Below are 56746 nucleotides of genomic sequence, written 5' to 3'. Positions count from 1 at the left end.
ATCACCTCGGAGGAGGCCCCGGAACCGAACGGGGTGTCCCCGGTGAGCGCGTAGGCGAGGGTGGCCCCGAAGGCGAACACGTCGGTGGCCGGGGTGACGGCGGCACCGCGCACCTGCTCGGGGGCGAGGAAGCCGGGGGAGCCGACGGCGGTGCCGACGTGGGTGAGGGTGCTGGCGCCGCGCGACCAGGCGATGCCGAAGTCGATGATCCGCGGACCGCGGGGGGAGAGCAGGATGTTGGAGGGCTTGAGGTCGCGATGCACGACCCCGGCCTCGTGCACCTTGACCAGCCCGTCGGCCAGCGCGGCGCCGATCCGGGCGGCCTCCGGCCAGCTCAGCGGCCCCTCGTCGCCGACCCGCTTGTAGAGGGACGGCCCGGGGACGTACGCGGTGGCGAGCCAGGGGCGGTCGGCCTCGATGTCCGAGCCGACGACGCGGGCGGTGCAGCCGCCGCGGATCCGGGAGGCGGCGGCGATCTCGCGGGCGAAGCGGGTGCGGAACTCCTGGTCCTCGGCGAGTTCGGCGCGGATCAGCTTGAGGGCGACGCGCTGTCCCCGCCGGTCGGAGCCGAGGTAGACCACGCCCATCCCGCCGGCCCCGAGTCGCCGGTGCAGGCGGTACGGCCCGACGATGCGGGGGTCCTCACGCCTCAGCCGCATCATCGCCATGTCTTGTTCCCCGTCAGCCTGTGGGTGAGGCCCCGTCGGTTGGGGCATCGTCAGTTCCTGTCTGGCACAGCTTACGGACTGCCCGCTGCGGTGTGCTGATACGCAACACCTCAAGCCACCGTGCGATTGTCGGATCTTGCGCTGAGCTGCAGGTCACAGGGGTGCCGAATCGCTTCTCGGGGTTGCCCCTCAGGGTTCCCCCGGGGGCGGGGCCGGACCTTCCTCCCCCTCCGGTAGTACGCCTTGAGTCTGAGCGTCATCCTCCGGGATGCCCGAGGAACGGTACGACGGCATGACGCCCGGAAGGCCCCCTGACCAATAGCGTTGTGCTCAGCGGTGGACGGGGAGCTCGTCCCCCGAGGTAAGCCGTCCACCGCGCCAACTCGACCGGATCAGGAGCAGGGCCATGGCATCGCAGCAGACGGGCACCACCCGCCGCCGTCGACCGGCCTTCACCCAGCCCCAGTCCGCCGAGCAGCCCACCCGGCACCCCGCCGTCGCACTGGCCATGGCGCTGCCGTGCGCCGTGCTGCTGGTGCTGCTGTTCGGTGGGTGGGAGCAACTGGCGAACCAGGCGGAGGCCCTGGCCGACCTGATCGGCCGCTGAAGGAAACACCAGAACGGGCACTGCTTCCCTGGGGACGGGGAGCAGTGTCGCCGGGGAGGCCGTGGCCGTGCTGACACGCGGACGGGCGAGGAGCGGTGCGCAGAGCACCCCGGCAGGCGGAGACGCCGCGTACGGACGTCGGTGAGGGCGACCGTACGCGGCTCTTCTCTTTCCCGTACCCCTCGAACCCCACGACACCGGAACGACGAAAAGGCCGAGGCCGCGACCCTGACGGATCGCGGCCTCGGCCGTTACTGTGCGCGATACTGGGATTGAACCAGTGACCCCTACCGTGTCAAGGTAGTGCTCTCCCGCTGAGCTAATCGCGCCTGGTGAGGCGGTTGTGCAGCGAACCCCGAGGGGCTCGTTACTGTGCGCGATACTGGGATTGAACCAGTGACCCCTACCGTGTCAAGGTAGTGCTCTCCCGCTGAGCTAATCGCGCCTGGTGAGGCGGTTGTGCAGCGAACCTCGAAGGGCTCGTTACTGTGCGCGATACTGGGATTGAACCAGTGACCCCTACCGTGTCAAGGTAGTGCTCTCCCGCTGAGCTAATCGCGCCTGGTGAGGCGTTCCTGCAGCAGACCCCGTAAGGTCCGACGTGCGCGATACTGGGATTGAACCAGTGACCCCTACCGTGTCAAGGTAGTGCTCTCCCGCTGAGCTAATCGCGCGGGGAGGCCCCCGGCCGGAGCCGGGGGAACCTCTTGGAGGTGGAGACGGGATTTGAACCCGTGTACACGGCTTTGCAGGCCGTTGCCTCGCCTCTCGGCCACTCCACCAGGCAACACATGAAGAACGATCTTACACTGTTCTCCACCGAGCGGACGACGAGATTCGAACTCGCGACCCTCACCTTGGCAAGGTGATGCTCTACCAACTGAGCTACGTCCGCCTGTCTCCCCGGGACCTTCACCGCTTTTCCTCGGCTGCGCTCCCTGGCGACGTGTTGAACTCTAGCGGATTCCCGGGCCAGCTAAAAATCCGTTCCCGCAGCGTGCCGAGGGGATGCCCGCCGAGTGCCGTCCCGTCAGCGCTCCGACCTGCTCACCGACCACCACCTGCGGCGCTCCCGGACGATCATCCGCAGGTCACCCGGCGCACACCCGCGCGACGCCCGCGGCTGCCCGTCCGTCGGGGCGCGAGGGGCGGCGGGCCCGATCCGGTCCACGCCCCCCGACCTACACTTCAGGCACCGCCGCCCCAGCACCACCGCGCAGGAGAACCGTGTCCGGCCACCTCGACCCCCGCACCCCGCTCGCCCGCTTCGGCGGCCGCCTGGCCACCGGACTGCGCGACGTCACCTCGGACCCGGCCGCGCTCGACTCCTCCGGCTACTGGGCCGTCGCCTACGACTTCGAGGGCCGACTGACCTGCGCCCGCTTCGACGACGTCCGCCCCGCCCCCGCCCCGCCCTCCGGCGCCGGCTGGCGCGGCCCGGACGCCGGCAGCTGGCACAGCTCCCTGGACCGCGCCGCCTACACCGCAGGCGTACGCCGCATCCGCGAGCACATCGCCGCCGGCGAGGTCTACCAGGCGAACCTCTGCCGCGTGCTGTCCGCACCGCTGCCCGACCCCGACCGCAGCGACATCGACGCCCTCACCGGCCTGCTCGCCCACGGCAACCCCGCCCCCTACGCCGGCACTGTCCGGCTGCCCGAGCACGGCGTCGAGATCGCCACCGCCTCCCCCGAGCTCTATCTGCACCGCACCGGCCGCACCGTCTCCTCCGGCCCGATCAAGGGCACCGGCCGCACCGAGGACGACCTCCTGGAGAAGGACCACGCCGAGAACGTGATGATCGTCGACCTGGTCCGCAACGACCTCGGCCAGGTCTGCGGGACCGGCACCGTCACCGTCCCCGACCTCTGCGCGGTCGAGAAGCACCCCGGCCTGGTCCACCTGGTCTCCACCGTCGAGGGCACCCTGCGCGACGGTGCCGGCTGGCCCGAACTGCTCGCCGCCACCTTCCCGCCCGGCTCGGTCACCGGCGCCCCGAAGTCCAGCGCCCTGCGGATCATCGACGCCCTGGAGACCGCCCCCCGCGGCCCCTACTGCGGCGCCGTCGGCTGGGTCGACGCCGACCGCGGCGAAGGGGAACTCGCCGTCGGCATCCGCACCTTCTGGCTCGACCGGCAGGACCCGCGGGCACCCGTCCTGCGCTTCGGCACCGGCGCTGGCATCACCTGGGGCTCCGATCCCGAGCGCGAATGGGCGGAAACCGAACTCAAGGCCGCCCGCCTGGTCGCGATAGCGTCGGGCGGCGAACCCGACCGCGACACCGACGCCGGCACCCCCCACCGACGCCGGAATTGACCACCAGCCGCACCGCGCCTAGGAGTTGCCCTCGATGCACGACCGCACCACGAGCTGGGTCAACGGAACCCTCGTCGACTCCACCGACGCCGCCGTCTCCGTCCTCGACCACGGCCTCACCACCGGCGACGGCGTCTTCGAGACCATGAAGGCCGTCGACGGCCGGGCCTTCGCGGTCACCCGCCACCTGGACCGGCTCACCCGCTCCGCCCGCGGCCTCGGCCTGCCCGACCCCGACCACGACCTGGTCCGCGAGGCCTGCGCCCGGGTCCTCGCCGCCAACCCGGCCCCGCTCGGCCGCCTGCGCGTCACCTACACCGGCGGCAACTCCCCGCTCGGCTCCGAGCGCGGCACCACCGGCCCCACCCTGGTCGTCGCCCTCGGCGCCATCAACCGCCGCCCCGACGAGACCGCCGCCGCCGTCGTCCCCTGGCGCCGCAACGAGCACAGCGCCGTCGCTGGCCTCAAGACCACCTCCTACGCGGAGAACGTCGTCGCCCTGGCCGCCGCCCACCGCGCCGGAGCCTCCGAGGCCCTGTTCGCCAACACCGCCGGCCGGCTCTGCGAGGGCACCGGCTCCAATGTCTTCGTGGTCCTCGGCGGCCGCCTGCTCACCCCCGTCCTCGCCTCCGGCTGCCTGGCCGGCATCACCCGGCGACTCGTCATCGACTGGTGCGGCGCCGAAGAGGCCGACCTCCCGCTCAGCGCCCTCCAGGACGCCGAGGAGATCTTCCTGACCTCCACCACCCGCGACGTCCAGGCCGTCACCCGCGTCGACGACCGCCGACTGCCCGGCACCGGCCCGGTCACCGCCAAGGCCATGGCCGTCTTCGCCGAGCACAGCGGCGACGACCTCGACCCCTGATCCCGGCCCCGGAGCACGGGCGCGGAGACCGGCACGGGGGCGGGCGCGGCGGGCGGCGCGGATAACCTTCCCGGCGAGGGGAAGGGACCACCACATGACCACCACGCTGCGCCCCGAGGGCCCCGAGACACCCACCGCGGCCGGCGGCCGCACCAGACGCTGGCGGATCCTCGCGAACGGCCACCAGGTCGGCGCACTGCGCACCACCTCGGCCCGGCACGGCAACCAACTCTGGGGCGAGATATCGGAGTTGGAGATCACCGAGGGCCGCGGCCGGGGGCGCGGAACCTTCGGCGCGCTGGCCGCGGAGGAGGTGCTGCGGCACTGGGACTGCACCCGGGTGGACGTCGTCGTCCCCGAGACCGCCCGGATCGCCCGGGGCCTCGCCGCCACCCTCGGCTACACCGAGCGGATGCGGAACCTGGGCAAGACCCTGACCGCACCCTCGGCCCTGCCCGCCGGTCTCACCGCCCACCCGATCGGCGCCGCGGAGTTCCCGGCCTGGATCGACCGGGCGGCCCGGGAGTACGTCCACTCCCTGATGGACTCCGGCCTCACCGAGGAGCAGGCCCGGGCCAAGTCGAGCCTGGACCACCGCAACGTCCTCCAGCAGGGCGCCGACACCCCCGGCGTCGCCCTGCGCCGCCTCCACAACGGGGACGGCCGGGCCACGGGCGAACCGCTCGGCTCGCTCTGGGTGAACCTCCACCTGCGCGACCTGCCGGACGGCACCCCGCTCGCCTGGGTCATGGTGATCGAGGTGTCCCCGGCCCACCGGGGCCGGGGACACGGTCGCGCCCTGATGCTGCTCGCCGAACAGGAGTGCCTGGCCGCCGGGGTGCGCGAACTCGGCCTGAACGTCTTCGCCCGCAACGAGGTCGCCCTGCGGCTCTACACCTCGCTCGGCTACCGGATCGTCAACCGCTGCTACGGCAAGCCGCTGTGAGGAATTGACGGAACGTCAGAAGGCGGCGATCAGGAGGACTTCGCCGCCTCGACGATCTCGACGATCCGCTCGCGCAGCCCGTCCTGGCTCTGCCCGCCGTCCAACCGCCGGCCGCCGATCACGTACGTCGGCGTGCCCTTGACCCCGATCGCCTTCCCCTCGGCCTGGTCGGAGTCCACGGTCAGCATGTGCCGGCCGTCGATCAGCGCGGTGTCCACCTCCTCGACGTCCACCCCGACCTCCCGGGCGACCTCCAGCAGCAGCTGCTGGCCCCGTGCGTCCAGCTCCTCGACCCGGGCCAGCAGTGCCTCCACGAACGGCCACCCCAGCCCCTGGGCGAACGCCTCCTCGGCCGCCTCGGCCGCGGCGTAGGCGTGCTTGTGCTTCTCCAGCGGGAAGTGCCGCAGCTCCACGGGCAGCGCGTCGCCGTACTGCGCGCGCAGCGCCCTTACGTCGTCCAGGGCGGTGCAGCAGTCCGGGCACTGGAGGTCGCACCAGAACTCGAGGCGGGGGAGGGAACCATCGATCATTCCCCCAGTGTTCCATTAGTGGGTGCCCGTTCCCGCCCGGCGGTGCGCCCGACGGCGGACCGACAGGGAGGCACCGATGACCAGGACGACCGGATACGAAGGGGCGCACTCGTGCTGACCGCGGCGATCAGTTTCCTCCTCACGGCCGGCGGGGTGGCGGTCGCGGGCCTGCGGGCCTGGCGACGGCGCTTCCGCTCGGCCACCCGCTGGTTCGCGGTGGCCCTGCTACCCGCCGGGCTCTACCTGACCGGCCTGTTCCCACTGGCGACCAAGATCGGCCGGGCGTTCGGCGACTGGGCGGCCAAGCTGGTCTTCGACCCCCGGGTGTGGACCGGCATCGCGCTGCTCGGCGTCTCCGCCGCCCTGCTGCTCGCCACCCGCTGGATGGACCGGCGCGGGGCCGTGGAAGCCTCCCCGGAGCGCCCGTCCGCGGCCGGCCCGGCCCCCGAGCGCCCGGCCGTGGCCCAGGCGCCGAAGGCGCCCGGAAAGCCGCAGAAGCAGACGGGCAAGCGGGACGACGGCCTCGGTGACTTCTCCGACATCGAGGAGATCCTGCGCAAGCGCGGCATCTGAAACTGCCCGCGCGCGGGGGTCAGGCGGAGGCGACGGCCTCCGCCGACCGCTGCCGCGCCCGGTAGGCGGCGACGTGCAGCCGGTTGCCACAGGTCCGGCTGTCGCAGTAGCGCCGCGAGCGGTTCCGGGAGAGGTCCACGAAGACCCGGGCGCAGTCGGGCGCCTCGCACCGGCGCAGCCGCTCCCGCTCGCCGGCCATCAGGATGAAGGCCAGCGCCATGCCCAGCTCCGCCGCGAGATGGGGGCCGAGCGCGGCGTGCGGCGCGAAGTAGTGGATGTGCCAGTCGTGGTGGTCGTGGTTGACCAGCCGGGGCGTCGTCCCGGCGGCCGCGACGATCGCGTTGACCAGCTCGGCGGCCGCCTCGGTGGACTCCGTCCCGAACACCTCGCGCAGCCGGGTGCGCAGGTCGTGCACCTGACGCAGGTCGTCCTCGGTCAGCGAGTCGATCTCGCTGATCTCCTGGCGGACCACGAAGGCGTCCAGCGCGGCGACGTCCGGCAGCCGCTCGTCGCCGCACACCTCGGGAGCGGTGTTGAGCAGATCCACGAGGATGCTCAGCGCGCACTCGGTGTCATGGGTGATCAGCACTTGGGACTCCTCGCGCAGGGGGACTCCGGTACCCCGCGTCCACGGTTACCCCAGACCATACCGGCCCTTGCGGCATAAGGGCGGCGCGTTTGTTCGAAGGCCTGTACGGATTCCGTCAGAGCGTCCCAAAGCGGGCGTCGCGGCCCCCGCCGGGCCGGGCCGTCCCCCGGGGCGCGAACCGGCACGCGACCCGGGAGCCGCGCCACGACCGCCCGAAATGACGGCGGCGCCCGGCACCGGGGCCGACCACCCGTACGGATGGCCGGCCCCGATGCCGGGCGCCTGCGGTGCTGCGGCCCCGCTCCGGTGGGAGCGGACCTCTCACCGGCCCCGAGACCGCGTCGTGCGCGGTTGAGTCCGCTGCCGTGCCCCCGAGTAGGACGGCAGCGATGACGGCAGGGGGTGCGGCCCCGCCGACAGCGGGGCTGGACCGCCTCCGGTCGGGGTCAGCTTTCGGCGAGGATGTGCGACAGCTCCCGGTCGAGGTCGAAGTGACGGTGTTCGGTGCCGGGGGGCACCGCGGCGTCCGTCCGCTTGAGGAACGACTCAAGCGCCCGGGCCGGGGCCTCCAGCAGGGCTTCTCCTTCCGGAGAGCTCAGGGCGATGCAGACCACCCCTTGCCCGTGGCTGCGCGACGGCCACACCCGGACGTCGCCGGTACCGGTGGGTCGGTGCAGCCCCTCCGCGAGGAGATCTCGGGCGAACACCCACTCCACGGTCTCGTCGGCGCCCGTGTGGAACGTGGCGTGCACGGCGTAGGGGTCGGCGGTGTCGTAGCGCAGGCCCGCGGGGACGGGCAGTGAGGACTCGCTGGACACGATGAGGCGCAGGTGCAGCTCGCAGCTGACCGTGGTGTTCATAAGCGCCATGGCCTTTCGCTCAGTGTGCGCTCGGGGAATCGCACGTCGGCGAACGGACCATCCCACCCCCAAGACCGATGTAAACCCCTCTGTCCCGATTCGGGCGCGAGTCGTACCCCTTACGGCGCATTGCGGAATCGTCACGGAGTACCCGCCCGGGGCATTACCGGCGGTTCTTCTCCGCCGGTTTCCCGGGCGGCCCGTGTCGGGCCGGTGCGAGGCACCGGGGCGGATCGGGAACAGGGGAGCGGGTGGTGCGTCCGGGCCCGACGAGTCGTGCGCACGGACGGGCGCGGGACGGGACGGACGGCGTGGCCGGGGCGGACGGGCGCGGTCCCGGTGGGCGGGGCCGGGGCCGCGGGCGGGCGGGACGGCGGGCGGGGTGGTCGGAGCACCCGCCGGGATGCGGTAATGTTTTCTCTGCACCCGGGCGATTAGCTCAGCGGGAGAGCACTTCGTTCACACCGAAGGGGTCACTGGTTCGATCCCAGTATCGCCCACCGGAATGCATTGTGATATGTGAGGCCCAGTCGATTATCGACTGGGCCTCACATGTATTTCCGGAATCCACCCGGAGAGCGGGTGCCAAATCCGGCTGAGGCCCAGTCATCTTCCGCGCGGAGCGCGAGTTCTGTGGATGTGTCGGCCGTACTCCGGAAGAACGAGTTGTACGACGGCCTCCGAATGGTGCTAGAGTTCATCTCGTTGCCCGGGCGATTAGCTCAGCGGGAGAGCACTTCGTTCACACCGAAGGGGTCACTGGTTCGATCCCAGTATCGCCCACCGGACAGCACGCAGGCCCTGACCAGGAAACCGGTCAGGGCCTGCGGCGCGTTCCGGGCCGGTTACGCGGCCGCCTCGCAACCGTGTTCGGGCTCCAGCCGACGACCGCAGACGCACCGGGCCGGCCGCAGCGGCCAGGACAGGTCCACCCGCTCCGGCGTCCCCGACCGGTCGAACCAGGCCTGCAGCCCGCGCGCCTGCGCCGCGTGCCAGATCGCCTGCCGCAGGTGCAGCTCCGCCGCCGACAGCCCGCCCAGCGCCGCCGGGTAGCGGGCGCCTATTCGCCGGATCAGCGACAGGGCCGCCGTCGCGTCCGCCGCCGCGTCGTGCGCCCCGGCCAGGTCCACGCCGTAGTGGACGCACAGGTCGGTCAGCGTCCGGCGGCCCCGGCGGTAGCGGTCCACGTGCTTGTCCAGCACCCGCGGATCCAGCACCACCAGCCCGGCGCCGTCCAGCCCCGTGCTCAGCGCCAGCCCGTGGTGCCGGCGCAACTCCCGGTCCAGCAGCGTCAGATCGTAGGGCGCGTTCATCACCACCACCGGGCGACCGGCCCGCGCCTGGGCCGCCAGCGCGCGGGTGACCTCCGCCACCACCGCCCGGGCCGGCCGGCCGTGCGTCCGGACCTGCTCGTCGGTGATGCCGTGCACCGCCCGGGCGCCGTCCGGGATCGGCACGCCCGGATCGGCGAGCCAGGTGGTGGTCTGCGCCGGTGCGTCCGGGGCGAGTTGGACGACCAGGGCGGCGGAGACGATCCGATCGGTCTCCACGTCCACGCCGGTGGTCTCGGTGTCGAAGGAAGCGAGTGGGCCGGTGTACCAGTGCTGCTGCATGACTGCCCCTCAGGCGTGCGTTCCGCGCCCTGGTGATACCCGGTTCTGACGCCCGCTCAACCCGTTTGGCCCAGCCAGGACCGGGGATCCTGCCACTGGGCCGGTCGGCCCGGACGGGCCCGGAGCCGGGGGAGGCGCACGGGACGATGGCACTGACACAGCCGCCGCCCGACGGCGCGGCGGCCACCCTCAGGGGGAACCTCGCGGTCACCGCCTGCATGGAGACCCTGCAGGTCGGCTACCTGCACGCGGTCGCCGCCGCGGCCGGCTGCTCGCTCTCCCAACCCTTCCCGGACAACGGCATCGACTGGCAGGTCAGCCACGGCTCCCGGGAGCACGAGGTGGACGACGAGGTCACCATCAAGATCCAGCTCAAGGCGACCCAGCAGATCGCGCCCGACCCGACCGGGCCGTTCTTCAGCTTCACCCTGGACAACGACCACCTGCGCAAGCTCGCCCGCGCCCGGGTCGCCGTCCCCCGCATCCTGGTCGTGATGCTGCTGCCGCGCCGGGTCGACCAGTGGCTCCGGGCCCGCCCGGACGCCCTCGAACTGCGGCACTGCTGCTACTGGGTCAACCTGGCCGGCCACCCCGTCACCGGACAGCGGCGCACCAACGTCCGGGTGCCCACCGACAAGGTCTTCGACGACCGCGCGCTCTGCGACATCATGGCCCGGGTCGGCGCGGGCGACAGCCCGTGACCGCCCGGCCCCGGCAGCGAGGAACCACACCCATGACCCTGCCGCACGGACCGGAGGACCCGACCCGGGCCCTGCCCGATCCCGCCACCGTCGACCCCGCCGTGCTCGCCACCCTGCTCGCCCGGCACGGCTGGGTCCGGCGCGGCGGCCCCGCCGCCCGCTACGGCCGCTGGACCCCGCCGGACGGCGAACCCGGCACCAGCCTCCTGATCCCCGCCGCGGACGGCTTCGACGACGCCGTCGAACTCCTCACCGACGCCGTCACCGCACTCGCACGCTCCCGCACCCCCTCCGCCCGCGCGATCCTGCTCGCCCTCGCCGTCCCCGGCGACGAGCTGACCTGGCGCCGCGAACTGCCCGGCCTCGCCGACACCACCCCCTGGGACGACGCCGAACGGCTCCAGCGCACCGCACGCGCGATGCTCGCCGCCGGGGCCAAGGCCGGCAAGACCACGGCCGCCTACTTCGGCGCCCGGCTGGACACTCTCGCCGGGGACTTCCTGGACCGCGTCCTGCTCGTCGAGCAGGGCGTCGCCGACCAGGGCGCCGCCCTCACCGCCCACACCCCCGCCCCCGAGGGCCGCACCGCCGTCACCACCCTGGTCCGCGCCCTGGAGGCACTGCGCGAAGCGGTCGACTACCGCCGGGTCAGCGGCGGGCCCGAGGCCTTCGAGAACGCCGTCCGCTCCGGCGTCAGCCGGGAACTCGTCCAGTCCGTCGAGGACCTGGTGCGCGGCACGACCGCCGCCCGGCTCACCGTCGCCTGGTCACCCGCCGCCGGGACCCCCGGCGGCTTCGGCGACCGCCGGATCGACCTCGAGTACTCGCCCGGCGACCTGCCCGCCCTCGCCGAGGCCGCCGAACTGCTGGAACGGATCGAGCCCGCCGTCGACGTCACCGTGGTCGGCGTGGTGGTCCGGCTCAAGCGCGCCGACCCGGCCGGACCGGGCTCCGTCCGACTGCGGGTGCTCGGCGGCGCCGAGGTCCGCGAACTCAAGCTGCGCCTGCCCGACCCCGACTACCGGCTCGCCGCCGAGGCCCACCTCTCCGGCGTCCCGGTCCGGGTCTCCGGCCGACTGGACCGCCGCGACGGCTTCCGCCGGCTGAGCCGGGTCCACGGACTGGAGCTCTGCGGTTGGGGGGAGGGCGACCACGAGCGACTGCTCAAGGGGCTCCAGGACGGGGGAGAGAGGTCCTGAGTGCGCGGTGCGGTTGGTGCTCTCGGTACCATCGTCACGCGCAGCGCAGTGTTGCGTCCTCTGAATCCAGCACGTCAGGAGAGACCGGTGACGGACGTCCGGGTAATCATCAGCCGCGAACCCGATCGGGAAGAGCGCGTGGTGACCACGGGCACTACGGCCGCCGAGCTCTTCGCCGACGACCGCTCGATCATCGCCGCCCGCGTCGGCGGCCAGCTCAAGGACCTCGCCCACGTCCTCCAGGACGGCGAGGAGGTCGAGCCGGTCGCGATCGACAGCAAGGACGGTCTCGACATCCTGCGCCACTCCACCGCGCACGTCATGGCCCAGGCCGTGCAGCAGCTCTACCCCGAGGCCAAGCTCGGCATCGGCCCGCCGGTCAAGGACGGCTTCTACTACGACTTCGACGTCGAGAAGCCCTTCCACCCCGATGACCTCAAGGCCATCGAGAAGAAGATGCAGGAGATCATCAAGCGCGGGCAGAAGTTCTCCCGCCGCGTGGTCACCGACGAGGACGCCCGCGAGGAGCTGGCCGCCGAGCCGTACAAGCTCGAACTGATCGGCCTCAAGGGCTCCGCCGCCACGGCCGGCGAGGGCGCCGACGTCGAGGTCGGCGCCGGCGAGCTCACCATCTACGACAACCTGGACGCCAAGAGCGGCGAGCAGTGCTGGGGCGACCTCTGCCGCGGCCCGCACCTGCCCAGCACCCGCCACATCCCGGCGTTCAAGCTGATGCGCAACGCGTCCGCCTACTGGCGCGGTAGCGAGAAGAACCCGCAGTTGCAGCGCATCTACGGCACCGCCTGGCCGAGCAAGGACGAGCTCAAGGCCCACCTGGACTTCCTGGTCGAGGCCGAGAAGCGCGACCACCGCAAGCTCGGCAACGAGCTCGACCTCTTCTCCATCCCCGAGGAGATCGGCTCCGGCCTCGCCGTCTTCCACCCCAAGGGCGGCATCATCCGCCGGGCGATGGAGGACTACTCGCGCAAGCGGCACGAGGAAGAGGGCTACGAGTTCGTCTACACCCCGCACGCCACCAAGGGGAAGCTCTTCGAGAAGAGCGGCCACCTCGACTGGTACGCGGACGGTATGTACCCGCCCATGCAGCTCGACGAGGGCGTGGACTACTACCTCAAGCCGATGAACTGCCCGATGCACAACCTGATCTTCGACGCGCGCGGCCGCTCGTACCGTGAACTGCCGCTGCGCCTCTTCGAGTTCGGGACGGTGTACCGCTACGAGAAGTCCGGGGTGGTGCACGGCCTGACCCGGGCCCGCGGCTTCACCCAGGACGACGCCCACATCTACTGCACCCGCGAGCAGATGGCGGAGGAGCTCGACTCCACCCTGACCTTCGTGCTCAACCTCCTTCGCGACTACGGTCTGACCGACTTCTACCTGGAGCTGTCGACCAAGGACCCGGTCAAGTACGTCGGCAGCGACGAGACCTGGGAGGAGGCCACCCGCGTCCTGGCGAGCGTGGCCGAGAAGCAGGGTCTCCCGCTGGTTCCGGACCCGGGCGGCGCGGCCTTCTACGGCCCGAAGATCTCGGTGCAGGCGAAGGACGCCATCGGCCGGACCTGGCAGATGAGCACCATCCAGCTGGACTTCAACCTGCCCGAGCGTTTCGATCTTGAGTACACCGCGGCGGACGGCTCGCGGCAGCGGCCGGTCATGATCCACCGTGCGCTGTTCGGTTCGATCGAGCGGTTCTTCGCGGTGCTGCTGGAGCACTACGCCGGCGCCATGCCGCCGTGGCTGGCCCCCGTCACCGTGACCGGCATCCCGATCACCGACGAGCACGTGCCGTACCTGCTGGAGGTCGCGGCCGAGCTGAAGAAGCACGGGATCCGGGTGGACGTGGACACCTCGGACGACCGGATGCAGAAGAAGATCCGCAACGCGCAGCGGGCCAAGGTCCCGTACATGCTGATCGCCGGCAACGACGACGTCGAGGCGGGCGCGGTCTCCTTCCGCTACCGCAACGGTGAGCAGAAGAACGGCGTGCCACTGGCCGAGGCCGTTGCCGAGATCGTCGACGCGGTGAAGAACCGCATCCAGGTATGACGTAGGCCCCGCCTGAGCGGGGGTGGCCCTCCCATGCTGCAACGCATCTACGGGACGGCGTGATCGGCCCCGCGATCGCGGGGATGTGCGGGGCAGGCTCTTCAAGAGTCTGCCCCGCACGGCTTTGCAAGCACCATCGGGCGAATATGCTGATCAGCATGACGACTGAGCCGGAACTGCAGCGGGGTGTCGGTGAGCCGGACGGCTTCCGCCGCCTGTGGACCCCCCATCGGATGGCGTACATCCAGGGTGAGAACAAGCCCACCGGCCCGGCTCCGGACGACGGTTGTCCGTTCTGCTCGATCCCGTCGCTGAGCGACGAGGAGGGGCTGGTCATCGCCCGGGGGAGCGCCGTGTTCGCGGTGCTGAACCTGTACCCGTACAACGGCGGGCACCTGATGGTGGTCCCGTACCGGCACGTGGCCGACTACACCGACCTGGACGAGGCGGAGACGGCCGAGCTGGCGGACTTCACCAAGAAGGCGATGACCGCGCTGCGCGCGGCCTCCGGGGCGCACGGGTTCAACATCGGGATGAACCAGGGCGCGGCGGCCGGGGCCGGGATCGCGGCGCACCTGCACCAGCACGTGGTGCCGCGCTGGGGCGGGGACACCAACTTCATGCCGGTGGTCGGCCACACCAAGGTGCTTCCGCAGCTGCTGGCGGACACCCGCAAGATGCTGGCCGAGGTCTGGCCGCAGGGCTGAGTCGGTAGGAACGCGCGAAGAGGGGCCCGCCACCGGGGAGTTCGGTGACGGGCCCCTCTTCGTACGGTGCTAGTCGGCGTTGAACTCGTCGACCTTGTACGGGCGCGGGCTCTGGGCCTCGGCCTTGATGATCGAGGTGCGGGTCTTGAAGAAGCGGTCGGCGTCGAGGTCGTGCTCCTGGAGGAACTCCAGGGTGGCGGTGTGCACCGCGTTGAGCACCGGCACGGAGGCGTTGAGCGCGTTGTCGACCATGGAGCGGTTGTTCCAGGCGGTGCCGACCCAGGAGTGCCGCAGTCCGAAGGGCTCGGGCAGGCCGAGGCCGCCGCCGAGCCAGCCGAGCAGGCTGGGCATCTTGTGGAAGGGGGCGCGGACGGCCTGGCGGACCACCTCGTCGTTGTCGATCAGGGGGAGCTTGATCGTGCGCTCCTCCCAGAACTTCATCGACTTGGGGATCGACTTCTCCTTGTCCTTGGGCTTGTCGAAGAAGACGCCCTTGATCGGGCCGAGCGCGTAGCCCGCCACCGCGATGCTCAGCACATTGGCCAGCAGGGTCACCGTGACGGTGAAGGTGATGATCAACTTGCCGTCGTGGGTGATGAACTGGGTGGCCATGTAGTGCCGGGGGCCGCCGGGGAAGGTCTGCTTGTCGGCGAGGCTCTGCACGGCGAAGTCGCGCATCCGCTCGCCGTCCATGTCGGCGCCGCTGGGGCGGCTGATCTCGTCGGCGCCCTCGCTGACGTCGAAGACCGCCCACTGCTTGATGGCGACGTTGGGGATGCCGCTGTTGGCGACGTGGCTGACCCCGAGGCCCTTGAGGTGGGCGGAGATCCGGCGGACCAGGTCCCAGGGGTGGAACGCGCGGAAGTCGGCGTGGCCCTCGGCGGGGTGCAGGGTGTCGGCCAGGCGCCATTCGCCCCAGCGGCGGCCGGCGCCCAGGATGCCCTTGGGGCCGGCGTAGTGGTGGATGTTGGTCTCCTGCTCGGCGTCCAGCCGGCCGAGCTTGTCGCGCAGGTCGTTGGCCTTCTTGTCGAGGTCGTCGCGGGGGACGGCCTTGGCGACGGTGGCGGCGACGGCGCTGCCCTCGACCAGGGCCTGCCAGCTGGAGCGGAGGTCCTTGGCGGAGCGTTCGACGATCCGGCGGGCGAGGTACCAGCCGAGCACCGGGGCGAGCATGGTGATCCGCAGGTAGACGCCGAGGACGCCGGCCGCCGGGGGGAACAGCGCGAGGTAGCCGGCCAGGACGGCGACCGCGATGAGGGTGAGGGCGCCGTAGGTGTCGGCGCCGCGGGAGTTGTCCCGCTTGAGCCAGGCGCGGAGCTGGAAGGCGCCGAGCCAGATCAGGGTGCCGGGGAGGAAGAGCAGGCCGGTGACGACGGTGATGCCGCTGAGCTGCCGGTCGCGGGCGTGCCGCAGCTCCTCGGCCGCCAGGCAGTGTTCGACGACCTGGCGGGTGTCGACGCCGAAGGACGGGACGAGGGGCTTGCGGTCGCCGCCGAGGGCGCGGGAGATCAGGGCCTTGCTGAAGGCCTCGCCGAGGTTGGGGCGGAAGAGCGCGAAGCGGCCCTTCTTCTCCTTGGCGTCGGCGACGTCCGTGACGAACTTGCCGATCTCGCCGTCGCGGTAGGCGGCCGAGGAGAGTGCCTGGGTGACGGCGGTCTGCGGGCCGGCGTCGGTCCGGGGTATCTGCGCACCCGGGGTCATGTCGAGTGTGGCCACGGTGGCGTCTGCTCCTCCCCTTGTCAGCGGCAGGTTACCGTGCCGTGGCACCCCTGCGCGGATGATCGTCTGAACTACCGTCACGAACCGTCACGTTCCGGCCGCGCCGGGCTTGACAGGCATGATGCCCAGCTTCGGACGGGTCGATACCCGCGCGAACCGATGCCGTGGGGGTGGAGCAGGATGGACGGTGAACACGATGAAGGGGGTTGCCATGAAGGATCCGGTGCTGGTCTTCGACGGGGACTGCGCGTTCTGCTCGTCCTGCGTGCGCTGGGGGGAGCGGTACCTGCGGCAGACCCTGGCCTCGGGGGGCTGGGAGGCGGTGCCGTTCCAGTTCGCGGAGCTGCCGGAGCTGGACGCGGTGGCGGGCGGCCGGGGCGAGGTGTCGGCGGAGCGGGCCGAGCGCGAGGTGCTCTGGGTGACGCCGGCGGGCCGGGTGTACGGGGGTGCGCAGGCGGTGGCGCGGCTGCTGATGCGCACGGGCGGCGCGTGGGCGTACCTGGGGGCGGTGCTGACCCTGCCGCCGGTGCGTCCGGTGGCGGCCGTGGTGTACCGCTGGGTGTCGCGGAACCGGCACCGGATGCCGGGGGGTACGGCGGCGTGCGCGCTGCCGAACCGCAAGCCCGTCGGGTCGGCGTAGCGGTCAGTCCGTGTAGCGGTCGGCCACGGCGGCGGGCATGGGTTCGTGGCGCAGGTAGGCGCGGGAGAACTCGGCGGTGCCGTGGGTGAGGGCGCGCAGGTCGACCGGGTAGCGGACGAGTTCGAGTTCGGGGACCTCGGCGCGCAGCAGGGTGAGGCCCTGGCCGCCGGTCTCGGTGCCGAGGACGCGGCCGCGGCGGGCGGAGAGGTCGCCGAGCACGGCGCCGAGGTACTCGTCGGGGAGCAGCACGCTGACCGCGGCGACGGGTTCGAGCAGCCGGATGACGGCGTGCTCGGCGGCGTCGCGCAGGGCGAGGGCGGCGGCGTTCTGGAACGAGGCGTCGGAGGAGTCGACGGAGTGGGCCTTGCCGTCGGTGAGGGTGACCCGGACGTCGACGAGCGGGTGTCCGGTGGCGACGCCCTTGGCGAGTTGGGCGCGGACGCCCTTCTCGACGGAGGGGATGAAGTGCTTGGGGACGGCGCCGCCGACGACGTGTTCCTGGAACTCGAAGCCGGCGCCGGCCGGGAGGGGTTCGACCTCCAGGTCGCAGATGGCGTACTGGCCGTGGCCGCCGGACTGTTTGACGAGTCGGCCGTGGCCGGCGGCGGCGGTGCCGAAGGTCTCGCGCAGGGCGACCTTGGGTTCGACGGTGTCGACGTGGACGCCGTGGCGGGTGCGCAGCCGGTCGAGGACGACCTCGGCGTGGGCCTCGCCGGTGCACCAGAGGACGAGCTGGTGGGTGTCGGGGTTCTGTTCGAGGCGTAGGGCCGGGTCTTCGGCGGTGAGCCGGGTGAGGGCTTGGGAGAGCTTGTCGTCGTCGGCCTTGCTGTGGGCTTCGACGGCGATCGGCAGCAGGGGCTCGGGCAGTGTCCAGCCGTCGAGTTCGACGGGGTGGCCGGGGTCGTGGACGGTGTCGCCGGCCCGGGCGCTGGTGAGTTTGGCGGCGCAGACGAGGTCGCCGGCGACGGCGTGCGGGACGGGTCGCTGGAGTTTGCCGAAGGGGCTGGTGAGGCCGGTGACGCGTTCGTCGCCGTTCTGGTCGGCGGTGTGGGCGGGGCCGGTGAGGTGGATCCGGCTGTCGGGGCGCAGGGTGCCGGCGTAGAGGCGCAGCAGGCTGATCCGGCCGACGTAGGCGTCGCCGGTGACGCGGATGACCTGGGCGGCGAGCGGGGCGTCGGGGTCGCAGTCGGGGGCGGGGCGGGTGCGTTCGGTGGGGTTCGGGAAGGCGTGGGCGATCAGGTCGAGGAGTTCGGCGGCGCCGAGGCCGTTGTCGCTGGTGGGGACGGCGGGGTGGAGGGTGCAGGCGAGGACTTCGCGGCGCAGGCCGGCTTCGAGGGAGTCGGTGTCGAGGGGGTCGCCGGAGAGGTAGCGCTCCATGAGGGTGTCGTCCTGGCCGGAGATGGCTTCGACGAGGCTGTCGTGGGCGGGGCCGGTGTCGGGGAGCGGGGTGGTGTCGCCGTAGGTGTCGCCGGTGAGGAGGTCGACGCTGCCGTCGGGGTGTCCGTCGTGGAGGACGGGCAGGAAGAGCGGGCGCAGGGTGTCCGGGCCCAGGTCGAAGGCGTCGTGGCAGGCGGTGAGGATGTCGTCGAAGCCGGTGCGGGCGAGGTCGAGTTTGGCGACGGCGACGGCGCGCGGGATGCCTTCGGCGGCGCACTCGCGCCAGAGGGCGCGGGTGGGGGCGGTGACCGGGTCGGTGGCGGAGACGACGAAGACGGCGGCGTCGGCGGCGTGCAGGGCGGCGCGCAGGTCGGCGGCGAAGTCGGGGTGGCCGGGCGGGTCGATCAGGTTGATCTTGACGCCCTTCCATTCGAGCGGGAGCAGCGCGAGCTGGACGGAGCGCTGCTGCTGGTGCTCGATCTCCTCGTGGTCGGAGACGGTGGTGCCGTCGGTGACGCGGCCGGCCCGGCCGGTGGCGCCGGCGGCGAGGGCGAGGGATTCGGCGAGGGTGGTCTTGCCCACACCGCTGGAGCCGACGAGGACGACGTTGCGCAGGTCCTGCGGGCCGGTGACGGTGGGCGCCTGGCCGGCTCGTGCGGTGCTGCGGTCGGGCATCGGGGTCTCCTCCCGTGGCGCCGAGGCTGTCCTTGGCAGTCTAGGGTCGGGTCCGGTCGGGCGCTCGTGCGATTGACCGCACGTGTGTGCGGCCGGTCGGCCGGTGTGCCGTCCGGCGGTGCGTGCGACGGAGGGTGTCCCGGGCGTGGCTACGATGGGTGCTCCGGGCGGGCCCATTCGTCCGGTCGTCTGCTGCGCGTACCGCGCCAGGCGGGTACCACGGAGATCGGAGCGGCTGGGAAGGCCATGCTCAACAAATACGCGCGTGCCTTCTTCACACGTGTTCTGACCCCGTTCGCCGCGTTCCTGATCCGGCTGGGCGTGAGCCCGGACGCCGTGACGCTGATCGGTACGGCCGGTTCGGTGGCCGGTGCGCTGGTGTTCTTCCCGCGCGGGGAGTTCTTCTGGGGCACCATCACGATCACGCTGTTCATCTTCTCGGACCTGGTGGACGGGAACATGGCCCGGCAGCTGGGCCGGACCAGCAAGTGGGGGGCGTTCCTGGACTCCACGCTGGACCGGGTCGCGGATGCGGCGATCTTCGGCGGCCTGGCGATGTGGTACGCGGGCAAGGGTGACGACAACCTGCTGTGCGCGGTGGCGATCTTCTGCCTGGCCAGCGGTCTGGTGGTGTCGTACACCAAGGCGCGGGCGGAGAGCCAGGGCCTGCCGTGCGACGTGTCGGGGCTGGTGGAGCGGGCCGAGCGGCTGGTGATCAGCCTGGTGGCGGCCGGGGTCGCGGGTCTGCACACGTTCGGGGTGCCGTACGTGGAGTGGCTGCTGCCGGTGGCGCTGTGGCTGGTGGCGGTGGGCAGCCTGGTGACGGTGGTCCAGCGGATGGTGACCGTGCGCCGGGAGGCGTTCGAGGCCGACCGAGCCGACCGAGCGGCGGCCGGGAGTTGACGGGGAGCGGGCTGCGGTGACGGACCGACTGGTGTACTGGGCGTACGCGTTGGGGTGGGCGGTGCTGAAGCACCTGCCGGAGCCGGTGGCGCGGTGGGTGTTCGACCGGCTGGCGGACTACGCCTGGCGGCGCCGCGGGCCGCGGGTGCTCCAGTTGGAGGCGAACCTGCGCCGGGTCCGTCCGGGGCTGCACGAGGCGGCGCTGCGGCGGCTGTCGCGGGCCGGGATGCGGTCGTACCTGCGGTACTGGCTGGAGTCCTTCCGGCTGCCGGTGTGGAGCCGGGGCAGGGTCGCCAGGGACGTGCGGATCGAGGGTGCCGAGCACCTGACGGACACGCTGGCGTCCGGCCGGGGCGTGCTGGCGGCGCTGCCGCACATGGGCAACTGGGACCTGGCGGGCACCTGGATCGCCCAGCAGGGCCACCCGTTCACCACGGTCGCCGAGCGGCTGAAGCCGGAGCGGCTGTTCGAGCGCTTCGTCGAGTTCCGGGAGGGCCAGGGCATGGAGGTCCTGGCGTTGACCGGCGGTGGGGTGAACGTGATCGGCACGCTGGCGCGGCGGCTGCGCGAGGGCCGGCTGGTCTGCCTGGTGGGGGACCGGGACCTCTCCGAGGCGGGGATCGAGGTGTCCTTCTTCGGCGAGCCGACCCGGATGCCGGCCGGGCCGGCGGCGCTGTGCCAGCGCACCGGGGCGGCGCTGCTGCCGGTGACGCTCTGGTACGACGGTCCGGTGCTGCGCGGGCGGATCCACCCCGAGGTGCCGGTGCCCGAGGAGGGCGACCGCAAGGAGCGGACCCGGGCGATGACCCAGGCGATGGCGGACGTGTGGGAGCGCGGGATCTCCGAGCACCCGCAGGACTGGCACATGCTGCAGAAGTTCTGGCTCGCCGACCTGCCGTCCCGTGAGACGGTGGGGGGCGCCTCCGCGGTGGCGCGCCCGGCCGTGGAGCCGGTGCCGGCTGCGGAGCCGTTGTCGGCCGCGGAGCCGGTGGCCGAGCCCGCCGCCGAGGCCCCGGGGGTCTGAGCCCCGGCCGGTACGCCCGTCCGTCTGCCCGAAGGAGCTTGAGGAACCCGTGAAGATCGGCATCGTCTGCCCGTACGACTGGGACGTCCCCGGTGGGGTGCAGTTCCACATCCGGGACCTCGCCGAGCACCTGATCGGTCTGGGGCACCAGGTGTCGGTGCTGGCGCCGGCCGAGGACGACGAGGCGCTGCCGCCGTACGTGGTCTCGGCCGGTCGGGCGGTGGCGGTGCCGTACAACGGGTCGGTGGCGCGGCTGAGCTTCGGCATCCTGTCGGCGGCCCGGGTGCGGCGGTGGCTGCGCGAGGGGCGCTTCGACATCCTGCACGTGCACGAGCCGTCCTCGCCGAGCCTGTCGATGCTGGCCGCCTGGTCGGCCACCGGGCCGATGGTGGGCACCTTCCACACCTCCAACCCGCGGTCCCGGGCGATGATCGCGGCCTCGCCGATCCTCCAGCCGGGGCTGGAGAAGATGCGGGCCCGGATCGCGGTCTCGGAGTACGCCCGGCGGACCCTGGTGGAGCACCTGGGCGGGGACGCGGTGGTGATCCCGAACGGGGTGGACGTCGGCTTCTTCGCGGAGGCCGAGCCGGACGAGCGGTGGACCGGCGGTGCGGCGGCGGGGGAGCCGGGCACGATCGGGTTCATCGGCCGGATCAACGAGCCGCGCAAGGGCCTGCCGACGCTGCTGGCGGCGCTGCCGCGGATCCTGGCGGAGCGGCCGGGGGTGCGGCTGCTGGTCGCGGGCAAGGGCGACGAGGAGGAGGCGGTGGCCGGCCTGGCGCCCGAGGTCCGCGAGCGGGTGGAGTTCCTCGGCATGGTCTCGGACCGGGAGAAGGCCCGGCTGCTGCGCAGCGTGGACCTGTACGTGGCGCCGAACACGGGCGGGGAGAGCTTCGGGATCATCCTGGTCGAGGCGATGTCGGCGGGCGCCCCGGTGCTGGCCAGCGACCTGGACGCGTTCAAGCAGGTGCTGGACGGCGGGGACGCCGGCGAGCTGTTCCCGGTGGAGGACGCGGACGCGCTGGCGCGGACGGCGCTGCGGCTGCTGGGGGCCCCGGCGCGGCTGGAGGAACTGCGCAAGGCGGCCTCGCGGCACGTGCGGCGGTTCGACTGGTCGACGGTCGGCGCGGACATCCTGGCGGTGTACGAGACGGTGACGGCCGGGGCGGCGGCGGTGGTCGAGGAGGACGAGCGCAGCGGGCGGCGCGGGCGGTTCGGTCTCGCCAGGGACTGACCGTGGGGACCGACGGGAGTGGGGTTAGGGTCGGGCCGACCGCACCACTGTGACCCATGGGGGAAACGATGCCGCAGATCTCCGTCGACTACTCGTCCGGCCTGGCCGGGACCTTCGACCGCCGGGCGTTGGGCCTGGCGATCAACCGGCTGGCGGAGGAGACGATCGACGCGAAGCCGGAGTCCTGCAAGACGCTGTTCCGGCGGAGCGAGGAACTGGTGGTCGGCAGCACCGGGGCGGAGGGCGACTCCCAGGTGTACGTCGAGTTCCAGATGTTCCCGGGCCGGACGCCGGAGGCGAAGGCGGCGCTGGGCGAGGGTGTGGTCGCGCTGCTGCGGGAGCACGTCAAGCCGCTGCCGGGGACCAGGCTGTTCACCGCGGTGAACATCGCGGACATCGACCGGGCGGCCTACCACCACGGGACCGTCCGGGGCTGATGCCGGGTGCCGCCCGGGGCTGACGCCGGGCCGGGCGGCCGGTGACACCCGGTAACGTAGCGGCCCGTGACTACCTGGATCTGGGCCGGCGTGGCCGTGGTGCTGTTCGGCATGTACCTGAGTTGGACGGCCGGCCGCTTGGACCGGTTGCACGCCCGGATCGACGCCGCGAGGGCGGCGCTGGACGCGCAGCTGGTCCGTCGGGCCTCGGTGGCGATGGAGCTGGCGACGTCCTCGTTGCTGGACCCGGCGGCCTCGCTGCTGCTGTTGGACGCGGCGCACGCGGCCCGGGCGGCCGAGGACGAGCACCGCGAGGTGGCGGAGAGCCAGTTGAGTCTGGCGCTGCGGGCGGTGTTCGAGGAGCCGGAGCAGGTGGCGGCGCTGGTGGCCGAGCCGGGCGGCGAGGAGGCGGTTCGTGATCTGACCGCCGCGGTGCGCCGGGTGCCGATGGCCCGCCGGTTCCACAACGACGCGGTGCGGGCGGCGCGGGCGGTGCGGGAGCACCGGTTGGTGCGCTACTTCCGGCTGGCGGGGAAGGCGCCGTTCCCGTTGGCCTTCGAGATGGACGATGCCCCGCCGCCCGCCCTCACGCCGGAAGGGGCGCCTGCTTAGGCTGTCCCCGGATACGGCCCGATTGTCGCATCCCTTCGTCCGGGCTGGACTTGGTGGCGCATGGTTGGGTCACCCGTTCCGCCTACCATAGGGCGATAGCACTGGTTCATCTTCGAGTGAGGTCTCACGTGTCCACCACCCCCACCACCGCAGACCAGCCGCAGATCGGTACCGCTCGGGTCAAGCGCGGCATGGCCGAGCAGCTCAAGGGCGGTGTGATCATGGACGTGGTCAACGCCGAGCAGGCGAAGATCGCCGAGGACGCCGGCGCGGTGGCCGTCATGGCTCTGGAGCGGGTTCCGGCCGACATCCGCAAGGACGGCGGCGTGGCCCGCATGTCCGACCCGAACATGATCGAGGAGATCATCGAGGCGGTCTCCATCCCGGTGATGGCCAAGTCCCGCATCGGTCACTTCGTCGAGGCCCAGGTCCTGCAGTCGCTCGGGGTCGACTACATCGACGAGTCCGAGGTGCTGACCCCGGCCGACGAGGTCAACCACTCCGACAAGTGGGCCTTCACCACCCCCTTCGTCTGCGGCGCCACCAACCTGGGCGAGGCCCTGCGCCGGATCGCCGAGGGTGCGGCCATGATCCGCTCGAAGGGCGAGGCCGGCACCGGCAACGTCGTCGAGGCCGTCCGCCACCTGCGCCAGATCAAGAACGAGATCGGCCACCTGCGGGCGCTGGACCACAACGAGCTGTTCGCCGCCGCCAAGGAGCTGCGCGCCCCGTACGAGCTGGTCAAGGAGGTCGCCGAGCTCGGCAAGCTGCCGGTCGTGCTGTTCTCCGCCGGTGGCGTGGCCACCCCGGCCGACGCTGCGCTGATGCGCCAGCTGGGCGCCGAGGGCGTCTTCGTCGGCTCCGGCATCTTCAAGTCGGGCGACCCGGCCAAGCGTGCCGCCGCCATCGTGAAGGCCACCACCTTCTTCGACGACCCGAAGGTCATCGCGGACGCCTCCCGCAACCTGGGCGAGGCCATGGTCGGCATCAACTGCGACACCCTGCCCGAGACCGAGCGCTACGCCAACCGCGGCTGGTAGTCGTTCCCGCTCGTCCGTGCCGGCCCGCCGCAGCGCCTCGGTGTGCGGCGGGCCGCGCCGCGTCCTTCCGTAGTAGACGATCGATTGAGGTTGAAGACCGTGAGCACTCCAGTCATCGGTGTCCTCGCCCTGCAGGGTGACGTCCGTGAGCACCTGGTGGCGCTGGCCGAGGCCGACGCGCTCGCCCGTCCGGTGCGCCGTGCCGAGGAGCTGGCCGAGGTCGACGCGCTGGTGATCCCCGGCGGGGAGTCCACCACCATGTCCAAGCTGGCGCTGCTGTTCGGCGTGATGGACCCGGTGCGCGAGCGGGTCGCCGCCGGCATGCCGGTGTACGGCACCTGCGCGGGCATGATCATGCTGGCCGACAAGATCCTGGACGGCCGGGAGGACCAGGAGAGCGTCGGCGGCATCGACATGACGGTGCGCCGCAACGCCTTCGGCCGGCAGAACGAGTCCTTCGAGTCCGGCCTCGCCTTCAAGGGCCTGGACGACGCGCCGGTGCACGGCGTCTTCATCCGCGCCCCCTGGGTCGAGGCGGTCGGCACGGGCGTCGAGGTGCTGGCCGAGCTGCCCGGCGCGGACGGCCCGGAGAGCCGGATCGTGGCCGTGCGCCAGGGCAATCTGCTGGCCACCTCGTTCCACCCGGAGCTCACCGGGGACCACCGGGTGCACGCCTACTTCGTGCGGATGGTCGAGGAGCACCTCGCCGCTCGGTAGGGCGTCGGTGGCCGTGTGCGCCTTTCCGGTGACGACACCGGTAAGATCTCTTCTGTTTCATTTCCATTGGCGACGTAAAGGAGCTGGCGATGTCCGGCCACTCTAAGTGGGCTACCACCAAGCACAAGAAGGCCGTGATCGACGCCAAGCGCGGCAAGCTCTTCGCCAAGATGATCAAGAACATCGAGGTGGCGGCGCGCACCGGCGGTCCCGACCCGGCGGGTAACCCGACCCTCTACGACGCCATCCAGAAGGCGAAGAAGAACTCGGTCCCGATCGACAACATCAACCGCGCCGTCAAGCGCGGTGGCGGTCTGGAGGCCGGCGGCGCCGACTACCAGACCATCATGTACGAGGGCTACGGCCCGAACGGTGTCGCCGTCCTGATCGAGTGCCTCACCGACAACCGCAACCGCGCGGCCTCCGACGTGCGCGTCGCGATGACCCGCAACGGCGGCTCGATGGCCGACCCGGGCTCGGTGTCGTACCTGTTCAACCGCAAGGGCGTGGTGATCGTCCCCAAGGCTGACGGCGTGGACGAGGACAAGCTGTTCGAGGTCGTCCTCGACCAGGAGCCCGAGGAGATCAACGACCTCGGCGAGTCCTTCGAGATCGTCTCCGAGGCCTCCAAGATGGTCGCCGTGCGCACCGCGCTGGTCGACGCCGGCGTCGACTACGACTCGGCCGAGGCCAACTTCCTCCCCAGCATGCAGGTCGAGCTGGACGTCGACGGCGCCCGCAAGATCTTCAAGCTGATCGACGCGCTGGAGGACAGCGACGACGTGCAGAACGTCTTCGCCAACTTCGACATCTCCGACGAGGTCGGTGCGCAGCTCGACGCCGAGTGATTCGGCTCCGGTCGACGGCGGGTGACCGCCTGCACTGCCCGGCCCGGTGGTCCCAGGACCGCCGGGCCGGTGTCGTCGGCGGGGTTGTCGGACCCGGACGGTAGCCTTCGCAGGTCGGAGGCGATCGTTGGCAACGAGGGGCGGGGAGTGACGTGCGGGTGCTGGGTGTGGACCCGGGGCTGACCAGGTGCGGGGTCGGCGTGGTCGAGGGCACGCCGGGCCGGCCGCTGCGGATGGTCGGGGTGGGCGTGGTGCGGACCTCGCCCGAGGCCGAGATCGGGCAGCGGCTGCTGGAGGTCGAGCAGGGCCTGGAGGGCTGGCTGGACGAGCACCGGCCGGACTTGGTCGCCGTCGAGCGGGTCTTCGCCCAGCACAACGTCCGCACCGTGATGGGCACCGCCCAGGCGAGCGCGGTCGCGATGCTCTGCGCCACCCGGCGCGGCATCCCCGTCACACTCCACACCCCCAGCGAGGTCAAGGCCGCCGTCACGGGCTCCGGCCGGGCGGACAAGGCCCAGGTCACGGCCATGGTGCAGCGGCTGCTGCGGCTGGACGCCCCGCCCAAGCCGGCCGACGCCGCCGATGCGCTGGCGCTGGCCATCTGCCACATCTGGCGCGGCGGGACGACCAACCGGCTGCAGGCCGCCACCCAGGCGGCGGCCCAGGCCGCCCGCAGCGCCCCGCGCAGCAAGCTCCTGCAATCCCGCTCCCACTCCTAGAAAGGCAGTCGTCGGTGATCGCCTTCGTGCAAGGACCCGTGGCGGCCATCGCCTCCGGCGTCGCGGTGGTCGAGGTCGGCGGGGTCGGCATGGCCGTCCAGTGCACCCCGAACACCCTGGCCGGGCTGCGGCTCGGCGAGCCGGCCCGGCTGGCGACCTCCCTGGTGGTCCGGGAGGACTCGCTGACCCTGTTCGGCTTCGCCGACGACGACGAGCGGGCCGTGTTCGAGATCCTCCAGGCCGCGCCGGGCGTCGGTCCCAAGCTGGCCCAGGCCATCCTCGGGGTGCACAGCCCCGACGCGCTGCGCGCCGCGGTGGCCGGCGGGGACGAGAAGGCCCTGGTCGCGGTGCCCGGCATCGGCAAGGCGAAGGCGGCCAAGCTGCTGCTGGAGTACAAGGACAAGCTGGGCGCCCCGCACGGCGCGGTGCCCGCCCAGAAGCCGATCGCCTCCGGCCCGGCGCCGTGGAGCGAGCAGCTGCACTCCGCGCTGACCGGCCTCGGCTACGCCCCGCGCGAGGCGGACGAGGCGGTCGCCGCCGTCACCCCGGAGGCGGAGGCGCAGCAGACCACGGACGTCGGCGCGCTGCTGCGGCTCGCCCTGCGCGGCCTCAACCGCGCCCGCTGAGTCCACCTGACGACCTGTCCGTTTGTCGACACCGTCGAGTGCGACCGTCGAGTGAGACCGTCGACCGGCGGTCCCGACACCGGAGATTCTGGAGCCCGCGAGGATGTACGACTCGGAACCCGCCGACCGGCTGGTCACGGCCGCCGCCGACGGCGAGGACCAGGCGGTGGAGGCCGCGCTGCGCCCCAAGCTGCTGGACGAGTTCATCGGCCAGGAGCGGGTGCGCGAGCAGTTGTCCCTGGTGCTCCAGGCGGCCCGTCAGCGCGGCAGCGCGCCGGACCACGTCCTGCTGAGTGGGCCGCCCGGGCTGGGCAAGACCACCCTGTCCATGATCATCGCGGCCGAGCTCGGTGCCCCGATCCGGATCACCTCCGGCCCGGCGATCCAGCACGCGGGGGACCTCGCGGCGATCCTCTCCTCGCTCACCGAGGGTGAGGTGCTCTTCCTCGACGAGATCCACCGGATGTCCCGGCCGGCCGAGGAGATGCTCTACATGGCGATGGAGGACTTCCGGGTCGACGTGATCGTCGGCAAGGGGCCGGGCGCCACCGCCATCCCGCTGGAGCTGCCGCCCTTCACCCTGGTCGGCGCCACCACCCGGGCCGGCCTGCTGCCGCCGCCGCTGCGGGACCGCTTCGGCTTCACCGGGCACATGGAGTTCTACGCCCCGGCCGAGCTGCAGCGGGTGGTGCACCGCTCGGCCTCGCTGCTGGACGTGGAGATAGACCCGGCGGGCGCGGCCGAGATCGCCGGCCGCTCGCGGGGCACCCCGCGGATCGCCAACCGGCTGCTGCGCCGGGTCCGCGACTACGCGCAGGTCCGGCACGACGGGGTGGTCACCGTCGGGATCGCCGCCCAGGCGCTGGACGTCTACGAGGTGGACGCCCGGGGTCTGGACCGGCTGGACCGTGCGGTGCTGAACGCCCTGCTGCGGCTGTTCGGCGGCGGACCGGTCGGTTTGTCGACACTCGCGGTCGCGGTGGGGGAGGAGGCCGAGACCGTCGAGGAGGTGGCCGAGCCCTTCCTGGTCCGCGAGGGCCTGCTGGCCCGCACCCCGCGCGGTCGGATCGCCACCGCCGCGGCCTGGCAGCACCTCGGTCTGACCCCGCCGGTCCAGACCACCCGCGGCGCCGTACCGCCCCAGCCGGAGCTGTTCCGGCCGGACGGAAGTTGACCCGGCTGCACCGAACGGGTGAGAGAACGGGTGACGGGCGGCCGTCGGTTCCCGGCCCGGCCCGGCGCCCCGCCCGGGGAGGGGCCGGGGAGGAAGTCCCGGGAAACTGTGCAGGCGGAGGGTCGCCACTTTCGGCGGCAGGATGCGATGCTTGGCGTTGTCCGATCAGTTCGGGGTCGCCTAGACTCCGCCGGACCGCCCCTCTCACCCGACGGGCCGACCCATACCACACAGGCCGCCGGCCGGCGGCCCGTAAAGGACCCTGGCTGCAGTGAACCTCATCATCCTTCTCCTCCCGATCATCGCGATCGTGCTCATGTTCCGGTCGCAGAAGAAGCGCCAGCAGCAGACGCAGCAGATGCAGAGCTCGCTGGAGCCCGGGGCGGGAGTGCGCACCATCGGCGGCCTGTACGCCGAGGTGAAGGCGATCCACGACGAGACCGTCGAGCTGGAGATCGCGCCCGGCGTGTTCACCCACTTCACCAAGAGCGCCATCGCGGCCGTCCTGGACCGCCAGGAGTACGACGCGATCATCAACGGTCGCCCCGCCGACGACGAGCTGTCCGAGCCGGAGGCCGAGGACGCCGACGCCGCGCCGGTCGAGGACAAGCCGCTGACGCTCACCAAGGACAGCGCCGAGAAGGGCGATGCCAAGGGCGAGGTCGAGGGCGGGGCTCCCGCGAGCAAGTAGTACGGCCGGGCAACCCGCCCGACCGCGCGGCGCAGTGCCGCGAGCCCACAGGACCTCAGGGCCGCAGAGCCGCCATGCCCCCGTTCCGCCACGAGCCGGACGGGGGTCCGGTCGGCAAAGTGGCATGGACAGGGAGAAACGAGCAAGGTGGCAACACCCAAGTCGCGCCCGCGCGACGGCTACCCAGGGCGGGCGCTGGCCCTCATCCTGGTCGTCACCGTCGGACTGGTCGCCCTCATGTTCGGGACGGGCAACACCAAGCCCCGGCTCGGTATCGACCTCGCAGGCGGCACCAGCATCACGCTGACCGCGAAGTCGAAGGACCCCAAGGCGATCAACAAGTCCAGCATGGACATCGCCGTCGGGATCATCGAGCGCCGGGTCAACGGAATGGGTGTCTCCGAGGCGGAGGTCCAGACCCAGGGCTCGGACACGATCATCGTGAACATCCCCAAGGGCGGCGACAAGCAGAACGCGGCGGACCAGGTCGGTACCACCGCGAAGCTGTTCTTCCGTCCGGTCCTGGCCGTGGCGCCCAGCGGGTTCACCCCGCCCGCGCCCTCCGGTTCCCCGTCCGCCGCCCCGTCGGGCACCCCGAGCAACGCCCCGTCGGGCAGCCCCTCGGCCGGTGCCTCGGCCTCGGCCGGCGCGAGCTCGTCCGCGAGCCACGCCCCCACCGCCAGCGGCAGCCCGAGCGCCACCAAGCAGGGCCGCTCCGTCGGTGAGGCGCTGGCCGCCGACGCCAGCCCGAGCGCCGCCGCCACGGGCGTGTCCGCCACCCCGTCGGCCGGTGCCACCGGCTCGGCCCCGGCCGCCCCGAGCGCCCCGGCCACCCCGCCGAGCGCCGCCGACCTGAGCGCCGCGATGACCCAGGGCACCGTCCCGCCGGAGCTCCAGAAGGCCTTCGCCGACCTGGACTGCACCAAGCCCGACGTGCGCTCCGCCCAGACCGGCGCCGACGACAAGGCCATGGTCGCCTGCTCCCAGAAGCCCGGGCAGGGCGGCTACTACGAGAAGCTCGCCCTCGGCCCCGTCGCGGTGAAGGGCTCGGACGTCTCCAAGGCCCAGCCCGGCCTCGACACCCAGACCGGTGGCGGCTGGCAGGTCCAGCTGCAGTTCAACGGCGCCGGCACCGACGCCTTCACCAAGGTCACCACCATGCTGGCCAGCCAGACCTCGCCGAGCAACCAGTTCGCGATCGTGCTGGACAACCAGGTCGTCTCGCACCCGCAGGTCACCAATGTGATCCCCGGCGGCAGCGCGGTCATCACCGGCCAGTTCACCCAGCCCGAGGCACAGGACCTGTCCAACGTGCTGAGCTACGGCGCCCTGCCGCTGGAGTTCCAGAAGGGCGACGTCACCACCGTCTCCCCGGCGCTGGGCAGCGACCAGCTGAAGGCCGGCCTGATCGCCGGTCTGATCGGCATGGTGCTGGTGGTCCTCTACTCGGTGATCTACTACCGCGGCCTGGGCCTGGTCTCGATCGCCGGTCTGCTCGTCTCGGCGGCCCTGACCTACTCGATCATGAGCCTGCTGGGCGGCGGGATCGGCTTCGCGCTGAACCTGCCGGCGGTCTGCGGTGCGATCGTCGCGATCGGCATCACCGCCGACTCCTTCATCGTGTACTTCGAGCGCATCCGCGACGAGGTCCGCGAGGGCGCCCCGCTGCGCCCGGCGGTCCAGCGCGCCTGGCCGCGCGCCCGGCGCACCATCCTGGTCTCGGACTTCGTGTCCTTCCTCTGTGCCGCCGTGCTCTACGTCGTCTCGGTCGGCAAGGTGCAGGGCTTCGCGTTCACCCTGGGTCTGACCACCGCGCTCGACGTGGTGGTGATCTTCCTCTTCACCAAGCCGATGATCACGCTGCTGGCCCGGCGGAAGTTCTTCTCCGACGGTCACCCGTGGTCCGGCCTGGACCCGAAGCGGCTGGGCGCCCGTCCGCCGCTGCGCAGCACCCGTCGTCGTAACTCCTCCTCTGCCGCCGTGAAGGAGGCCTGACACCGTGTCGCGCTTCTCCAATCTGGGTCACCGGCTCTACCAGGGCGAGGTCAGCTTCGACTTCGTCGGGCGCCGCAAGCTCTGGTACTCGATCTCCGGCGTGATCGTGCTGGTCGCGGCGGTCGGCCTGGCCATGGGCCTGCACCTGGGCATCGAGTTCAAGGGCGGCTCGGTCTACACCGTCACCAAGCCGGGTCTGACGGTCTCCCAGGCCCAGGACACCGCCGACGGGATCGTCTCCTCGCACCCGCTGGTGCAGTCGACGGACAACAACAAGATCCGCATCCAGGTCAGCACCGACGAGACGAAGAGCTCGGACGACATCCGTTCCGAGCTCTCGAAGAAGCTCGACGTGCCGCTGGACACCGTCGAGGCCCAGGTGATCGGCCCCAGCTGGGGCAAGCAGATCTCCAACAAGGCGCTCACCGGTCTGGTCGTCTTCATGGTCCTGGTGACGGTCTACCTGGCGATCGCCTTCGAGTGGCGGATGGCGCTGGCCGCCCTGGTCGCGCTGATCCACGACCTCCTGATCACCATCGGGGTCTACGCCCTGGTGGGCTTCGAGGTCACCCCCGGTACGGTGATCGGCTTCCTGACCATCCTCGGGTACTCGCTCTACGACACGGTCGTCGTCTTCGACACCGTGAAGGAGAACGCCAAGGGGATCACCAAGCAGAACAAGCTCACCTACAGCGAGGCGGCCAACGCGGGCCTCAACCAGACCCTGGTGCGCTCGCTCAACACCACCGTGGTGGCGCTGCTGCCGGTCGCCGCGCTGCTGTTCATCGGTGGCGGCCTGCTGGGTGCCGGCACCCTGAACGACATCTCGCTCGCGCTGTTCATCGGTCTCGCGGCCGGTGCCTACTCCTCGATCTGCGTCGCCACCCCGCTGCTGGCGCAGCTCAAGGAGGAGCAGCCGGAGATGAAGGCGCTGCGCAAGCGGGTCCTGCAGCACCGGGCCTCGGCGGCCGCCAAGGCGGAGGCCGCGGACGCGGCGGCGACGGACGAGGGCGCGGACGAGGGCCAGCCTGCGGGTATGGTCGGTCAGCGCGACCGCGCGGCCGGCACCCCGCGTGCCAAGGGCCGTCCGTCCACCAAGCGCTGAACCGCACCCGACCCTGAGGACAGAACCGTGACCACCGCCGACACCGCACTGGCCGAGCTGCTGAACAGCCGGATCCGGGACGTCCCGGACTACCCGAAGCCGGGTGTGCTGTTCAAGGACATCGCGCCGCTGCTCGCCGACGCCGAGGCCTTCGGAGCCCTCACCCAGGCGCTGGCGGACCGGGCGAAGGAGCTCGGGGCGACCAAGGTGGTGGGCCTGGAGGCGCGCGGTTTCGTGCTGGCGGCTCCGGCGGCCTTCGCGGCCGGGCTGGGCTTCGTGCCGATCCGCAAGGCGGGCAAGCTGCCCGGCGAGGTGTTCCGGCGCTCGTACGAGCTGGAGTACGGCTCGGCGACGCTGGAGGTGCAGTGCGACGCCTTCGCGCCCGGTGAGCGGGTGCTGGTGGTGGACGACGTGCTGGCCACCGGTGGCACCATCGGTGCCTCGCTGGACCTGGTGAAGGAGGCCGGCGCCGAGCTGGTGGGCGTCGTGGTGCTGATGGAGCTCGGCTTCCTGGACGGCCGCGAGCGGCTGTCCGGGCACCTGGGCGGCGCTCCGCTGGAGACGCTGGTCACGGTCTGAAGGGCATGACGGAAGGGCGGCGGTCGGATCATCCGACCGCCGCCCTTCCGTTTCCGGGCCCGGCCGGATGAACGGCGGGCCGCCCGGCTCGGTACCATGAAGATTCATCCCCTCCTGGTTGTGCCCGGACCGTACGGGCCCTCGGCAGGGGTCGGCCCCGGTGCCCCGAGGAGTGTCCTTGCCCGACGAGGTTGTGCCCACGGCCGCAGCGGCCGCCCCCGAAGACCGTCCCACGCCCTCGGGGGCCACCCCGGCACGCCCGACGCCGACCTCCTCGCGCCAGCTCGCCCCGGTCGGCCGCGGCTCCGGCACCGGCGGCGGGATGCGGGCCAGGCTGGCCCGCCTCGGCGGCCAGCGCTCCAGCGTCCTCAACCCCGTCCTGGAGCCGCTGTTCCGCTCGATCCGGGCGAACGACCCCAAGGCCGACCCGGCGCTGCTGCGCGACATCGAGCGCGCCTACGCCGTCGCCGAGAAGTGGCACCGCGGGCAGAAGCGCAAGAGCGGCGACCCGTACATCACCCACCCGCTGGCCGTCGCGACCATCCTGGCCGAGCTCGGCATGGACGCCCCGACGCTGATGGCCGGGCTGCTGCACGACACCGTCGAGGACACCGACTACGGCCTGGAGACCCTGCGCAAGGACTTCGGAGACTCGGTGGCCCTGCTGGTCGACGGCGTCACCAAGCTGGACCGGGTCAAGTTCGGCGAGGCCGCGCAGGCCGAGACCGTCCGCAAGATGGTCGTCGCGATGGCCAAGGACCCCCGGGTCCTGGTGATCAAGCTGGCCGACCGCCTGCACAACATGCGCACGATGCGCTACCTCAAGCGGGAGAAGCAGGAGAAGAAGGCCCGCGAGACGCTGGAGATCTACGCCCCGCTGGCGCACCGGCTGGGCATGAACACCATCAAGTGGGAGCTGGAGGACCTCGCCTTCGCGATCCTCTACCCCAAGATGTACGACGAGATCGTCCGGCTGGTCGCCGAGCGCGCCCCCAAGCGGGACGAGTACCTGGCGACCGTGATCGACCAGGTCCAGGCGGACCTGCGCGGCGCCCGGATCACCGCCTCCGTCACCGGCCGGCCGAAGCACTACTACTCGGTCTACCAGAAGATGATCGTCCGGGGCCGGGACTTCGCCGAGATCTACGACCTGGTGGGCATCCGGGTCCTGGTCGACACCGTCCGCGACTGCTACGCGGCACTGGGCACCATCCACGCGCGGTGGAACCCGGTGCCGGGGCGGTTCAAGGACTACATCGCGATGCCCAAGTTCAACATGTACCAGTCGCTGCACACCACGGTGATCGGTCCCGGCGGCAAGCCGGTCGAACTCCAGATCCGCACCTTCGACATGCACCGGCGGGCCGAGTACGGCATCGCCGCGCACTGGAAGTACAAGCAGCGGGCGGTCGCCGGGGCCTCCAAGGTCCGCACCGACACCCCGACCCAGGTCCGCAAGGACGACAAGGCCGGCGCCGTCAACGAGATGGCCTGGCTGCGGCAGCTGCTGGACTGGCAGAAGGAGACCGCCGACCCGGGCGAGTTCCTGGAGTCGCTGCGCTTCGACCTGGCCAGCAACGAGGTCTTCGTCTTCACCCCCAAGGGTGACGTGATAGCCCTGCCGGCCGGTGCCACCCCGGTCGACTTCGCCTTCGCGGTGCACACCGAGGTCGGCTACCGGACCATAGGGGCCCGGGTCAACGGCCGCCTGGTGCCGCTGGAGTCGACCCTGGAGAACGGCGACACCGTCGAGGTGTTCACCTCCAAGGCGGAGAACGCCGGCCCGTCCCGGGACTGGCTGGGCTTCGTCAAGTCCCCGCGCGCCCGCAACAAGATCCGCGCCTGGTTCTCCAAGGAGCGCCGCGAGGAGGCGATCGAGCAGGGCAAGGAGGCGATCGTCCGGGCGATGCGCAAGCAGGGCCTGCCGATCCAGCGGATCCTGACCGGCGACTCGCTGGTCACCCTGGCCCACGAGATGCGCTACCCCGACATCTCCTCGCTCTACGCCGCCATCGGCGAGGGGCACGTCGCCGCGCAGAACATCGTCCAGAAGCTGGTCCAGGCGCTCGGCGGCGAGGAGGGCGCCACCGAGGACCTCGCCGAGACGGCCACCCCGACCCACGACAACCGCCGGGCCGTGCGCCGCCGGGCCAAGGGCGACCCGGGCGTGATCGTCAAGGGCGTCGAGGACGTCTGGGTCAAGCTGTCCCGCTGCTGCACCCCGGTGCCGGGCGACCCGATCGTCGGTTTCGTCACCCGCGGCAACGGCGTCTCGGTGCACCGCGCCGACTGCGTCAACGTGGACTCGCTGAGCCAGCAGCCCGAGCGGATCATCGACGTCGAGTGGGCGGCCACCCAGTCCTCGGTCTTCCTGGTGGCCATCCAGGTCGAGGCGCTGGACCGCTCCCGGCTGCTCTCGGACGTCACCCGGGTGCTCTCCGACCAGCACGTCAACATCCTGTCGGCGGCGGTCCAGACCTCCCGGGACCGGGTGGCGATGAGCCGCTTCACCTTCGAGATGGGCGACCCCAAGCACCTGGGCCACGTGCTCAAGGCGGTGCGCGGCGTCGAGGGCGTCTACGACGTCTACCGGGTCACCTCGGCCCGGAAGTGAGGCCCGGCGCATGAGGAAGGCCCCCGGGGAGCACCCCGGGGGCCTTCGTCGTCCAGCGGGCCGGATCAGCCGCTGAACTCCTCCTGGCTCTTGTGCGCCTGCTCCAGCAGGGTCTGCACACCGGAGAGCTCGGCCTCCAGCTTGGCGGTCCTGGAGGCGTTGCCGGCCGCCCGGGCCTTGTCCAGGTCGGCCTGGATCTTGTCGGCCTTCGCCTGGAACAGGCCCACCATGCCGGCCGCCCGGGCCTTGGCCTCCGGGTTGGAGCGCTTCCACTCGGAGTCCTCGGCCTCGCGGATGGCCCGCTCGACCACGTTCAGCCGGCCGTCCAGCTTCGGGCGGACGTCGCGCGGCACGTGGCCGATGGCCTCCCAGCGCTCGTTGACCTCGCGCAGCGCGGCCTTGGCGGCCTTGAGGTCGGTGATCGGCAGGATCGCCTCGGCCTCGGTGGCCAGCGCCTCCTTGAGCTTCTGGTTCTCCACCTGCTCGGCGTCGCGCTCGCTGAACACCGCGGAACGGGCCTGGAAGAACACGTCCTGGGCGCCGCGGAAGCGCGCCCACAGCTCGTCCTCGACGTCCCGCTGCGCCCGGCCGGCCGCCTTCCAGCGCGCCATCAGGTCGCGGTAGGCGGCGGCGGTGCTGCCCCAGTCGTCGGACGAGGACAGCGCCTCGGCCTCGGAGACCAGCGCCTCCTTGACCTGCCGGGCCTGCTCGCGCTCGGCGTCCAGGGTCGCGAAGTGCGCCTTGCGGTGCTTGGAGAAGACCGAGCGGGCGTGCGAGAAGCGGTGCCACAGCTCGTCGTCGCTCTTGCGGTCCAGCCGCGGCAGGCCCTTCCAGGTGTCCACCAGGGCGCGCAGCCGGTCGCCGGCCTCCCGCCACTGGGTGGACTCGGCGAGCTGCTCGGCCTCGGAGACCAGGGCCTCCTTGGCGGAGCGGGTCTCGTCCTGGGCCTTGGCACGGGCGGCCTTGCGCTCCTCCCGTCGGCTCTCGATCTCGCCGGAGAGCGTCTCCAGCCGCTTGGCCAGCGCGTCCAGGTCACCCACCGCGTGCCCCTCGGCCACCTGGGCGCGGAGGTGCTCCAGCGCGGTCTGGGCGTCCTTGGCGGCCAGGTCGGTGGTGCGCACCCGCTTCTCCAGCAGGCCGATCTCCACCTCGATGCCCTGGTACTTGCGCTCGAAGTAGGCGAGGGCCTCCTCGGGCGAGCCGGCCTGCCAGGAACCCACGACGCGTTCGCCGTCGGCGGTCCTGACGTACACCGTGCCCTGCTCGTCCACACGGCCCCACGGGTCGCTGCTCATAGCGCGTCCTCCACATGACGTCGCGCCCGCGCCGGGGCGGCGCGCGACCGTCGTCCACAGTTAGATGTGCGGCGGACCGATGAGTCCGCCGTCCCCGTCCGCCGTGCCTTGCTGCCGAGGGTGACGGCTAGGCGGGTCCGGGCACCCTATACAACGCCAACATAGGCGACCAGGACCGGTGCTGTCCGCATCCGGGCCGGGCGATTTCGGTCCGGGGCCGGGCGGAGGCGCTTTCCGCGCCTGCCGCCGGCGGCCCCGGGGTCGGTCAACCCTTGGACACGGTAACCGAGTTGAAGGTGACGTCGGCCATCGGGTGGCCGTCGCCGGAGCCCTCCAGGGTGCCCGCGGCGGCGATCTTCTGGACCACGTCCAGGCCGCCGGTGATCTTGCCGAACGGGGTGTAGTTCGGCGGCAGCTGGGTGTCCTTGTAAACCAGGAAGAACTGGCTGCCGTTGGTGCCCGGGCCGGAGTTGGCCATCGCCACCGTGCCTGCCGGGTAGGTCGCGCCGCTCAGGTTCTCGTCCGCGAACTTGTAGCCGGGGCTGCCCGAGCCGGTGGCGGTCGGGTCGCCGCACTGGAGCACGAAGATGCCGTCGGTGGTGAGCCGGTGGCACTTGGTGTGGTCGAAGTACTGCTCGCCGGCCAGGAAGTTGAACGAGTTCACGGTGTGCGGGGCCTTGGCCGCGTCCATCGCGACGGTCACCTTGCCGCAGTTGGTGTCCAGCGTCATGGTGTACGAGCCGTGGTCGTCGATCGACATGGCCGGCTCGGCCTTGAACTGCTTCTTGTTGGGCGAGCCCGGCGCCGGCGCCGCGCAGCCCTCGACCGGCTTGCGGGTCGGCGTCGAGGCCGGGTCGGCCTGGGTCGGCGCGGGCTGGGCGCTGGAGGCGGCCGAGGTGTTCTTGTCCTTGTCGTCGGAGCTGAACGCGCCGGTGGCGAACAGGGTTCCGCCGCCGGCCAGCACCACCACGGCGAGCGAGGCGCCCAGGATCGTGTTGCGCCGCCTGCGGGCGGACGCCGCCTCGGCGCGGCGCTCCATCTGGCGCTCGTACTTCTCGCGGGCGAGCTGCCGCCGCCGCTGTTCGCTGCTGACCACCGGCCGTGTCTCCTGAGCATGTGCGGGAAAAGTGGATGGGTTTCCGGAGCGGATCATCGCACCCATCGGCGGCCAAGTGTAGGGACCGGGCCCGTAAGGGCGCGGTGAACCTGTCAGGCGTCCGGGGCGGGCCCGGCCCCGCCACCGCGTATCTGGTTCGCAACCGGACCCGGACCGCCGGTAGGCTTCCCTTACGCCATCACTACTGGTAGCCACCGCAGCTCACCACCGCACCCGCCCGTAGCCGCACCCACCCGAAGGACTCGCGTGTTCATCGCCGGATTCCCCGCTGGAGCCTGGGGCACCAACTGCTACCTGGTCGCGCCGGCGGCGGGCGAGGAGTGCGTGATCGTCGATCCCGGGCACCAGGCCGCGCGCGGCGTCGAGGAGATGGTCCGGGAGCACCGGCTCAAGCCCGTCGCCGTGCTGCTCACCCACGGCCACATCGACCACGTCGCCTCGGTGGTCCCGGTCTGCGGCGCCCGCGGCGTCCCGGCCTGGATCCACCCCGAGGACCGGTACATGATGTCCGACCCGGAGAAGGCGCTCGGCCGCTCCCTGGGCACCCAGCTGATGGGCGAGCTCACCGTCGGCGAGCCGGACGACGTGCGCGAGCTCACCGACGGCAGCGTGCTGGAACTGGCCGGCCTGCGGCTCACCGTGGACCACGCCCCGGGCCATACCGGGGGGTCGGTGACCTTCCGGACGCCCGGTGCCGAGGACCTCCCCCCGGTGCTGTTCTCGGGCGACCTGCTGTTCGCCGGCTCCATCGGGCGCACGGACCTCCCGGGCGGGGACAGCGAGGCGATCATGAACTCGCTGGCCCGGGTGTGCCTGCCCCTCGACGACTCCACCGTGGTCCTCTCCGGCCACGGCGGTCAGACCACCATCGGCCGCGAGCGCGCCACCAACCCCTACCTCCGACAGGCAGCGGGGGCGGCAGGCGCCCCGGCTTTCCCGCGACGAGGAATGTGACGGAAGAGAAGTTGAGCACCTTCACCGCCCCCAAGGGCACCTACGACCTGCTGCCCCCCAGCTCCGCGACCTTCCTGGCGATCCGCGAGCGCATCGCCGCGCCCGCCCGCCGGGCCGGTTACGGCTACGTCGAGACCCCGGTCTTCGAGGACGTGAAGCTGTTCTCCCGCGGAGTCGGCGAGTCCACCGACATCGTCTCCAAGGAGATGTACACCCTCACCACCAAGGGCGGCGACGACCTCGCGCTGCGCCCGGAGGGCACCGCCTCGGTGCTGCGCGCCGCGCTCCAGGCCAACCTGCACAAGCAGGGCAACCTGCCGGTCAAGCTCTGGTACTCGGGCTCGTACTACCGCTACGAGCGCGCCCAGAAGGGCCGCTACCGCCAGTTCTCCCAGGTCGGCGCGGAGGCGATCGGCGCCGAGGACCCGGCGCTGGACGCCGAGCTGATCATCCTGGCCGACGACGCCTTCCGCTCGCTGGGCCTGAGCAACTACTCGCTGCTGCTCAACAGCCTCGGCGACAAGCAGTGCCGCCCGGTCTACCGCGCCGCCCTGATCGACTTCCTCTCCGGGCTGGACCTGGACGAGGAGACCCGCCGCCGGGCGGAGATCAACCCGCTGCGGGTGCTGGACGACAAGCGCGAGTCGGTGCAGGCGCAGCTGGTCGGCGCCCCGATGCTGCGCGACTTCCTGTGCGAGGAGTGCAAGGCGTACGACGATAAGGTGCGCGAGCTGCTCACCGCCAACGGCGTCGCCTTCGTCGACGACCCGAAGCTGGTCCGCGGCCTGGACTACTACACCCGCACCACCTTCGAGTTCGTGCACAACGGCCTCGGCGCCCAGTCCGCGATCGGCGGCGGCGGCCGCTACGACGGCCTGTCCGAGATGATCGGCGGCCCCGCGCTGCCGTCCGTCGGCTGGGCCCTCGGCGTGGACCGCACCTACCTGGCGCTGGAGGCCGAGGGCGTCACCCTCGACCTGCCGCCCGCCACCTCCGTCTACGCCGTCGCGCTCGGCGAGGAGGCCAAGAACCTGCTCTTCGCCAAGGTGGTCGAGCTGCGCCGGGCCGGCGTGGCCACCGACCTCGCCTTCGGCGTCAAGACCATCAAGAACGCCATGAAGTCCGCCGACCGGTCCGGCGCCCGCTTCGCCCTGATCGCCGGGGACCGGGACCTCGCCGAGGGCGTCGTCCAGCTCAAGGACCTGAGCACCGGCGAGCAGACCCCCGTCGCCCTCGACGCACTCGTCACCACCCTGAAGGAGAAGCAGCTGTGATCCGCACGCACGACGCGGGCACGCTCCGCCCGGAGCACGCAGGCACCACCGTCACCCTGGCCGGCTGGGTCGCCCGCCGCCGCGACCACGGCGGCGTCGCCTTCATCGACCTGCGCGACGCCTCCGGCACCGTGCAGATCGTGGTCCGCGACCTCGACTCGGTGCACGGCCTGCGCGCCGAGTACTGCGTCAAGGTCGTCGGCGACGTCCGGGTCCGCCCCGAGGGCAACGAGAACCCGGACATCCCGACCGGCGCGGTCGAGGTCGTCGTCAGCGACATCGAGGTGCTCTCCGAGGCCGCCCCGCTGCCGTTCCCGGTCGCCGAGTACGAGCCGGGCACGGTCAACGAGGAGGTCCGGCTGCGCTACCGCTACCTGGACCTGCGCCGCGAGGGCCCGGCCAAGGGCCTGCGGCTGCGCTCCAAGGTCAACAACATCATCCGCCGGGTGATGGAGGAGAACGACTTCCTCGACATCGAGACGCCGTACCTCACCCGCTCCACCCCCGAGGGCGCCCGCGACTTCCTCGTCCCGGTCCGCCTGCAGCCCGGCCACTGGTACGCCCTGCCGCAGTCGCCCCAGCTGTTCAAGCAGCTGCTGATGGTGGCCGGCATGGAGCGCTACTACCAGATCGCCCGCTGCTTCCGCGACGAGGACTTCCGCGCCGACCGGCAGCCGGAGTTCACCCAGCTGGACATCGAGGCCTCCTTCGTCGACCAGGAGGACATCCTGGCCCTCGGCGAGAAGATCGTCGGCGCGATCTGGCGCGAGGTGCACGGCTACGAGATCCCGAACCCGCTGCCGCGGATGACCTACGCGGACGCCATGGGCCGCTACGGCTCGGACAAGCCGGACGTCCGCTTCGGCCAGGAACTCACCGACCTCACCGAGTACTTCAAGGGCACCGAGTTCCGCGTGTTCCAGGCCCCGTACGTCGGTGCCGTGGTCATGCCGGGCGGTGCCTCCCAGCCGCGCAAGCAGCTGGACGCCTGGCAGGACTGGGCCAAGGCGCGCGGCGCCAAGGGCCTGGCCTACGTGCTGATCGACGCCGAGACCGGTGAGCTGCGCGGCCCGGTCGCCAAGAACCTCTCCGCGGAGCACCTGGCCGGCCTCGCCGCCGCGGCCGGCGCCAAGAACGGCGACGCGGTCTTCTTCGCGGCCGGCAAGGAGCGCCCCTCGCAGGAGCTGCTCGGCGCCGCCCGCCTGGAGATCGGCAAGCGCTGCGAGCTGATCGACGCGTCCAAGTGGGCCTTCCTCTGGGTCGTCGACTTCCCGATGTTCGAGCCGATCGAGGACGACAAGGGCCAGTTCCAGGGCTGGCATGCGGTGCACCACCCGTTCACCGCCCCCACCGCGGAGTCGCTGGACAGCTTCGACACCGACCCGGGTACGGCCCTGTCCAACGCCTACGACCTGGTCCTGAACGGCTCGGAGCTGGGCGGCGGTTCGATCCGTATCCACCAGCGGGACGTGCAGAAGCGGGCGTTCGACGCGATCGGCCTGTCCGAGGAGGAGGCGGCCTCGCAGTTCGGCTTCCTGCTGGACGCCTTCAACTACGGCCCGCCGCCGCACGGCGGGGTCGCCTTCGGCCTCGACCGGATCGTCACGCTGCTCGGCGGGTACGACACCATCCGCGACGTCATCGCCTTCCCGAAGACGTCCACCGGTGGTGACCCGCTGACCGGCGCCCCGACCCCGATCACCCCGGCGCAGCGCCGCGAGGCCGGCGTGGACGCCCAGCCGAAGGTCCGCGAGGACGCCAAGTCGGAGGCGCAGCCCAAGAGCTGACGCCGCGTCATTCCGCTAACCTGCAACGGCCCCGGACGGTCCACCCACCGTCCGGGGCCGGTCCACAACGTCGTGTGACACAGGGAGGGTTGACTCATGCAGGTCACCACGAGAGTCGAATGTCCGCAGGATGCCCCGGCCACCAGACGCGTGCACATGGCCGCGTTCCCCGGGCCCGACGAGGCGGACCTGGTGGACGCGCTGCGCCGCGATCCCGCCTGGCTGCCCGGGCTGTCGGTGGTCGCGGTGGACGACGCCGGGCTGGTCGTCGGGCACGCCCTGCTGACCCGGCTGCGGGTCGGCGGCAAGGGCGGCGGTGGCGACGCGCTGGCGCTCGCCCCGGTCGCGGTCGCGCCCGAGTGGCAGCGCCGGGGCGTCGGCGAACTCGTCGTCCGGGCCGCGCTGTCGGCCGCCGAGGAGGCGGGCGAGAAGCTGGTGGTGGTGCTCGGGGATCCGGACTACTACGGGCGGTTCGGCTTCACCCCGGCCGGGCGGCACGAGGTCACCGGCCCGTTCGAGGTGCCGGAGGCGTACTTCCAGGCGCTGCCGCTGGCGGCGTACGACGGCGGTCCGCGCGGGCTCTGCCGCTACCCGGAACCCTTCGTCGAGGTCTGATGACCCTCCCGACCTGCGGATCCGCCGTTCTGCGCCTACGGTGAAGGGTCATCAGCAGCAGTCGGACGGAGGACCGAGGGTGACCGAGCAGCGGCGGACCGCGAAGCCGGAACGATTGGCGAGGAAGCCGTACGAGCGGGAGCTGCTGCGGCTGCAGCAGGAGCTGGTGAAGCTCCAGGAGTGGGTGCGGGTCGAGGGCGCCCGCGTGGTGGTGGTCTTCGAGGGACGGGACGCGGCCGGCAAGGGCGGCGCGATCAAGCGGGTGACGGAGTACCTGAACCCGCGCATCGCCCGGGTCGCGGCGCTGCCCACCCCGACCGAGCGGCAGAAGACCCAGTGGTACTTCCAGCGGTACGTCGAACACCTGCCGGCGGCCGGGGAGATCGTGCTGTTCGACCGCAGCTGGTACAACCGCGCCGGGGTCGAGCGGGTGATGGGCTTCTGCAGCGACGAGGAGTACTGGCAGCTCCTGCACCAGTGCCCGACCTTCGAGCAGATGCTGATCGAGGCCGGGATCCTGCTGCGCAAGTACTGGTTCTCGGTCAGCGACACCGAACAGGAGCGGCGCTTCCGGGACCGACTGGAGGACCCGATGAAGCGCTGGAAGCTCTCCCCGATGGACGTCGAGTCGATCGCCCACTGGGAGGACTACTCGCGGGCCAAGGACGAGATGTTCGTCTACACCGACGTCCCGCAGTCGCCCTGGCACGTGGTGGAGAGCGACGACAAGCGGCGGGCCCGGATCAACATGATCGCCCACCTGCTCTCCTCGGTGCCGTACCACGAGGTCGCCCCGCCGCGGATCCAGCTGCCGCCCCGCCCGGCCCCGCGCGGCTACCAGCGACCCCCGCGCGACCTGCAGAAGTACGTTCCGGACCACGCTGCCGGACTGGAGTAGCCGGGCCGGTCGGCGACGGCCCGGGCCGGGCCTGTCGGTGGCCTCAACTAGGCTTCCGGTGTGGACGAACCGGACCTCTTCACCGCCGCCGCCGAGGAACGCCAGGCCAGGGAGCCCGGCCGGGCCCCGCTGGCCGTACGGATGCGTCCGCGCACCCTGGACGAGGTGGCCGGGCAGCGGCAGCTGCTGAAGCCCGGCTCGCCGCTGCGCCGGCTGGTCGCGGGCTCCCGCGGCCCGGCGGCCACCAGCTCGGTGATCCTCTGGGGGCCGCCCGGCACCGGCAAGACCACCCTCGCGCACGTGATCAGCCAGGCCGTGGAGGGCCGCTTCGTCGAGCTGTCCGCGATCACCGCCGGGGTCAAGGAGGTCCGGGCGGTGATCGACGGCGCCCGCCGGGCGGTCGGCATGTCCGGCCGGGAGACGGTGCTGTTCCTGGACGAGATCCACCGCTTCTCCAAGGCCCAGCAGGACTCGCTGCTGCCGGCCGTGGAGAACCGCTGGGTCACCCTGATCGCGGCGACCACCGAGAACCCGTACTTCTCGGTGATCTCCCCGCTGCTGTCCCGCTCGCTGCTGCTCACCCTGGAGTCGCTGACCGACGAGGACATCCGCGCGCTGCTGCGCCGCGCGGTGGGCGACGAGCGCGGCCTGGAGGGCGCGCTGGAGCTGACCGCGGAGGCCGAGGACCACCTGGTACGGCTGGCCGGCGGGGACGCCCGGCGGGCGCTCACCACGCTGGAGGCGGCGGCCGGTGCGGCGCTGGAGAAGGGGGAGCCGAGCATCTCGCTGGCCACCACCGAGACGGCCGTCAACCAGGCGGCGGTGCGCTACGACAAGGACGGCGACCAGCACTACGACGTGGCCAGCGCGCTGATCAAGTCGATCCGCGGCAGCGACGTGGACGCCACCCTGCACTACCTGGCCCGGATGATCGAGGCGGGGGAGGACCCCCGGTTCATCGCCCGGCGGCTGATGATCTCGGCCAGCGAGGACGTCGGCCTGGCCGATCCGACGGCGCTGCAGACGGCGGTGGCGGCTGCCCAGGCGGTGGCCCTGATCGGCTTCCCGGAGGCCCGGATCATCCTCTCCCAGGCGGCGATCGCGCTGGCCCTGGCACCCAAGTCCAACTCGGCCTACCTGGCGATCGACGCGGCGCTGGCGGACGTCCGGCAGGGGCTGGCCGGGGCCGTCCCGCCGCACCTGCGGGACGCCCACTACGGCGGCGCGGGCAAGCTCGGCCACGGCCGGGGCTACCAGTACCCGCACGACCTGCCGGAGGGCATCGCCGCCCAGCAGTACGCGCCGGACCAGGTGCACGGCCGGGAGTACTACCAGCCGAACCGGCGCGGCGGCGAGGTCCGGTACGCGGACACCGTGGAGTGGACCCGCGGGCGGCTGCGCGGGGAGCGCCGGGTGGAGAAGAAGGCGGAGGCGAAGTCGGACGGGAAGGCGGACGGGAAGACGGAGCAGCAGCCCGCGCCGACGGCCGAGGGGCGGCCCGGGGAAAAGGGCGAGTGATCGACGGGTATACTTCGTCGGAGTGCCATGTCCCGGGACGGCGGCGGGGGAGACCCCACCGACCGGCCGCACCAGCGGGGCATCGGCGGTAGGCCTCCTCCGGGAGGCCCGCACCAGGAGCGTCGCGCACCGTTTCGGTGTCGCGGAAGGCCCGGTTCCCGGGCCCTTCGTGTGACCAGCACATCTCGTGCCCGGCTCCGGAGAGCGGCTGATCCCTTCGCGCAGGCGTCGGGGTTTTCTCCGGGTCGCGACATGCGACCTCCGTCAACACCTGGTGAAAGCCGTATTCGTAAGCAAGGAAGGTTTGGTTCATGGCGAACCAGAAGCGTCCCAAGGTCAAGATCGCGCGTGCGCTCGGCGTGCCGCTGACCCCGAAGTCCGTCAAGTACTTCGAGGCCCGCCCGTACCCGCCCGGCCAGCACGGCCGTGGTCGCAAGCAGAACTCGGACTACAAGGTCCGTCTGCTCGAGAAGCAGCGTCTGCGCGCCCAGTACGACCTGAGCGAGAAGCAGATGGCGCGCGCGTTCGACCGCGCCAAGAAGGCCGAGGGCAAGACCGGTGAGGCGCTCGTCGCCGAGCTGGAGACCCGTCTGGACTCCCTGGTCCTGCGTTCGGGCATCGCCCGCACCATCTACCAGGCCCGCCAGATGGTCGTCCACGGCCACATCGAGGTCAACGGCGGCAAGGTCAACAAGCCGTCGTACCAGATGAAGCCGGGCTTCGTGGTCACCGTCCGCGAGCGCTCCAAGGAGAAGGTCCCCTTCCAGGTCGCCCGTGAGGGTGGCTACGCGGGTGAGGGCCAGACCCCGAAGTACCTCGAGGTCAACCTGAAGGCCCTGGCCTTCCGCCTGGACCGTGCGCCGCAGCGCAAGGAGGTCCCGGTGATCTGTGACGAGCAGCTGGTCGTCGAGTACTACTCGCGCTGACCCGCGCTCGGTTCGCACTTCGCGGAACCGCAGCAGCGAGCCCCCGTCGCCTTTCGAGGCGGCGGGGGCTCGCCGTTTTCCCGGTGCGTTGCCGGTGCGTTGTCGGTGCTTCCCGGTGCTTCGCCGGTCAGAGCTGCTCGCCGGTCATCGCGGCGGCCAGCCGCAGGTGCGGGCGGGCCTCCTCGGCGCGGCCCCGGCGCTCCAGGGTGCGGCCGAGCATCAGCCGGGCGTAGTCCTCGGCCGGGTCGAGGTCGAGGATCCGGCGCAGCTCGGCCTCGGCGCGGCCGAGCTGGGCGGAGTGGAAGTAGCTGCGGGCCAGCAGCAGCCGGACCGAGAGGTTGGCCGGCTCCTCGGCCAGCACGCCTTCCAGCATGCGGGCGGCGTCGCTGTACGCCTTGGACTCGAAGTAGAAGTTCGCGAGGCGGTACTCGTCGTGGATGGCCATGGTGCTCCTTCCGGATGGATCCTTGCCTGCTCAAGCAATCGGCAAGCTTCAGCTATTCCGGACCGGCGCGGGCGTCGGTGACGGCGGCACCGGGCCGGGTCCGGGGCCCGGACCCGGGCCGTCCGGGGAGCCGCCGCCGAGCGCCCGGGAGACGGCCGCGTCCAGGTCCAGCCGGGTGCCGGCCCGGTAGCAGTCGTCGTACTGCTGCTCGGTCAGCCCGGCCCGGGCCCGCTCGGCGCACTCCTGGTGCGGGCCGAAGAAGGACCGGGAACCCAGGAAGGGGTTGCCGACCGCGCGCCAGATCCGGTGCGCGGCGCCCTGCAGCACCCGGGCCTCGCACAGGTTGCCGGGCCCGCCCAGGCCGTCCGGCTCGGTCTCCAGCAGCGCCAGCAGGTCGATCCCCAGCACGATGCCCAGCAGGTCGTGGAAGTGGTGGTTCAGCCGGACGCACTCGCGGGCCAGGGCCCGGGCCGGCTCGACCGCGCCGTCCAGGTAGTGCGAGTACGCCATCGCGTACAGCACGTAGGCGTACGCCCACTGCTCGCCGTGCTCCTCGCAGACCGTGCGGGCCTGGCCGAACCAGAGCTCGCCGCTGTCCAGGTCGCCCTGGAACAGGTAGGCGAGGCCGAGCTCGAACATGGCCATCACCACGTTGCTGTTGAGCTCACCGATGGTCCGGTAGTGCCAGAGCGCCTCCTCGAACAGCTCGGCGGCGCGCTCCGGTTCGTCGCCGATCAGGGCGGCGCAGCCCTGGCGGTGGACGGCGTAGGCGAGCGCCCGGTCGTCGCCGGTGTCCAGGGCCTGGCGGCGGCACTCCTCCAGTGCGGGCCGGGCCGCGTCGAGGTCGCCCTGGAGGGTGGCCATGTAGCCGGTCACCCACAGGGCCTTGGCCCGGGCCTCGGTCGGTTCGCGGTCCAGGGCGAGCGCCCGGTCCAGCCAGTGCCGGCCCTCGCCGAGGTGGCCGCAGCCGACCCAGTAGAACCAGAGGGTGCCGGCCAGCAGCAGGGCGATCTGCTCCTCGCCGGGCTCGGCCAGGCAGAACTCCAGCGCGGCGCGCAGGTTGGTGTGGGCCAGCCGGGTGCGTTCGGCGGTCTCGGCCTGCCGGGGGCCGAACCACTCGACCTCGCCCCAGGTGGCGACGCCCAGGTACCAGTCCCGGTGGCGGCGCAGCAGCCGCTGCTCCTCGCCGGCGGCGCGCAGCCAGTGGCCGCCGTACTCGCGCAGGGTGTCCAGCAGCCGGAAGCGGACGCCGAAGGGGCTGTCCTCGCGCAGCGCCACGGACTTGGCGACGAGTTCGTCCAGCAGGTCGAGCACGTCCTCGGGCTCGATGCCGTCGCCGCCGCAGACGTACTCGGCGGCCTCCAGGTCGAAACTGCCGACGAAGACCGACAGGCGGGCCCAGAGTAAACGTTCCTGCACTGTGCACAGCTCATGGCTCCAGCCGATCGTCGTGCGCAGCGTCTGGTGCCTCGGCAGGGCCGTCCGGGAGCCGCCGGTGAGCAGCCGGAAGCGGTCGTCCAGCCGGGCGGTGATCTGCTCCACCGACAGCGCCCGCAGCCGCCCGGCGGCCAGCTCCACGGCCAGCGGGATGCCGTCCAGCCGACGGCAGAGCAAACCGACCGCCTCCGCGTTCGCCTCGGTCACCGCGAAGGACGGCAGGACCGCCCGGGCCCGGTCGGCGAACAGCCGCACCGCGTCCGGCAGCACCTCGGGGCCCACCCGCTGCTGCGGCAGCGGGCCGACCGGCAGCGGGGCCAGCGTCAGCAGGTGCTCGCCCGAGGCCCGCAGCGCGGCGCGGCTGGTGGCCAGCACCCGCAGGCCGGGCAGGGCGCGCAGCAGCGCGTCGGCCAGCTCGGCGCAGGCCTCCACCAGGTGTTCGCAGCCGTCCAGCACCAGCAGCAGCCGCCGCCCCGCCAGGTGCTCGCCCAGCACGTCCAACGGCGGCCGGGCGGTGCCGTCGGTCAGCCGCAGGGCCTCCAGGACGGCGTGGCCGAGCAGCAGCGGGTCCTGCACCGGGGCGACGTCCACCAGCCAGGCGCCGTCCGGGAAGGCCCCGGCCGCCCGGGCCGCCGCCCGCACCGCCAGCCGGCTCTTGCCCACCCCGCCGGGCCCGGTCACCGTCACCAGCCGGGCGCCGGCCAGCAGACCCGCCAGCTCGGCCAGCTCCTGCCGCCGTCCGACGAAGCCGGTCACCTCGGCCGGCAGCCGCCCCGGCTCCGGCCCGCGCGGCCACGCCGCGGGCTCTGCTCTCCACTCGCCGGCCACGCGCTGCTCCCCGTCGTTCCTGGCCCGGACCGCAGCGGTCCGGGACCTGCGTCGGGCCGTACGGGCGACGGCCCGCCTGGCAGAACGAGGTGACCGGCCGGTAGGTTACGCGCGCGGTTCGCACACCCGGACGAGGTCACCGGCGGGATCCCGGTCCGGAAACCGGGCGTCGGCGCGATAGGGTTCCGTCTGGAGAGCGACAAGGCGAGGGAGCGCGCAAGGTGTCCGTGGGAGAGCTGGCCGGATTGCTCGTCGCCGTGTTCTGGGCGGTCCTGGTCACCCTGCTCGCCGTCGTGCTGGTCCGCCTCTCCAAGGTGCTGAAGGAGGCCACCGTCCTGGTCGCCGCGGTCACCGAGCAGGCCGTCCCCCTGCTGTCCGACGCGGGCGCCGCCGTGCGCAGCGCCAACGAGCAGCTGGACCGGGTGGACGAGATCACCGCCAACGTCCAGGACGCCGCCGCCAACGCCAAGGCGCTCTCCTCCACCGCGGCCGCCACCCTGGGCGGACCGCTGATGAAGGTCGCGGCCTTCAGCTACGGCGTCCGCAAGGCCGTCGCCAAGCAGCAGGGCGCGCTGCCCACCGGGCCGCTGCCGGCCGGCGAGCGCGAGGAGCTGGCCCGGCTGATCCGGGCCGAGGTGCGCGCCGCGGCCGCGCCCAGGAACGGCTTCCTCTCCCGGGTCCGGCGCGCGGTGAGGAGCTGACGGCATGGCACGGATCTTCTGGATGGCGGTCGGCGCCGGCGCCGCCGTGTGGGCCATGAACAAGGCCAACGACGCGGTGCAGCGGCTCACCCCGGACAGCCTCTCCGGCACCGCCGCGCGCGGTGCGCTGCACCTGGGCGACCTGGCCAAGCAGTTCGCCCAGGACGTGCGCTCCGGCATGGCCGAGCGCGAGGAGCAGCTGAAGGACGACCTCGGGCTGCGCGGCACCGCGGTGGTGGAGCCCAGGAGCACCCGCCGCGTCCTGCGTGGAGAGCCGCAGTACCGAGCTATCTCGGCGGCGCCCGGTCGCCCGGCCGCCGCCCTGCCTCCCGCCCGCACCACCTCCCAGACCATTGAAGAAACGCCCCGCCGAGCCCTGCCGCGGGGCGGAACGAACCGGAAGGACCACTAATGGAGTCGGCTGAGATCCGCCGCCGCTGGCTGCGCTTCTTCGAGGAGCGCGGCCACACCGTCGTTCCGTCGGCGTCCCTGGTCGCCGACGACCCCACCCTGCTGCTCGTCAACGCCGGCATGGTGCCCTTCAAGCCCTACTTCCTGGGCGAGGTCAAGCCGCAGTTCTCGCGCGCCACCAGCGTCCAGAAGTGCGTGCGCACCCTGGACATCGAGGAGGTCGGGAAGACCACCCGGCACGGCTCCTTCTTCCAGATGTGCGGCAACTTCTCCTTCGGCGACTACTTCAAGGAAGGCGCCATCAAGTTCGCGTGGGAGCTGCTCACCAGCTCCGTCGCGGACGGAGGCTACGGCCTGGAGCCGGAGAAGCTCTGGATCACCGTCTACAAGGACGACGACGAGGCCGAGCAGATCTGGCGCGACATCATCGGCGTGCCCGCCGAGCGCATCCAGCGCCTCGGCATGAAGGACAACTTCTGGTCGATGGGCGTGCCCGGCCCGTGCGGACCGTGCTCGGAGATCAACTACGACCGCGGTCCCGCGTACGGCGAGGAGGGCGGCCCGGCGGTCAACGGCGAGCGCTACCTGGAGATCTGGAACCTGGTCTTCATGCAGTACGAGCGCGGCCACGGCGACGGCAAGGACGGCTTCGAGATCCTCGGCGACCTGCCGAGCAAGAACATCGACACCGGTCTGGGCCTGGAGCGCCTCGCCGCCATCCTCCAGGGCGTCGACAACCTCTTCGAGATCGACACCAGCCGGATGATCCTCGACCGCGCCGCCGAGCTCACCGGTCACACCTACGGCGCCGACCACAAGTCGGACGTCTCGCTGCGCGTGGTCACCGACCACATCCGCACCGCGCTGATGCTGGTCGGCGACGGCGTCACCCCCGGCAACGAGGGCCGCGGCTACGTGCTGCGCCGCATCCTGCGCCGCGCCATCCGCAACATGCGGCTGCTGGGAGCCACCGGGCAGGTCGCCAAGGAGCTCACCGACATCGCGATCAAGGCGATGGCCCCGCAGTACCCGGAGCTGGAGAGCGACCGCAAGCGCATCGAGACGGTCGTGGTCGCCGAGGAGGCGGCCTTCCTGCAGACCCTGAAGGCCGGCACCAGCCTGCTGGACGCCGCGGTCACCGAGACCAAGCAGTCCGGTGGCGCGGTGCTCTCCGGCGACCAGGCGTTCAAGCTGCACGACACCTACGGCTTCCCGATCGACCTCACCCTGGAGATGGCCGAGGAGCAGGGCCTCCAGGTGGACGAGGCCGGCTTCCGCCGCCTGATGCAGGAGCAGCGGGACCGCGCCAAGGCGGACGCCAGGGCCAAGAAGATGGGCCACGCCGACGTCGCCGCGTACCGCGAGGTCGCCGACAAGTCCGGCGCGAGCGTCTTCACCGGCTACAGCCTGACCGAGGGCGAGGCCACCGTGGTCGGCCTGCTGGTGGACGGCGTTCCGGCGCCGGCCGCCTCCGAGGGCGACGAGGTCGAGCTGATCCTCGACCGCACCCCGTTCTACGCCGAGGGCGGCGGCCAGCTCGCCGACCACGGCCGGATCCGGCTGGAGTCCGGCGCGGTCGTCGAGATCCGCGACGTGCAGCAGCCCGTCCCGGGCGTCATCGTGCACTCGGGCGGCGTGCTGTTCGGCGAGGTCGTGCTCGGCGCCTCGGCGTACGCCACGATCGACACCGACCGCCGCCGGGCGATCGCCCGCGCCCACTCGGCCACCCACCTGACCCACCAGGCGCTGCGCGACGCGCTCGGCCCGACGGCCGCCCAGGCCGGCTCGGAGAACGCCCCGGGTCGCTTCCGCTTCGACTTCGGCTCGCCCGCCGCCGTTCCGGGCAGCGTGCTGGTCGACGTCGAGCAGAAGATCAACGACGTGCTGGGCCGCGAGCTGGAGGTCACCGCCGAGGTCATGACGATGGACCAGGCCCGCAAGGCCGGCGCCATCGCGATGTTCGGCGAGAAGTACGGCGACGAGGTGCGGGTCGTCTCCATCGGCGACTTCTCCAAGGAGCTGTGCGGTGGCACCCACGTCGGCAACACCGCCCAGCTGGGCCTGGTGAAGCTGCTCGGCGAGTCCTCGATCGGTTCGGGCGTGCGTCGCGTGGAGGCGCTGGTCGGCGTCGACGCGTACAAGTTCCTGGCCCGCGAGCACACCGTGGTGGCCCAGCTGACCGAGCTGGTCAAGGGCCGTCCGGAGGAGCTGCCGGAGAAGATCTCGGGCATGCTCGGCAAGCTCAAGGACGCCGAGAAGGAGATCGAGCGGTTCCGCGCCGAGAAGGTGCTGGCCGCCGCGGCGGGCCTGGCCGACTCGGCCGAGGACGTGCACGGCATCGCCGTGGTCGCCGCCCAGGTCGCCGACGGCGTGGGCGCGGACGAGCTGCGCAAGCTGGTCCTGGACGTGCGGGCCCGCCTCGGCGCCCGTCCGGCCGTGGTCGCCGCGTTCACCGTGGCCAACGACCGCCCGCTGACCGTGATCGCCACCAACGAGGACGCCCGCGGCCGCGGCATCAAGGCCGGCGAGCTGGTCCGCACCGCGGCCAAGACCCTCGGCGGCGGCGGTGGCGGCAAGGACGACGTCGCCCAGGGCGGCGGCTCCAACCCGGCCGCGGTCGGCGAGGCCATCGCCGCGGTGCGCGGCCTGGTCGCGGAGCGCGCCAGCTGATGGAGCACGAGGAGAGGCCCTTCAGGCGTGGACGGCGGATCGCCGTCGACGTCGGTGACGCCCGGATCGGGGTCGCGTCCTGCGACCCCGACGGGGTGCTCGCCACGCCGGTGGAGACCGTCCCGGCCGGGGTGAAGTCGCAGGCCAGGCTCGCCGCGATCGTCGAGGAGTACGACGCGATCGAGGTGGTCGTCGGCCTGCCGCGCTCGCTCAGCGGCAAGGAGGGCCCGGCGGCGGAGAAGGTCCGGGCCTACGCGGTGCGGCTGGCCAACCGGCTCTACCCGGTGCCGGTGCGGCTGGTGGACGAGCGGATGACGACCGTCACCGCGACCCACGGGCTGCGTGCCTCGGGCGTCAAGGCGAAGAAGGGCCGCTCGGTGGTCGACCAGGCCGCCGCGGTGGTGATCCTCCAGACCGCCCTTGAGTCCGAACGGGTGAGCGGACGCCCGCCCGGTGAGAGCGTCGAGGCGGTCGGCTGACCGGCCTGATCTAACGTCCCGGAAGGGGTCCGTGCGGACGCGTCCGCACGGACCCCTTTCTCGTTCGTCCCGGGTCCGTTTCGGACCGTTCCGGAGTGCTCCGGACCGGTTCGGGCCGGTCCCGGACGATCCGCAGCGATCCGGGACCGCCGAGGGGGCCGCGCGCCATGACCGACCAGGACTTCCACCCGGGGCTCACGCCGGGGCACCTGGGTGCGCCGGTACTGGAGCCGGAGGGCCGCCCTCCGGGTGCGCCCCGGCCGCACTCCGATGCACCGGATCCGCACCGACGGCGTAACGGACTGGCCTGTGCGCTCACCGCACTCTCGCTGATCGCGGTCTTCGGCGGGATCGGGCTCACCGGCTACACCTGGTTCCAGCAGCAGCGCAAACCCCCGGCCGCCGCCGACTACAACGGGCAGGGCAACGGCAGCGTCCAGGTCTCGGTGCCGGAGGGCGCGGGCCTGTCCCAGATCGCCTCGGCGCTGGTCCGCAACGGGGTGGTGGCCAGCTCGCTCGCCTTCACCCGGGCGGCGAAGGGCAGCGCGGCCGCCGCCGGGCGGATCCAGCCCGGGACGTACACGCTGAAGCTGAAGATGTCGGCCGCCGCCGCGCTGGCCGTCCTGGTCGACCCGGCCAACGCCAACGGTCTGACCATCCCCGAGGGGTGGCGCGGCTACCAGATCTTCACCGCGATCGACAAGAAGCTGAACCTCCCGGCCGGCACCACCCAGAAGACCGCCCAGGACCAGGCCGCCGAACTCGGGCTGCCGGACTTCGCCAACGGCAGCCCGGAGGGCTACCTCTTCCCCGCGCGGTACGCCATCACCGACGGGACCACCGCGCTGGACCTGCTCAAGCAGATGGTCGAGCGGGCGGGCAAGGAGTTCAGCCGGGACGACGCCAACGTGGTCGCGCAGAACCTCGGGCAGAGCCTGTACGGGCTGGTCACCGTGGCCAGCATGGTCCAGGGCGAGGCCGACAACAACGAGGACATGGGCAAGGTGGCCCGGGTCATCTACAACCGGCTGGCCAAGGGGATGCCGCTGCAGCTGGACTCCACCATCAACTACGCGCTCGGCCGCTCGACCCTGAACACCACGGTCACCGACACCAAGCTGGACTCCCCGTACAACACCTACCTGCACCCGGGGCTGCCGCCGTCGCCGATCTCCAACCCCGGACGGCAGGCGATCATGGCCGCGCTGGACCCGACGCCGGGCGACTGGGTCTACTTCGTGACCGTGAAGCCCGGGGACACCCGGTTCACCGACAGCTTCGACGTGCAGCAGCGCAACGTGGCGGAGTTCAACGCCGTCCGGGCGGCCAAGCCGAGCGACGCGGCGTCCGGATCGGCCCCCGCCACGCCCTCGGCTGCGGCCCCGACCGCGGCCGGAACGGCGCCGTGACGGCCCCGTGTGCTGAGCGTGAGGTCGCTCACTGACCGTGCGTTCGCCCGGGCGGGGGTACGACTGCGGTACGGTAACGTCTCCTCCCAGGCGCTGCGCTAGCACGCCGGTTCGAGAATCAGCCGGGACCGCGTCGTCCCGGACGGCCGGTCCGATCCTCCGGTCGTCACCGTCGGTTAAGGGGATCAATGACCGATCTGGGTCGGGGCTACGGCCCCCAGGGCGAGCCGTGGCACCCCGGTGATCCCGGGTACGGCGGCCAGCAGCCGGTCCCCGGCCAGCAGGACGGCCAGTGGCAGCAGCAGTACCCGCAGCAGCAGGGCCAGCAGGGGCAGCAGCCCTACGGCGACGTGCAGCAGGCCCACCTCCAGCAGATGGGGGGCGCGCAGCAGCAGATGCCGCAGGGCATGCAGCCCGGCATGGCCCAGGGCATGCAGCAGGGATACCCGGAGGGGTACCAGCAGCAGGGCATGCCCCAGCAGGGTTTCGAGCAGGGCTACCAGCAGCAGATGCCGCAGCAGGGTTTCGAGCAGGGGTATCCGCAGCAGCAGGGGATGCCCCAGCAGGGCTACCACCAGCAGCAGATGCCGATGCAGCAGGGCATGCCCCAGCAGGGGATGCCGCACCAGGGCATGCCCCAGCAGGGATATCCGCAGCAGCAGTTGCCGCAGCAGGGCATGCCTCAGCAGCAGATGCCGCAGCAGGTCCAGCAGCCCCTTCCGCAGCAGGCGGCTCCGCAGGCTCCGCACCCCCAGGCGCCCGCGCCCGCCGGTCCCGGCCCGGACGGGATCGACTGGGAGGCCGAGGCCGCCGCACTGGAGTCCGGCGTCGACCCGGTCGGCGGGGCGCCCGAGCCCGAGGCCGAGGAGTGGGACGGTCAGCACGACGGCCTCCACGAGGACGGGCCGCACGGCGAGGACGGCTACCTCGACGAGCACGCCGAGGTGGAGGCCGTCGGCTTCCTCGGCGAGCAGGACGACTCCCGCGAGGCGAAGAAGAAGCGCAAGGAGAGCGGCAAGAAGGCGGGCCGCCGCAACGGCGGCGCCTGTCTGGTGGTCGCGGTGGTGCTGCTCGGCCTGCTCGGCGGCGCGGGCTGGTGGGGCTACGGCTTCTGGAAGTCCCACTTCGGCCCGCCGCCGGACTTCACCGGCGAGGGCACCGGCTCCGTCCAGATCGAGGTCAAGCAGGGCGCGGTCGGCGGGCAGATCGGTCTCGCGCTGAAGACCGCCGGTGTGGTGAAGAGCGTCGACGCCTTCACCAAGGCCTGTGACGCCGAGCCCAAGTGCAACACCATCCAGTACGGCTTCTACACCCTGAAGAAGGAGATGTCGGCGGCGGCCGCGGTCAAGGAGCTGCTGGACCAGGCGGGCGGCGCGGCGATCGTGGTCCCGGAGGGCAAGAACTCCTCTGAGATCTACACCATGATCGACGGCAAGCTGAAGCTGCAGAAGGGCACCACGGCGGGCGTCGCCAAGGACCAGCTCAACAACCTCGGCCTGCCGGCGTACGCGAACGGCAACATCGAGGGCTTCCTCTGGCCGACCCGCTACAACATCGCCGACGGCATGAAGCCCGAGGACCTGCTCAAGGCGATGGTGAAGAACGCCACCGACAAGTACGCGAACCTGGACGGCCAGGCCGCCTCGGTGGGGCTGAAGAACGGCTACGAGGTGCTCATCGAGGCGAGCATCCTGCAGCGCGAGGGCAACAACCCCGCGGACTTCGCCAAGATGGCCAAGACCATCCAGAACCGCCTGGCCAACGAGCCGGAGACGCACCACCGCCTCGGCATGGACACCACGCTGCAGTACTCGCTGGGCCGCAAGGACCTCAACAAGAAGGACATGGACGACGCGTCCAACAAGTACAACACCTACCTGAACCCGGGCCTGCCGCCCGGTCCGATCTCCAACCCGGGCGACGACGCGATCAACGCGGTGCTCCACCCGGCGGACGGCAAGTGGCTGTACTTCATCGCGATGTCCCCGACCGAGACGCGGTTCGCCGAGACCAGCAAGGAGCACTACGCCAACGTCAAGGAGTACTGCACCAACGCCGGGCAGGGCTTCGACGAGGCGCGCGGCCACTGCACCACCAAGTAGCCGCGAGCAATCCGCTGACGGAGAGACAGAGTTGACCAGCAAGCACCGGGCGGCCGTCCTCGGCTCGCCGATCGCCCACTCGCTCTCGCCGGACCTGCACCGGGCCGCCTTCGCGGCGCTCGGGCTGGACGGCTGGCGCTACGACCGCTTCGAGGTCGACGAGGCCGGCCTGCCCGGCTTCCTCGCCGGACTGGCCGAGGCCGAGTGGGCGGGGCTGTCGCTGACCATGCCGCTGAAGCGGGCGGTCATCCCGCTGCTGGACGAGGTCAGCGCGGCGGCCCGCGCGGTGGACGCGGTGAACACCGTGGTGTTCACCGCCGACGGCCGCCGGACCGGGGACAACACCGACGTCCCCGGGTTGGTCAACGCGCTGCGTGAGCGCGGCATCACCGAGGTGCCGGCCGCCGCCGTGCTGGGCGCGGGGGCCACCGCCTCCTCGGCGCTGGCCGCGCTCGCCCAGGTCTGCACCGGCGAGGTGACGGTCTACGTGCGCAGCGCCGAGCGGGCCCGGGAGATGGCCGAGCTGGGCGAGCGGCTCGGCGTCGCGGTGCGGACGGCCGACTGGGAGCGCGGCGCCGAGGCGCTGGAGCGGCCGCTGACCGTCTCCACCACGCCGGTCGGTGCGACCGACGCCTTCGCCGGGGCGCTGCCCGCGGTGCCGGGGGCGCTGTTCGACGTGCTGTACCACCCGTGGCCGACGGCGCTGGCCGCCGCCTGCGCCGAGCGCGGCGCGACCGTCCTCGGCGGCCTGGACCTGCTGGTCCACCAGGCGGTGCTGCAGAGCGAGGCCTTCACCGGGCGCACCCCCGGTCCGCTGGCGGCGATGCGCGCGGCGGGGGAGCGGGCACTGGCCGGGCGCTGAGCCCGTCCGTCCCCCGGCCTGGGCGTTTCACCGACCGACCGGTTGCCG

Annotated in this window: 50 protein-coding genes, 8 tRNA genes and 1 pseudogene (1 of these 59 only partly in view); 42 read left to right on the top strand and 17 right to left on the bottom strand. The window is 72.1% G+C overall.

The window, feature by feature from the left end; translation table 11 throughout:
- Window positions 1-668: pseudogene (locus tag ABTZ03_RS12795) on the bottom strand (serine/threonine-protein kinase); its annotated part reaches 589 nt to the left of the window's first position; the annotation flags it as partial.
- Window positions 669-1074: 406 nt separating this feature from the next.
- Between ABTZ03_RS12795 and ABTZ03_RS12790 the strand changes: the two are divergent.
- Complete coding sequence (locus ABTZ03_RS12790) at window positions 1075-1275, top strand: hypothetical protein (RefSeq protein WP_350512930.1); 201 nt, start codon at window positions 1075-1077, stop codon at window positions 1273-1275.
- Between the two features lie 257 nt (window positions 1276-1532).
- Here ABTZ03_RS12790 and ABTZ03_RS12785 read toward each other — a convergent pair.
- From ABTZ03_RS12785 to ABTZ03_RS12760, 6 genes are all read right to left on the bottom strand, one after another.
- Window positions 1533-1604: transfer RNA gene (locus ABTZ03_RS12785), tRNA-Val, on the bottom strand.
- Between the two features lie 44 nt (window positions 1605-1648).
- Window positions 1649-1720 (bottom strand) — tRNA-Val (locus ABTZ03_RS12780).
- Between the two features lie 44 nt (window positions 1721-1764).
- Window positions 1765-1836: transfer RNA gene (locus ABTZ03_RS12775), tRNA-Val, on the bottom strand.
- A 41-nt stretch (window positions 1837-1877) separates the two neighbouring features.
- Window positions 1878-1949 (bottom strand) — tRNA-Val (locus ABTZ03_RS12770).
- 34 nt (window positions 1950-1983) lie between these two features.
- Window positions 1984-2057: transfer RNA gene (locus ABTZ03_RS12765), tRNA-Cys, on the bottom strand.
- A gap of 40 nt (window positions 2058-2097) precedes the next feature.
- Window positions 2098-2170, bottom strand: a tRNA-Gly gene (locus tag ABTZ03_RS12760).
- Window positions 2171-2502: 332 nt separating this feature from the next.
- Between ABTZ03_RS12760 and ABTZ03_RS12755 the strand changes: the two genes are divergently transcribed.
- From ABTZ03_RS12755 to ABTZ03_RS12745, 3 genes are all read left to right on the top strand, one after another.
- The gene (locus tag ABTZ03_RS12755; protein WP_350512929.1) at window positions 2503-3591 is read left to right on the top strand and encodes a chorismate-binding protein; all 1089 of its coding nucleotides are present in this window, start codon (window positions 2503-2505) and stop codon (window positions 3589-3591) included.
- A 34-nt stretch (window positions 3592-3625) separates the two neighbouring features.
- Window positions 3626-4456 (top strand): aminotransferase class IV, encoded by an 831-nt coding sequence (locus ABTZ03_RS12750; RefSeq protein WP_350512928.1) that lies wholly within the window; start codon window positions 3626-3628, stop codon window positions 4454-4456.
- Between the two features lie 94 nt (window positions 4457-4550).
- On the top strand, window positions 4551-5402 hold the full coding sequence (locus ABTZ03_RS12745; RefSeq protein WP_350512927.1) for a GNAT family N-acetyltransferase: 852 nt from the start codon (window positions 4551-4553) through the stop codon (window positions 5400-5402).
- Between the two features lie 29 nt (window positions 5403-5431).
- Here the strand turns inward: ABTZ03_RS12745 and ABTZ03_RS12740 are convergent, their stop codons facing one another.
- On the bottom strand, window positions 5432-5932 hold the full coding sequence (locus ABTZ03_RS12740) for a DsbA family protein (protein WP_350512926.1): 501 nt from the start codon (window positions 5930-5932) through the stop codon (window positions 5432-5434).
- Window positions 5933-6043: 111 nt separating this feature from the next.
- Between ABTZ03_RS12740 and ABTZ03_RS12735 the strand changes: the two genes are divergently transcribed.
- Complete coding sequence (locus ABTZ03_RS12735; RefSeq protein WP_350512925.1) at window positions 6044-6505, top strand: hypothetical protein; 462 nt, start codon at window positions 6044-6046, stop codon at window positions 6503-6505.
- 19 nt (window positions 6506-6524) lie between these two features.
- Here the strand turns inward: ABTZ03_RS12735 and ABTZ03_RS12730 are convergent, their stop codons facing one another.
- Together ABTZ03_RS12730 and ABTZ03_RS12725 are read right to left on the bottom strand one after the other, a co-directional pair.
- Window positions 6525-7094: a CGNR zinc finger domain-containing protein gene (locus ABTZ03_RS12730; RefSeq protein WP_350512924.1), complete on the bottom strand. Its 570-nt coding sequence runs from the start codon at window positions 7092-7094 to the stop codon at window positions 6525-6527.
- Window positions 7095-7540: 446 nt separating this feature from the next.
- Window positions 7541-7954, bottom strand: coding sequence for an SsgA family sporulation/cell division regulator (locus ABTZ03_RS12725; RefSeq protein ID WP_030056266.1), 414 nt, complete (start codon window positions 7952-7954; stop codon window positions 7541-7543).
- A gap of 428 nt (window positions 7955-8382) precedes the next feature.
- On the opposite strand from ABTZ03_RS12725, the gene ABTZ03_RS12720 reads away from it, so the two are divergent.
- Together ABTZ03_RS12720 and ABTZ03_RS12715 are read left to right on the top strand one after the other, a co-directional pair.
- Window positions 8383-8454, top strand: a tRNA-Val gene (locus tag ABTZ03_RS12720).
- A 211-nt stretch (window positions 8455-8665) separates the two neighbouring features.
- A tRNA-Val gene (locus tag ABTZ03_RS12715) sits at window positions 8666-8737 on the top strand.
- Between the two features lie 62 nt (window positions 8738-8799).
- Here ABTZ03_RS12715 and ABTZ03_RS12710 read toward each other — a convergent pair.
- A complete protein-coding gene (locus ABTZ03_RS12710; protein ID WP_350512923.1) occupies window positions 8800-9567 on the bottom strand; it encodes an exonuclease domain-containing protein in 768 nt (255 codons plus the stop codon).
- 146 nt (window positions 9568-9713) lie between these two features.
- Here ABTZ03_RS12710 and ABTZ03_RS12705 point away from each other — a divergent pair, with 146 nt between their 5' ends.
- The 4 genes from ABTZ03_RS12705 to ABTZ03_RS12690 all read left to right on the top strand — a co-directional run bounded on the left by ABTZ03_RS12705 (window position 9714) and on the right by ABTZ03_RS12690 (window position 14241).
- Window positions 9714-10268: a DUF4365 domain-containing protein gene (locus ABTZ03_RS12705; RefSeq protein WP_350512922.1), complete on the top strand. Its 555-nt coding sequence runs from the start codon at window positions 9714-9716 to the stop codon at window positions 10266-10268.
- A gap of 32 nt (window positions 10269-10300) precedes the next feature.
- The gene (locus ABTZ03_RS12700) at window positions 10301-11467 is read left to right on the top strand and encodes a hypothetical protein (protein ID WP_350512921.1); all 1167 of its coding nucleotides are present in this window, start codon (window positions 10301-10303) and stop codon (window positions 11465-11467) included.
- 87 nt (window positions 11468-11554) lie between these two features.
- Window positions 11555-13534: a threonine--tRNA ligase gene (thrS, locus tag ABTZ03_RS12695; protein ID WP_350512920.1), complete on the top strand. Its 1980-nt coding sequence runs from the start codon at window positions 11555-11557 to the stop codon at window positions 13532-13534.
- A 146-nt stretch (window positions 13535-13680) separates the two neighbouring features.
- Entirely contained in the window at window positions 13681-14241 is a 561-nt protein-coding gene (locus ABTZ03_RS12690) for an HIT family protein (protein ID WP_049651438.1), read from the top strand.
- Window positions 14242-14310: 69 nt separating this feature from the next.
- Here ABTZ03_RS12690 and ABTZ03_RS12685 read toward each other — a convergent pair whose 3' ends face one another.
- Entirely contained in the window at window positions 14311-15957 is a 1647-nt protein-coding gene (locus ABTZ03_RS12685; protein ID WP_350512919.1) for an AbeC-like domain-containing protein, read from the bottom strand.
- Between the two features lie 214 nt (window positions 15958-16171).
- Between ABTZ03_RS12685 and ABTZ03_RS12680 the strand changes: the two genes are divergently transcribed.
- Window positions 16172-16600, top strand: coding sequence for a thiol-disulfide oxidoreductase DCC family protein (locus tag ABTZ03_RS12680; protein WP_350512918.1), 429 nt, complete (start codon window positions 16172-16174; stop codon window positions 16598-16600).
- Between the two features lie 3 nt (window positions 16601-16603).
- Here the strand turns inward: ABTZ03_RS12680 and ABTZ03_RS12675 are convergent, their stop codons facing one another.
- Window positions 16604-18652 carry an elongation factor G-like protein EF-G2 gene (locus ABTZ03_RS12675; RefSeq protein ID WP_350512917.1) on the bottom strand — a complete coding sequence of 683 codons (2049 nt, stop codon included), beginning with the start codon at window positions 18650-18652 and terminating at the stop codon, window positions 16604-16606.
- 246 nt (window positions 18653-18898) lie between these two features.
- Here ABTZ03_RS12675 and pgsA point away from each other — a divergent pair, with 246 nt between their 5' ends.
- The 16 genes from pgsA to ABTZ03_RS12595 all read left to right on the top strand — a co-directional run bounded on the left by pgsA (window position 18899) and on the right by ABTZ03_RS12595 (window position 34970).
- The gene (gene pgsA / locus ABTZ03_RS12670; RefSeq protein ID WP_350512916.1) at window positions 18899-19555 is read left to right on the top strand and encodes a phosphatidylinositol phosphate synthase; all 657 of its coding nucleotides are present in this window, start codon (window positions 18899-18901) and stop codon (window positions 19553-19555) included.
- Window positions 19556-19571: 16 nt separating this feature from the next.
- Entirely contained in the window at window positions 19572-20579 is a 1008-nt protein-coding gene (locus tag ABTZ03_RS12665) for a phosphatidylinositol mannoside acyltransferase (RefSeq protein ID WP_350512915.1), read from the top strand.
- Window positions 20580-20628: 49 nt separating this feature from the next.
- On the top strand, window positions 20629-21813 hold the full coding sequence (locus ABTZ03_RS12660; protein WP_350512914.1) for a glycosyltransferase family 4 protein: 1185 nt from the start codon (window positions 20629-20631) through the stop codon (window positions 21811-21813).
- Window positions 21814-21881: 68 nt separating this feature from the next.
- The gene (locus ABTZ03_RS12655) at window positions 21882-22250 is read left to right on the top strand and encodes a 5-carboxymethyl-2-hydroxymuconate Delta-isomerase (protein ID WP_350512913.1); all 369 of its coding nucleotides are present in this window, start codon (window positions 21882-21884) and stop codon (window positions 22248-22250) included.
- Window positions 22251-22361: 111 nt separating this feature from the next.
- Complete coding sequence (locus ABTZ03_RS12650; protein ID WP_350513011.1) at window positions 22362-22862, top strand: hypothetical protein; 501 nt, start codon at window positions 22362-22364, stop codon at window positions 22860-22862.
- Between the two features lie 128 nt (window positions 22863-22990).
- Entirely contained in the window at window positions 22991-23902 is a 912-nt protein-coding gene (gene pdxS, locus ABTZ03_RS12645; protein ID WP_350512912.1) for a pyridoxal 5'-phosphate synthase lyase subunit PdxS, read from the top strand.
- 99 nt (window positions 23903-24001) lie between these two features.
- Window positions 24002-24619 (top strand): pyridoxal 5'-phosphate synthase glutaminase subunit PdxT, encoded by a 618-nt coding sequence (gene pdxT / locus ABTZ03_RS12640; RefSeq protein WP_350512911.1) that lies wholly within the window; start codon window positions 24002-24004, stop codon window positions 24617-24619.
- 89 nt (window positions 24620-24708) lie between these two features.
- Complete coding sequence (locus tag ABTZ03_RS12635) at window positions 24709-25467, top strand: YebC/PmpR family DNA-binding transcriptional regulator (RefSeq protein ID WP_350512910.1); 759 nt, start codon at window positions 24709-24711, stop codon at window positions 25465-25467.
- 152 nt (window positions 25468-25619) lie between these two features.
- Window positions 25620-26186: a crossover junction endodeoxyribonuclease RuvC gene (gene ruvC / locus ABTZ03_RS12630; RefSeq protein ID WP_350512909.1), complete on the top strand. Its 567-nt coding sequence runs from the start codon at window positions 25620-25622 to the stop codon at window positions 26184-26186.
- A 14-nt stretch (window positions 26187-26200) separates the two neighbouring features.
- The gene (gene ruvA, locus ABTZ03_RS12625; RefSeq protein ID WP_350512908.1) at window positions 26201-26812 is read left to right on the top strand and encodes a Holliday junction branch migration protein RuvA; all 612 of its coding nucleotides are present in this window, start codon (window positions 26201-26203) and stop codon (window positions 26810-26812) included.
- 103 nt (window positions 26813-26915) lie between these two features.
- Window positions 26916-27986 carry a Holliday junction branch migration DNA helicase RuvB gene (gene ruvB / locus ABTZ03_RS12620; protein ID WP_350512907.1) on the top strand — a complete coding sequence of 357 codons (1071 nt, stop codon included), beginning with the start codon at window positions 26916-26918 and terminating at the stop codon, window positions 27984-27986.
- A gap of 271 nt (window positions 27987-28257) precedes the next feature.
- Window positions 28258-28677 carry a preprotein translocase subunit YajC gene (gene yajC, locus ABTZ03_RS12615; RefSeq protein WP_350512906.1) on the top strand — a complete coding sequence of 140 codons (420 nt, stop codon included), beginning with the start codon at window positions 28258-28260 and terminating at the stop codon, window positions 28675-28677.
- 147 nt (window positions 28678-28824) lie between these two features.
- Complete coding sequence (gene secD, locus ABTZ03_RS12610; protein ID WP_502894447.1) at window positions 28825-30672, top strand: protein translocase subunit SecD; 1848 nt, start codon at window positions 28825-28827, stop codon at window positions 30670-30672.
- A gap of 4 nt (window positions 30673-30676) precedes the next feature.
- Window positions 30677-31777 (top strand): protein translocase subunit SecF, encoded by a 1101-nt coding sequence (secF, locus tag ABTZ03_RS12605; protein WP_350512905.1) that lies wholly within the window; start codon window positions 30677-30679, stop codon window positions 31775-31777.
- Window positions 31778-31804: 27 nt separating this feature from the next.
- Window positions 31805-32356: an adenine phosphoribosyltransferase gene (locus ABTZ03_RS12600; RefSeq protein ID WP_350512904.1), complete on the top strand. Its 552-nt coding sequence runs from the start codon at window positions 31805-31807 to the stop codon at window positions 32354-32356.
- 178 nt (window positions 32357-32534) lie between these two features.
- The gene (locus ABTZ03_RS12595) at window positions 32535-34970 is read left to right on the top strand and encodes a RelA/SpoT family protein (RefSeq protein ID WP_400920871.1); all 2436 of its coding nucleotides are present in this window, start codon (window positions 32535-32537) and stop codon (window positions 34968-34970) included.
- Window positions 34971-35035: 65 nt separating this feature from the next.
- Here ABTZ03_RS12595 and ABTZ03_RS12590 read toward each other — a convergent pair whose 3' ends face one another.
- Window positions 35036-36265 carry a DUF349 domain-containing protein gene (locus tag ABTZ03_RS12590; RefSeq protein ID WP_350512902.1) on the bottom strand — a complete coding sequence of 410 codons (1230 nt, stop codon included), beginning with the start codon at window positions 36263-36265 and terminating at the stop codon, window positions 35036-35038.
- Window positions 36266-36530: 265 nt separating this feature from the next.
- A complete protein-coding gene (locus ABTZ03_RS12585; protein WP_350512901.1) occupies window positions 36531-37361 on the bottom strand; it encodes a peptidylprolyl isomerase in 831 nt (276 codons plus the stop codon).
- Window positions 37362-37628: 267 nt separating this feature from the next.
- On the opposite strand from ABTZ03_RS12585, the gene ABTZ03_RS12580 reads away from it, so the two are divergent.
- The 7 genes from ABTZ03_RS12580 to rpsD all read left to right on the top strand — a co-directional run bounded on the left by ABTZ03_RS12580 (window position 37629) and on the right by rpsD (window position 45354).
- On the top strand, window positions 37629-38336 hold the full coding sequence (locus ABTZ03_RS12580; RefSeq protein WP_350512900.1) for an MBL fold metallo-hydrolase: 708 nt from the start codon (window positions 37629-37631) through the stop codon (window positions 38334-38336).
- Window positions 38337-38347: 11 nt separating this feature from the next.
- Entirely contained in the window at window positions 38348-39610 is a 1263-nt protein-coding gene (gene hisS, locus ABTZ03_RS12575) for a histidine--tRNA ligase (RefSeq protein WP_350512899.1), read from the top strand.
- Window positions 39607-41397, top strand: a complete 1791-nt coding sequence (gene aspS, locus ABTZ03_RS12570) for an aspartate--tRNA ligase (RefSeq protein WP_350512898.1) — start codon at window positions 39607-39609, stop codon at window positions 41395-41397. Before hisS ends, aspS begins: the two co-directional genes overlap by 4 nt.
- Before the next feature lie 96 nt (window positions 41398-41493).
- A complete protein-coding gene (locus ABTZ03_RS12565) occupies window positions 41494-42012 on the top strand; it encodes a GNAT family N-acetyltransferase (protein ID WP_350512897.1) in 519 nt (172 codons plus the stop codon).
- A 79-nt stretch (window positions 42013-42091) separates the two neighbouring features.
- A complete protein-coding gene (gene ppk2 / locus ABTZ03_RS12560) occupies window positions 42092-42910 on the top strand; it encodes a polyphosphate kinase 2 (protein ID WP_350512896.1) in 819 nt (272 codons plus the stop codon).
- A gap of 60 nt (window positions 42911-42970) precedes the next feature.
- Window positions 42971-44428 (top strand): replication-associated recombination protein A, encoded by a 1458-nt coding sequence (locus tag ABTZ03_RS12555; RefSeq protein ID WP_350512895.1) that lies wholly within the window; start codon window positions 42971-42973, stop codon window positions 44426-44428.
- Between the two features lie 311 nt (window positions 44429-44739).
- Complete coding sequence (rpsD, locus tag ABTZ03_RS12550) at window positions 44740-45354, top strand: 30S ribosomal protein S4 (RefSeq protein WP_063346792.1); 615 nt, start codon at window positions 44740-44742, stop codon at window positions 45352-45354.
- Window positions 45355-45481: 127 nt separating this feature from the next.
- Here the strand turns inward: rpsD and ABTZ03_RS12545 are convergent, their stop codons facing one another.
- Together ABTZ03_RS12545 and ABTZ03_RS12540 are read right to left on the bottom strand one after the other, a co-directional pair.
- A complete protein-coding gene (locus ABTZ03_RS12545; protein WP_350512894.1) occupies window positions 45482-45799 on the bottom strand; it encodes a tetratricopeptide repeat protein in 318 nt (105 codons plus the stop codon).
- Between the two features lie 48 nt (window positions 45800-45847).
- Window positions 45848-48064 (bottom strand): ATP-binding protein, encoded by a 2217-nt coding sequence (locus ABTZ03_RS12540; protein WP_350512893.1) that lies wholly within the window; start codon window positions 48062-48064, stop codon window positions 45848-45850.
- Window positions 48065-48285: 221 nt separating this feature from the next.
- On the opposite strand from ABTZ03_RS12540, the gene ABTZ03_RS12535 reads away from it, so the two are divergent.
- From ABTZ03_RS12535 to ABTZ03_RS12505, 7 genes are all read left to right on the top strand, one after another.
- Window positions 48286-48765 (top strand): DUF948 domain-containing protein, encoded by a 480-nt coding sequence (locus ABTZ03_RS12535; protein ID WP_350512892.1) that lies wholly within the window; start codon window positions 48286-48288, stop codon window positions 48763-48765.
- 4 nt (window positions 48766-48769) lie between these two features.
- Complete coding sequence (locus ABTZ03_RS12530; RefSeq protein ID WP_350512891.1) at window positions 48770-49177, top strand: DUF6167 family protein; 408 nt, start codon at window positions 48770-48772, stop codon at window positions 49175-49177.
- Entirely contained in the window at window positions 49177-51846 is a 2670-nt protein-coding gene (alaS, locus tag ABTZ03_RS12525) for an alanine--tRNA ligase (protein WP_350512890.1), read from the top strand. The genes ABTZ03_RS12530 and alaS overlap by 1 nt, the downstream gene beginning before the upstream one ends.
- Complete coding sequence (ruvX, locus tag ABTZ03_RS12520) at window positions 51846-52325, top strand: Holliday junction resolvase RuvX (protein WP_350512889.1); 480 nt, start codon at window positions 51846-51848, stop codon at window positions 52323-52325. The genes alaS and ruvX overlap by 1 nt, the downstream gene beginning before the upstream one ends.
- Before the next feature lie 167 nt (window positions 52326-52492).
- Window positions 52493-53734: an endolytic transglycosylase MltG gene (gene mltG, locus ABTZ03_RS12515; RefSeq protein WP_350512888.1), complete on the top strand. Its 1242-nt coding sequence runs from the start codon at window positions 52493-52495 to the stop codon at window positions 53732-53734.
- 188 nt (window positions 53735-53922) lie between these two features.
- Window positions 53923-55836: an endolytic transglycosylase MltG gene (mltG, locus tag ABTZ03_RS12510; protein ID WP_350512887.1), complete on the top strand. Its 1914-nt coding sequence runs from the start codon at window positions 53923-53925 to the stop codon at window positions 55834-55836.
- Between the two features lie 31 nt (window positions 55837-55867).
- On the top strand, window positions 55868-56698 hold the full coding sequence (locus ABTZ03_RS12505; RefSeq protein WP_350512886.1) for a shikimate dehydrogenase: 831 nt from the start codon (window positions 55868-55870) through the stop codon (window positions 56696-56698).
- Window positions 56699-56746: the final 48 nt, after the last annotated feature.

The sequence above is a fragment of the Kitasatospora sp. NPDC096077 genome, from assembly GCF_040303245.1.
In the GTDB taxonomy this organism is placed as follows: Bacteria; Actinomycetota; Actinomycetes; order Streptomycetales; family Streptomycetaceae; genus Kitasatospora.
This window is presented reverse-complemented; position numbering and strand designations above follow the sequence as displayed.

Excerpts from the sequence above, each read along its gene's own strand:
- ABTZ03_RS12790 (WP_350512930.1), top strand. The coding sequence starts at position 1,075 with ATGGCATCGCAGCAGACGGGCACCACCCGCCGCCGTCGACCGGCCTTC.
- ABTZ03_RS12750 (WP_350512928.1), top strand. The coding sequence starts at position 3,626 with ATGCACGACCGCACCACGAGCTGGGTCAACGGAACCCTCGTCGACTCC.
- ABTZ03_RS12745 (WP_350512927.1), top strand. The coding sequence starts at position 4,551 with ATGACCACCACGCTGCGCCCCGAGGGCCCCGAGACACCCACCGCGGCC.
- ABTZ03_RS12740 (WP_350512926.1), bottom strand. The coding sequence starts at position 5,932 with ATGATCGATGGTTCCCTCCCCCGCCTCGAGTTCTGGTGCGACCTCCAG.
- ABTZ03_RS12725 (WP_030056266.1), bottom strand. The coding sequence starts at position 7,954 with ATGAACACCACGGTCAGCTGCGAGCTGCACCTGCGCCTCATCGTGTCC.
- ABTZ03_RS12710 (WP_350512923.1), bottom strand. The coding sequence starts at position 9,567 with ATGCAGCAGCACTGGTACACCGGCCCACTCGCTTCCTTCGACACCGAG.
- ABTZ03_RS12705 (WP_350512922.1), top strand. The coding sequence starts at position 9,714 with ATGGCACTGACACAGCCGCCGCCCGACGGCGCGGCGGCCACCCTCAGG.
- ABTZ03_RS12700 (WP_350512921.1), top strand. The coding sequence starts at position 10,301 with ATGACCCTGCCGCACGGACCGGAGGACCCGACCCGGGCCCTGCCCGAT.
- ABTZ03_RS12690 (WP_049651438.1), top strand. The coding sequence starts at position 13,681 with ATGCTGATCAGCATGACGACTGAGCCGGAACTGCAGCGGGGTGTCGGT.
- ABTZ03_RS12680 (WP_350512918.1), top strand. The coding sequence starts at position 16,172 with ATGAAGGATCCGGTGCTGGTCTTCGACGGGGACTGCGCGTTCTGCTCG.
- ABTZ03_RS12675 (WP_350512917.1), bottom strand. The coding sequence starts at position 18,652 with ATGCCCGACCGCAGCACCGCACGAGCCGGCCAGGCGCCCACCGTCACC.
- pgsA (WP_350512916.1), top strand. The coding sequence starts at position 18,899 with ATGCTCAACAAATACGCGCGTGCCTTCTTCACACGTGTTCTGACCCCG.
- ABTZ03_RS12655 (WP_350512913.1), top strand. The coding sequence starts at position 21,882 with ATGCCGCAGATCTCCGTCGACTACTCGTCCGGCCTGGCCGGGACCTTC.
- ABTZ03_RS12650 (WP_350513011.1), top strand. The coding sequence starts at position 22,362 with ATGTACCTGAGTTGGACGGCCGGCCGCTTGGACCGGTTGCACGCCCGG.
- ABTZ03_RS12635 (WP_350512910.1), top strand. The coding sequence starts at position 24,709 with ATGTCCGGCCACTCTAAGTGGGCTACCACCAAGCACAAGAAGGCCGTG.
- ruvB (WP_350512907.1), top strand. The coding sequence starts at position 26,916 with ATGTACGACTCGGAACCCGCCGACCGGCTGGTCACGGCCGCCGCCGAC.
- ABTZ03_RS12590 (WP_350512902.1), bottom strand. The coding sequence starts at position 36,265 with ATGAGCAGCGACCCGTGGGGCCGTGTGGACGAGCAGGGCACGGTGTAC.
- ABTZ03_RS12565 (WP_350512897.1), top strand. The coding sequence starts at position 41,494 with ATGCAGGTCACCACGAGAGTCGAATGTCCGCAGGATGCCCCGGCCACC.
- rpsD (WP_063346792.1), top strand. The coding sequence starts at position 44,740 with ATGGCGAACCAGAAGCGTCCCAAGGTCAAGATCGCGCGTGCGCTCGGC.
- ABTZ03_RS12545 (WP_350512894.1), bottom strand. The coding sequence starts at position 45,799 with ATGGCCATCCACGACGAGTACCGCCTCGCGAACTTCTACTTCGAGTCC.
- ABTZ03_RS12530 (WP_350512891.1), top strand. The coding sequence starts at position 48,770 with ATGGCACGGATCTTCTGGATGGCGGTCGGCGCCGGCGCCGCCGTGTGG.
- alaS (WP_350512890.1), top strand. The coding sequence starts at position 49,177 with ATGGAGTCGGCTGAGATCCGCCGCCGCTGGCTGCGCTTCTTCGAGGAG.
- ruvX (WP_350512889.1), top strand. The coding sequence starts at position 51,846 with ATGGAGCACGAGGAGAGGCCCTTCAGGCGTGGACGGCGGATCGCCGTC.
- mltG (WP_350512888.1), top strand. The coding sequence starts at position 52,493 with ATGACCGACCAGGACTTCCACCCGGGGCTCACGCCGGGGCACCTGGGT.
- mltG (WP_350512887.1), top strand. The coding sequence starts at position 53,923 with ATGACCGATCTGGGTCGGGGCTACGGCCCCCAGGGCGAGCCGTGGCAC.